Source organism: Methylobacterium sp. J-048 (assembly GCF_022829515.1).
Classification (GTDB): domain Bacteria; phylum Pseudomonadota; class Alphaproteobacteria; order Rhizobiales; family Beijerinckiaceae; genus Methylobacterium.
Genome location: NZ_JAKSYL010000108.1, coordinates 1 through 57,671 on the forward strand (window position 1 = coordinate 1; position 57,671 = coordinate 57,671).

Below are 57,671 nucleotides of genomic sequence, written 5' to 3' on the forward strand. Positions count from 1 at the left end.
GATCGCTTCCAAGACTGGATCCGCTCGAACCCCGAGAAGGTCGAGCACATCATGGATGGCATCTCGAAGGCCCTCGTCTGGGTCGCCGAGAAGATCGGCGCATTGGTCGAGAGCATCACCGGGAGCAACGGGGACGAGTTCATCAAGAAGTGGGACGCCTTCAGCGAGCGCGTGGAGCGGTTCGCCACTGCGGTGGAGCGCATCGCCAAGGCGTCCGTTCAGGTGTCGAACCTGCTGGACAAGTTCAGCGGCAAAGAGGTGTCTGGCGTCGGCTCAGCCTCGACGTGGCTGCTCGAAAAGATGGGATTGCTGCCCCCCGGTAGTTCGAGCGGTCCGGGGACGGTTCGCAACGGCGTGTCGTTCGACGAGCAGCGCGAACGGGCGCCCGCTGATCGGCCGGGCCTGTTCAAGCGGGCGGCGCGGGCTGTGAAGCGCGCCCTCAATGGCGGCTCAGCGGAGGCTCACGGTGGTGACGGCGGTTTGCCGGCCGAGGATGACGGGACCATCACCACACACGGCCACCGCTGGAAGCCCGGCGCCAACTCTGCGGGTGGCAAGGAGCGGGTCGCGTCCTGGCTGAAGTTCGCTCAGGCGCCTGTCGCTGAGGGTGGCATGGGTGCGGATCTGGAAACCGCCAGGTCCCTTGTTGCGACCATGCAGGGCGAGTCGACCGCGAACCTCGACCCGACGATCAAGGGCGACCCGGATGCGAGCGGTCGCCCAACGAGCTTCGGCACCGCGCAGTGGCACGCAGAACGGTTCACGCAGCTCAAGGCGTTCGCCGACAAGATGGGGGTCGACTGGACTGACGTGGGTGCTCAGCAGCAGTTCCTCCGTCATGAGTTCTTGCGTGGAAGTTACCGGAAGGTCTGGGATCGGATGCAGGCGGCCCCGACAGGCGAGGGGAAGTTGCGGGCTATGATTGAGGGCTACGAACGCCCTAAGTATCCAGGCAAGGCATATGACTTCCGCCTACCGAACCTGCACGCCCTGCGGCGTTCCGGGGCGGGCGTTGCACCCGCCGAGGCCGCCAATTCCAAGATCGTCGTGCCGCCGACCGCCGCAGGTGTGCGCGCTGCGCCCAACATGACACCGGGCGGCTTCGATCCGAACAACATCGACCCCGCCAACCTGATGAAGTTCGACCCGGCGACCTCACCCGCGGTGGTGAACAACAGCACGTCGAGCAGCAGGGCGGTGCATCAGACCTTCCACAACACCACGACGGTCAACGGTGCAGACAACCCCCGGCAGGCCGCCCGGATCATGGAGAGCGCATTCGGCAACATGCACAGCCTAGCGCTGCAGAACGCGCAGTCGGCGACGGTGTGAGTCTATGCAGTTTCGACCGAGAGTGGGCAGGAAAAAGAAAGTTAAGGAGGGCACTTTTGCGCATATCATCTATCGCGAGTCAGACGCCCTGCAGTGCTAAAATGGCTTATGAACAGTTAGATGGCTCGTACCGTGTAGTCGACCGTAAAACTCAAATGCATATCTATCCGTCATTCCAGCAATGAAGTCACATATTGCTCTAAGTCGAACCAGCTCTGAGGATCCTTTACAAAGAGCTTTGAAATCATCAGGAAGAAGTCTTGTTCCGTCATGTTCTTTGTCGGCTAACGCGTTGAAGATAGATTTTACAATTTCCTTGCCTCGATATTCGACGACTTGAAGTCCTGAGGACCGTATAATCGTCTCGAATGTAATATTTTTTAATACTTCGACTTGGAGGAACGTGTTAACATCAAGCCGGGCTTGGTGTAGTTGTGGTATGCTTTTATGCTGAACTATCTCAATGCCGCTGATAAACGAGCCAACAAGACTCGACGTAAAGTCAGTCCGAGCATAGCCATCGCTGGCCAGCTTTCTTGAGATTTGTTGTACCTTTGCGGCCGTCAACATTTTCTTCGCTTGACGCTTTAAGCTGCGGTCCCGTAAGAGCGCTTCGTCGTCGTCATCAATAGCAAAAAGAAGCGTATCAAATACAAAAACTAAAACAGACTTTACATATTCCGCATCAATCACGTAATCATAATCTGGATACTGCTTTTCAAGCCTTGAATTGATGGTTTCCGCCACATGCTGGTATATTTCTTCATTAAGCACAAATAGGTCCAATGGTTTTAAGAACCCCGCTTTGAAGTTATCTTCAAGATCGTATGTTGAATACGCAATATCGTCAGCAATATCCATGATTGAGCATTCTATTGTCTTAAATTTTTCACCTTCACCTAGGCCTGGGGCGACTTTTTCTTTTATTGCGCGCACAAGTTCTGTTTCCTCGCCGTAATACCCCTTCATGACTCCCTTTTTGCTTCTATCAGAATATCGCTCTGGAATTTGGGAGTCGTACTTGAGAACGGCGGCAAGGCTTCGATAAGTTAAATTTAGGCCGGCCCGTAAATCCTCCCTTCCGTCGAACGGCCGGACCTCATTATCTGTCAACCGGACAATAGATTTTTTCTCTAATCGAGATACGATGCGTAGAGTCTGCGCATTACCTTCAAATCCACCGTGTTCTCTCATGCATTCGTCGAGAGCTTCTTCGCCGTTGTGGCCAAATGGTGGGTGACCCAAGTCGTGAGCAAGACCTGCAAACTCGACGATATCCGACTCAATCTGATTTGCGCCGGAAAATGCCGGGTGAGTAGCATTTAGCATAATTGCCACAGATTTAGCGATTTGGGCAACTTCCAGCGAATGGGTCAATCTATTGCGATAGAAATCTGACTCGTGACCGGGAAAAACCTGGGTCTTGCCTTGAAGGCGTCGAAAGGCAGGTGAGTGAATGAGCCGGGCATAGTCACGCCGCCATTCGGATCGATATTTTTCGTTGCGTACATCTTCATCAACTGTACGCTCAACGTCGCCCGGCCCATACATGCGCGTCACTTGCGTTCTGTTATTATTTATCTTTGGTTTTGCTGGCCGTGTGGCTGCCAGAACTTGACGGGTAGTGTTTTGCATCGCCAGTTACTGATGCTCGGAGACCGCTAAGCTCACGAAACACCGTTTGCTTCACCGCTCTGGCCTGGCTACCAAACGGCGGCTTATTCGAAAGCGCTTTGGTCATCACAACCCTCCTGGTGGCAATCGTCTAACGTAGGCTTCGGTACCGCCGCTGGACAGACTCTTTATCAGCCAGCGACACCTTTTTCCCGCATCGTAGTTTCGGTGCGGTCGTTGCGAACGCGCGCGCAGGCTCGCCTTCCTTTGCTCCCTGCCTTCCGGCGCACTCATAATGGCCTCGCCTTCAGCGCCTCTTCCACGAGGCGGCGGATGGCCTCCGTCCGCGAAGGAAGATCGGGCTGGTTGCGCCGCCAATCATCGACGGCATCCATCTGAGCGACCGTGAACCTCATAGGGAAAGGGTCGGCAAAGACGGTCCCACGGGGCCGGCCTTTGACTTTCTGTTCTACGGGCGTTGACATCGTCAGCATTCTACTCGTATAACAGAAATGCGGACCGAACGGAAGGGCTCAATCTTCCATCCGGTCCTAACCACGAACTGGCAGGACCACACAGCCATGGCTATCCAGCACCCTACACCGCCATTCGGCGGCGGTGAACGCCCGCGCTTGCCTTCAGCACAGGTAGGACCGGTTACACAGGCCCTCAGGGCTTGCCGTCCCGTCGATCCGGCCGACCTCGCCATCGCCGACATCCAGATCGGCCTGGCGAGCTTCTTCGCCGATGCCGACCGCCAGCGCGTCCGCGAGTTGCGCCGCCGGATCGCTGATCGGATCGAGGCGGACCTCGACTTATTAGATGCGCTCGACGGCGACGCTGACCGCGAGGCGGACTACGCCTCCTGCGAGCATCATCCGTCAGGCGGTCTGTGCACCTTGGGCCGCTCCACCGACGACGAAGAATCGCTGTGTGGGATCGGCACGCACCCCGGTGGCAGCCTGAACCTCTGGCCTTCCCACGATGATCGGGAGGCCGGTGACGACAACGGCATCGCTGATTGGCAGGGCGAGTCCGAGCAGCGGGCCCGGCATCTGACACTCGTCGCGGGAGGCTGCTTATGAGCGCCGCCCGAGTCGACTGGGGCAACATCCTCAAGATGGAGGATGACCTGCGCAACCTGCAGCGTCTCGCCAATGTTCTGACGACGCTCGGCACCCACGACGATATCGTCGACCGCGAGTGCATCTACGTCATCGGGTGCTTCCTGCATCAGATGGGAGTCCGGCTGGAGCAGCGCTTCGACGACATCCGCCCCGTGATGCTGGAGGCGCGCTGATGGCCTCCACCCGCCGCGCCGCGCTCGGCGCCTTATTAGCTCTTCCGGCGGCCTCGCTGCCGGCTCTCGCGGCCACACACGGCGAGCTTCCGGAGCGAGAGGCGCAGTTCCTCGCCCTCGCGCCCCGGATCCTACCGCTGGTCGAGGCTCTCAAGTCCACCTGGCAGGAGGCGCATCGTCTCTACACAGCTGCTGAAGACGAGGCTGGCACGTTCCCCGGCTACGACGACGAAAAAATGCGCCGAGCATGGGTGCACCGAGCGAAAGCGGCTCGCGACGCAAACGGCTACAGCGATGCATGGGGCGTCTTCAATGCCACCGATGTCGCTCTGACGCAGGTGGTGAACGGCTTCGACGAAGTCGAGATGACCACGCTACCGGCCATCCTGCTCAAGGCGATGTTGGTCGACCTTGGGGATTGGTGGAAGGACAGCGTCGTCGCCGACCTCCAGCGGTACGCGGAGGCTCAGCTATGCGCCTGATGTTCTCCCTGGGTGCTCTGGGTGCTCTGGCCGGCCACGTCGTCGGCTTCACCGGGCTCGGCCGCCGCGTGTTCCTAGCCTGGCTCGCACATCGCGATCTGCAGCGGGCCAAGGCGCTGCTGCGGCGTTCTGACCGACGCTACGCAGCCTCGGGGCTGTTCCGAGTGCCGGTCACGGCCAGCGGCGTACCCCGTGTGGATCGCCTCTGAGGGACTCGCCCTTAAGTTCAAACATCTCATGGGCTTAGGGCTCAAATCGTGGCCCAAGAGACTCACCTCATCCGCGCGTCTGTGCGGGCGATAGAGTCCACCACTGCCTAGGTGCGTATATGGGACATTCGTTGGACATGCCCGGCGCCGATACAAGCTAAGTACTTGAAATTACTGGCGCGCCCTACGGGAATCGAACCCGTGTTTTCGCCGTGAAAGGGCGACGTCCTGGACCGCTAGACGAAGGGCGCTTTGGTTAGGCCGGGGTTCTATAGTCGGCGGCGGCGCGTCCGGCAACTGTCGATCCGCACGTCGGCGCGGGTTTGACCCGGGGACGGGTTGAAGCGATGGAGGGGGATGCTACAAACTCCGCCTCGCATGACCCTCGTCCTCGGCGGGGCGCGTTCCGGCAAGAGCGCCTACGCGGAGGGGCTGATCGAAGCCTGTCCCGGCCCGTGGCTCTATCTCGCCACCGCGCAGGCCTTCGACGACGAGATGGTCGCGCGCATCGCCCAGCACCGCGCCCGGCGCACCGGGGCGTGGCTTACCCGCGACGTGCCGCTTGCCCTGCCCGAGGCGGTGGCGGCGGCGGAGGGCCCCGTCCTGGTCGATTGCCTCACCCTTTGGCTCACCAACCTGATCCTGGCGGAGGCCGAGTTGGAGGACGCGGTGGCGCGGCTTCTCGCCGCCTGCGCGCGGGCGGCGGGGCCGCTGGTGCTGGTCGGCAACGAGGTCGGGCTCGGGATCGTGCCCGACAACGCGCTCGCCCGCCGCTTCCGCGACGAGGCCGGGCGCCTGCACCAGCGGCTCGCCGCCGGGGCCGACCGGGTCGTGCTCACCGTCGCCGGCCTGCCGCTCATCGTCAAACCAGGAGTGCCCGCATGAGCGACGACGCGACCCGCCACCGCGAGAAGATGGAGAAGCGCAAGGCCGTGCAGGACGCCGAGGTGGCGGAGAAGACCCTCGAGAAGGGCCTGCTCCTGGTCCATACCGGTCCCGGCAAGGGCAAGAGCACGGCGGCGCTCGGGCTGATGCTGCGCGCGCTCGGCCGCGGCTGGCGGGTGGGCATGGTGCAGTTCATCAAGGGCGGCTGGGATACCGGCGAGCGCCACGCGGTCGGAGTGTTCGGCGACAGGGTCGCCTGGCACACCCTGGGGGAGGGGTTCACCTGGGAAACCCAGGACAAGGCCCGGGACATCGCCGCCTGCCGCCACGCCTGGGCCGTGGCCGAGGGCCTGATGGCCGACCCCACGATCCGCCTGCTCGTCCTCGACGAGCTCAACATCGCGCTCCGCTACGATTATCTCGACCTCGACGCTGTGGTCGCCGCCCTGCAAGGCCGCCGGCCGGACCTGCACGTGGTCGTCACCGGCCGCAACGCCAAGCCGGCCCTGATCGAGGCCGCCGACCTCGTCACCGAGATGGGCAGCGTGAAGCACCACTTTTCCGCCGGCGTGAAGGCCCAGGAGGGGATCGAGTTCTGAAGCCCGCGCGCAAGAAGGCCCTGATGATCCAGGGCACCGGCTCCGATGTCGGCAAGTCGCTGCTCGTGGCGGGGCTGGCGCGCGCCTTCACCGACCGCGGCTTGGCGGTGCGGCCGTTCAAGCCGCAGAACATGTCGAACAACGCCGCCGTCACACCGGATGGCGGCGAGATCGGCCGGGCTCAGGCGCTCCAGGCCCGGGCTGCCCGGGTGCCGCCCTCCGTGCACATGAACCCGGTGCTGCTGAAGCCTCAGAGCGAGGTCGGCTCCCAGGTGGTGGTGCAGGGGCGGATGGTCGCCACCGTGAAGGCCCGCGACTACCAGGCCTGGAAGCCCCGGCTGATGCCCGCCGTTCTGGAGAGCTTTTCGCGCTTGGCCGCGGAGGCCGACCTCGTGCTGGTCGAGGGCGCGGGCTCGGCCTCGGAGGTCAATCTTCGGGCCGGCGACATCGCCAATATGGGCTTTGCCCGGGCCACCGACACGCCGGTGGTGCTGGTCGGCGACATCGACCGGGGCGGGGTGATCGCGAGCCTGGTCGGCACCAAGGCCGTGATCGAGCCGGCCGACGCCGCGATGATCGCCGGCTTCATCGTCAACCGCTTCCGCGGCGACCCGAGCCTGTTCGCCGACGGCATGCGGCTGATCGCCGAGCGGACCGGCTGGGCGGCTTTGGGCCTGGTGCCGCATTTCCCCGAGGCCGCGCGCCTGCCGGCCGAGGACGTGCTCGGGCTCGCGGGCTCCGGGCCGCGCCCGGCCGGGACCGTCACGGTGGCGGTGCCGGTGCTGCCGCGCATCGCCAATTTCGACGATCTCGACCCGCTTCGGGCGGAGCCGGGCGTGTCGGTGGTGCTGGTGCGCCCCGGAACGCCGATCCCCGCGGAGGCCGCCCTGGTGCTGCTGCCGGGCTCCAAGACCACGATCGACGACCTGGATTTTGTCCGCGCCGAGGGCTGGGATGTCGACCTGCACGCCCATGTCCGGCGGGGCGGGCGGGTGCTCGGCCTGTGCGGCGGTTACCAGATGCTGGGGCGCAGCCTCGCCGATCCGCACGGGATCGAGGGGGCGCCCCGCACGGTGCCGGGCCTCGGGCTCCTCGACGTCGAGACCGTGATGACACCCGACAAGCGGCTGGCCGAAGCCACAGGCACGAGCCTGTCCGATGCGGTGCCGTTTTCGGGCTACGAGATGCATATCGGCACGACCCAGGGCCCCGACGCGGCCCGGCCGCTGCTGCGGCTCTCCGACGGGCGCACCGACGGGGCGGTCTCGGCGGACGGGCTGGTGGCCGGGACCTACGTGCACGGCCTGTTCGCGCACGATGCCCAGCGCGCCGCCTGGCTCGCCCGCCTCGGCACGGTCTCGGAGGGATCCGGCTACGAGGCCGGGGTCGAGGCGGCCCTCGACGGCCTGGCGCGACACATCGCGGCCCATGTCGACTGCGACCGGCTCCTGGCGCTTGCCCGGTAGGCGAGGGCCACGCCACGGATTACTCTGTGTAATTGCCGGCCCTCGCCACGAGGGGCCGCACGGGTCCAGAGGAACGCCAGATGCCCCCCACGCAGCCCCCCGGCGAGGAGTTTGCCGAGAGCACCGTCCGCACGGTGACCCTGCGGCTGATGCCGCTGCTCGGCCTGCTCTACCTGATCGCCTATATCGACCGGCAGAACGTGTCCTACGCCAAGCTGGACATGGTCGGCAGCCTGGGTCTGAGCGAGACCGCCTATGGGCTCGGCGCGTCGCTGTTCTTCCTCGGCTACTTTTTGTTCGAGGTCCCGGCCAACGTCTTCCTGGAGCGGGTCGGCGCCCGGGTCTGGTTCGCCCGGATCATGTTCACCTGGGGCATCGTCACGCTGTTGCTCGGCTTCACCCAGAACGCCGCGATGTTCTACGTGCTGCGCTTCCTGCTCGGCGTCTCAGAGGCCGGCTTCTTCCCCGGTGTGCTGTTCGCGCTCACCCTCTGGTTTCCGCAGGCGCACCGGGCCCGGATGATCGGCTGGTTCATGATCGCCAGCGCGGTGGCCAACGCGGTCGGGGCGGCGATCGGCGGGGCGCTGCTCGGTCTCGACGGGGTCCTGGGGCTGGCGGGCTGGCAATGGGTGTTCCTGGCCACGGGGGCACCGGCGATCGTGATGACCGCAATCGTGCTGCTGATCCTGCCGAACGGGCCGGAGACGGCGCCCTGGCTGTCCCAGGACCAGCGCGACTGGCTCGCCCGCACGCTCCGGGCCGAGCGGGAGGGCGGCAGCCTCGTCGATCACGGCAACCCCTTCGCGGCGCTCCTCGACAAGCGCGTGCTGATGCTCGCCGGGGTCTACGTCTCGCTGCCGCTGGCCGCCTACGGCCTGGGCTACTGGCTGCCCACGGTGGTCAAGGGCTTCGGGGTCTCGAACCTGACCAACGGCTTCCTGAACATCATCCCGTGGGTCGCAACCGCCGTCGCCCTGTGGTGGGTGCCCCGCCATGCCGCCCGCACCGGCGCCCAGGGCAACGCCCTGACCTGGCACGTGGTCGGGCCGGCGCTGGTCGGGGCGACCGGGCTGGCGCTGAGCGTCATCCTGCCGGGCAACGCCGTGAAGTTCGCCTGCCTGTGCGTGGCGGCGGCCGGGACGTTCTCGGCCCAGCCGGTGTTCTGGTCGATGCCCGCGACCTTCCTGCGCGGCGCCACGGCGGCGGCCGGGATCGCGGCGATCAACTCGGTGGGCAATCTCGGCGGGTTCGTCGCGCAGAACATGGTCCCGTTCATCCGCGACCAGACCAAGAGCGACCTCGTGCCGATGCTGTTCCTGTCGGCCTGCCTGGCGATCGGCGCCGGCCTGATGTTCGTGGTGCTCTCCGCCCTGAGACGGGATGCGGCCAAACGCGCGGCGCCGCCGACGGCAGCTCGGACGGCCTGAACATCGGTCGAACCCGTGCGTTATCCTTCATAATGCTGGTTCATCCGGCATGATGATGCAATCCCGCGCCCCTGCGGACCATCGTCGAGGAGGATACCGCGATGAGTGAAGGCATTCCGCTTCTGTTTCTTGCCCTGGGGACCCTCGGCGGTGTCTGGTTTCTGGCCGCAGCGGCCCGGAAGCAGGTCGCCGACGCCAAGGGCTCTCCGGAGCGGTCGAGCGTGATCCGCGACCATGGCGGCGCACCGCGGGCGAACATGCCGGGTACGGAGCACTGACCCATCAGCCGGCGGCGATCCGCCGGCAATGGTCGAGGGCGGCGCCGATCAGGTTGTCGCTGGCCTCCGGCGTGCGGAAGGCAGAATGCGCCGAGAGGACGACGTTCGGCAGGGACGCGAGCGGGTGGTCGGCGGGCAGCGGCTCGACCATGAACACGTCGAGCCCGGCCCGGGCGATCCGCCCGGCGCGGAGCGCCTCGACCAGGGCGCCTTCGTCGATCAGCGCCCCCCGGGCGGTGTTGACCAGGATCGCGCCGGGCTTCAGGGCGGCGATGCGCGCAGCCGACAGGAAGCCGCGGGTCTCGTCGGTCAGGAGCAGGTGGAGCGAGACCACGTCGCTCTCGGCCAGCAGCTGTTCCAAGGGCACGAATTCGACGCCCGGATGCGTTTTTGGGGTCCGGTTCCAGGCCAGAACCCGCAGGCCGGCGCCGCGGCAGAGCCGCGCCATCTCGGCCGCGATTCCGCCGAAGCCGACGAGGCCGACGGTCTTGCCGGTGAGCTGGATCGCCTCGGTGCGGAGCCACCGCCCCGCCCGCATCGCCCGGTCCATCTCGGGCAGGCCCCGGGCGGCGGCCCAGAGCAGCGCGAAGGCGCATTCCGCCACCGCGGTATCGCCGTAGCCCTTGATCGTGTGGACCGTGATGCCGAGTTCGGCCTGGAGCGCCTCCGGGTCCATGTAGCTGCGCGCGCCGGTGCCGAGGAACACCGCGTGCCGCAGATTCGGGCAGGCGCGAGCCACGTCCACGGGGAGGGCGGTGTGGTCGATCACCGCAATCTCCGCCCCGGCGAGCAGGCCGGGCAGGTCCTCCGGGGTGATGTCGGGCTGGAGGTTGATCGCGAACGGGGGATCGTCCGGCCGCAACAGGCGACGCGCCACCGCCGCCAGGGTCTCGCTGGCATCGACGAACACCGCACGCATCGGCTTCTCCCTGTCCCGCTTAACTCAGCGTAGCGCAGGCCGTGCCGTCGGGTCAGCCCATCACGACGAGCCAGAGGGCGAGCAGCGCCAGGACGAGCCCTCCCTGGATCACACAAGCGGTGCGGTACAGGACCAGCGCCCGGGCGATATCGTCGGCCGTGGCCTCGGCCCGGCCGTCGCCCATGTGGGCGTCGGGGACAAGAGTGCCGTCATAGACCCGCGGGCCCGCGAGCCGCAGGCCGAGTGCCCCGGCCATGGCGGCCTCGGGCCAGCCGGCATTGGGCGAGCGGTGGCAGCCGGCGTCGCGGGCCATCGCCCGGAGCGCGCCGCGCGCATCGGCACCGCGCAGGGCGGCCGCCCCGACGATCAGCAGGCCGGCGAGCCGCGAGGCCGGCAGGTTCACCACATCGTCGAGCCGGGCCGCCGCCCAGCCGAAGGCGGCGTAGCGCGGGGTGCGGTGGCCGATCATGCTGTCGGCGGTGTTGATCGCCTTGTAGAGGGCGCCGCCGGGCAGGCCGAGGCAGCCGATCCAGAAGGCCGGCGCCACGATCCCATCGGAAAAATTCTCCGCCAAGCTCTCGATCGCGGCGCGGCAGACCGCCGGCGCGTCGAGCTGGTCCGGATCACGCCCGACGATCATCGATACCGCCCGGCGCCCGGCCTCCAGGCCGCCGTCGCGCAGGGCGGTCTCCACGGCCGCGACGTGGTCGTTCAGGCTGCGCTGCGCCGGCAGGCTCGCGCAGAGCAGGCCGAGCAGCAGGAAAGCGGGGAGGGGCCCGGCCCATAAGCTGAGCCCGGTGAGCGCCCAGGCCGGCAGCCCCGCGGCGGCGAGCAGAATCACCAGCGCGACGCAGCCGGCGATCCGGCGGCGGCCCTCGGAGCCGCGGTTCAGGCCGCGCTCCAGCCAGGAAATCAGCCGGCCGATCCAGGTGACAGGGTGGCCGATGGCCCTGTAGAGCGCGTCCGGGTAGCCGGACGCCGCCTCGATCCCGAGGGCAAGGGCGAGGATGGCGAGCGTATCGGGCGGATGGAGCATCGTTTCTGGAATTCCGCTCCGGAGCCGGGGGCGAGCCCGGGGCCAATCCCCCATGGCGGCGATCTCGGAAGCCTCCGACACGCCTTTCCGGACGCGCCGGAGCCCTGGCTCGACCTGTCGACGGGGATCAATCCGGTCCCGTATCGTGTGCCGCCGGTGGAGGCCAGCGCCTGGACGCGGCTGCCCGCCGCCGCCGAGGTCGAGGCCCTGCGGGTGGCGGCTGCGTCGGCCTACGGCGCGCCCGATGCGACCCATGTCGTCCCCGCCCCCGGCACCCAGATCCTGATCGAGACCCTGCCCCGGCTCGTGGCCCCGACCCGGGTCGCGGTCATCGGACCGACCTATGCCGAGCACGAAGCCGCCTGGGCGCGGGCCGGGCACGCGGTGACGGCGGTCGACGGGATCGTGGCGATCGGCGACGCGGCCGTGGCGGTGCTGGTCGATCCGAACAATCCGGACGGGCGGACCCATCCGGTGCCTGAGCGACTCGCCCTGGCGGAAGCTCTGCGCGCCCGCGGCGGCCTGCTGGTCGCCGACGAGGCCTTCGCGGATCTGGAGCCGGTGGCGAGCCTGTGCCCGCATGCGGAGTCCGGGCTCGTGGTGCTGCGCTCCTTCGGCAAGACCTACGGGCTCGCCGGCCTGCGCCTCGGGTTCGCGGTTGCGGATCCCGGGACGGCGGACCGGATCCGTACGGCGCTCGGCCCCTGGGCGGTTTCGGGGCCGGCCCTGGCGATCGGGCGGGCGGCCCTGTCGGACGAAGCGTGGCGCGCGGAGGCCGCCCGGGCGCGGGCGGTGGATGCGGCGCGGCTCGACCGGCTGATCGCCCGCGGCTGCGGCACCGTCATCGGCGGCACCAGCCTGTTCCGCACCGCCGATTTTCCCGACGGGCCGGGCCTGTACCGCCGGCTCGCGGAAGCCGGGATCGCGGTCCGGCGCTTCCCCGAGCGGCCCGCGCGCCTGCGCTTCGGCCTGCCGGCCGGGAAGGCGGCGTGGTGCCGCCTGTCGCGGGTGCTCAAGTAGCCGGTGTCGCCGGCCCGTGCGGATCGCGGGCCGCCACCAGCACGGCCAGCGCCGAGAAGGCCAGCCCCACCGCGCAGACGCCGGGCCAGCCGACCATCAGGAAGGCCTGCGAGCCGGCGAAGGCGCCGAGCGCCCCGAACACGAACAGGGTCGTGAACAGCACGGTGTTGATCCGGCCCCGTGCCCCCGGGACCAGGGCATAGGCCCGGGTCTGGTTGGCGATGAGCGCGCCGTTCATGCCGATATCGATCAGCAGGACGCCGATCCCGACCGCCACCAGAGACCACGTCCCTCCGGCCCAGAGCACCAGGAACGACAGGGCGACCATCAGGCTGCCGCCGAGCACCACCGGCTTCGCGCCGCGTGTGTCGGTGAACCGGCCCGACACCGGCGCCACGAAGGCGCCGCAGACGCCGATCACCCCGAACAGCCCCGCCCCGGCGGCGGAGAGCCCGAAGGGCGGGTTCTCCACCAGCAGCGCCAGGGTCGCCCAGAAGGCGTTGAACGCGGCAAACAGCAGCGCCTGCGACAGGCTCGCGGTGCGCAGCACCGGCTGCGACCGGGCGAGATGCAGGATCGACAGCATCAGGGCGCGGTAGCGCAGGCGATGGGTCTGGGGCGTGTGCGGCAGGGTCGCCCGGGCGATGCCGGCCATGGCGAGCGCGAGCAGCGACGCGGCCAGGAACACCGCCCGCCAGCCGAGCTGCGCGCCCAAAAACCCGCTCGCCGTGCGGGCGAGCAGGATGCCGGTGAGCAGCCCGGTCATCACCTGGCCGACGATCCGCCCGCGGCTCGCATCGGGGGCGAGCTCGGCCGCGAACGGCACCGCCTGCTGGGCCGCGCAGGCGAGCACGCCGACGACGAGGTGGGCGAGCGCCAGGCAGGCGAGGTTCGGGGCGAGGCCCACGGCGAGGAGCGCCACGGCGAGGCCGAGGCATTGCCAGACGATCAGGCCACGGCGCGGCAGGGCGTCGCCCAGGGGCACGAGCCCGACGATGCCGAGGCCGTAGCCGACGAGCGCCGTGGTCGGCACCCACAGGGCGGCGGCGTCGCCGAACTCGGACACGATCAGGCCGAGCAGCGGCTGGTTGTAATAGATGTTGGCGACCGCCCCGCCGGCGATCAGCGTCAGGCCGAGCCGGGCCTTCGCGTCGAGGAGGGTGGTCACGGCAGGGTCGGGGGCGGGCAGGCGTGCCGCGGCGGCAGGGCCGTCATGGGGGCCATGGTGGGGTCCGTGTCGGGAAGGGAGGGCCGAGACCGATACGGGCAGGGTGCGCCTCGCGGCAAGCGCCGGGGCTGCAGCCCTCGGTCACGCCCCGTGCCCCTTCACGGTCCAACGTCCTGCACCATATGCGATCGACGCGGCTCCGGACGCCCGCGTCCCGGCCGTCGAACCCAAATAGGCTGGTTCGTCAGCGGGATACGGTTTCGGGGCCGGGTTCGTTCCGCGCGGGCACGTCCGGAACCACCGCAGCAGGGAGTACGGGATGCCGAACTACCGCGTCGAGTTCGCCAAGGAGATCCTCGGGGTGCCCTTCACCATCGGGTCCGTCGCGATCATGCGGGCCCGCGATCCGGAGCGCGCCCGCCGGGCCGCCGAACTCCGCTTCGCCCGCCAGCACGGCCTCGGCGACTGGCGGGAGCTGGCCGACCTCGCCACCGTGGCCGAGCGGCTCTGACCGGACGGACTCGACCCGTCACATTGCCGTCGTCGCGAGGCTGCAGGCTGCACGTTTGCGGCGCTCCGCGACCGCTCAAGCTCTGGTCGCCGCGTCCGTGCCGCCGTAGAATGGCAGTGGAACCGGCGATCTGAGCCGACCGGCCTGCACAGGCCCGGTTCGTCCCGGTTCGACAGTTTCGCGCGCCTCCGACCGACGAGCCGGCGTCACGGGTCCGGGCGCGCTTCGGGTCCGGTCCGACAGGGGTCAGTGCGAGGGTCATGGCGGCGATCTCCTTCTTCGGCGACCTGCTCCAGACCATCAGCGAGCGCGGTCGCGACCTGATCGGCATCGGCCGCGGCGACATGGCCGGCCGGGCCAGCGCGAGCGAACTGGTCAAGCTGTGCGAGGACCTGATCTCCCGGCGCGGCGAGGCCTCCGGGGTGGCCCTGGCCCGGCTGATCCTGGACCGCTACGCCAGCTTCGGCCAGGCGGAGCGCCACGCCTTCCTGCGGGCGATCGCGCTGGATTTCGACGCGGACCACGCCGCCGTCGACGAGGCGATCGCCGCCTACCGGGCCGACCCGACCCGCGCCCGCCTCGGCACCCTGCACGAGGCCGCCGAGCCCCGCAGCCAGGAGTTGATCCGCCGCCTCAACCTCGCCCGCGGCGGCACGCTCAGCCTGGTGCGGATGCGCGAGGACCTGTTCGATCTGCGCAAGGCGCTGCGCAAAGGCGCCGACGCGGAGCCCGCGGTGCTGGACGCGGTCGACAGCCTCGATTCCGATTTCGAGCACCTGTTCGCCTCCTGGTTCAACCGGGGCTTCCTGGTGCTGCGGCACATCGACTGGACCACGCCCGCCCATATCCTGGAAAAGATCATCCGGTACGAGGCGGTGCACGCGATCACCGGCTGGGACGACCTGCGCGCCCGGATCGAGCCGCCGGACCGGCGCTGCTTCGCGTTCTTCCACCCGGCGCTCTCCGACGAGCCGCTGATCTTCGTGGAGGTGGCGCTCACCGACCAAGTCGCGCCGGCCATCGCCCCGATCCTGTCGCGGGAGCGCAAGCCGCTGCAGCCGCGGGCGGCGACCACGGCGATCTTCTACTCGATCTCCAACTGCCAGAAGGGGTTGGCCGGCGTCACCTTCGGCAATTTTTTGATCAAGCAGGTGGTGGAGGACCTGACCCGCGAAGTGCCATCGCTCAAGACCTTCGTGACCCTCTCGCCGGTGCCGGGCTTCGCCGCCTGGCTCGCCCGGGAGCGCCGGGCCGACAGCCCGCAGGGCCTGCTGCCCGAGGATGTCGAGGTCTTGCGGGCGCTGGACGATCCGGACTGGCACGCCGACAAGACCCGGGCCGAGGCGGTGCGCAAGGCGCTGATCCCGGCCGCGGCCGCCTATTTCCTGCGCGCCAAGAACGAGCGCGGGCGCCCGCTCGACCCAGTGGCCCGGTTCCATCTCGGCAACGGCGCCCGGCTCGACCGGATCAACTTCCTCGGCGATACCTCGCAGAAGGGCCTGACCCAGTCGCACGGGCTGATGGTGAACTACCTCTACGACCTCGCCGCGATCGAGAAGAACCACGAGACCTACGCCAATCTCGGCACCGTGGCGGCCTCTCCGGCCGTGACCCGGGAGCTGCACGCCAAGCTGCCGCCGCCGCGGGCGGTGGTGCTGGCCGAGGCGTGAGGCCGAGCCTTCCCACACCCTGGCGGGGATACTGGTTCGGGCATCGGCGGCCGGAGAACGTCATGGCGGAGCGCCGGCCCGCGATTGCGGGGCGATCGCGAACGGTTCTATGGCTGCGCGAACCCCGCGGTCCGTGATAGCTCCAGCCTCACGATGACGAACCACCTCTTCTCCCTGGTCCGGGACGGCGTCCCTGATCCCGCCAAGACCGTGATCGAGACGCCGGAAGGGCGCCGCTACAGTTACGCGGACCTGATCGCCCGCTCCGGCGCCTACGCGGCGGCCCTGCAGGCGGCGGGCGTGCGGCCCGGCGACCGGGTGGCGGTCCAGGTCGAGAAGAGTCCCGAGGTGATCTTCCTGTATCTCGGGGTGGTGCGGGCCGGCGCCGCGTTCCTGCCGCTCAACACCGCCTACACCCCGGCCGAGATCGGGTATTTTCTCGGCGATGCCGAGCCCGCGATCTTCGTCTGCGATCCGGGCCGGCGCGAGGCCCTGGCGCAGGCCGCTTCCGGCATCCGCGAGGTCTGGACCCTGGATGCGGCGGGGTCCGGCAGCGCCGCCGAGGCCGCGGACCGGCAGGTCGGCGATTTCACGGACGTCCCAAGGGGGCCGGACGACCTCGCCGCGATCCTCTACACCTCGGGCACGACCGGGCGCTCCAAGGGCGCCATGCTCACCCACGACAACCTCGCGTCGAATGCCCGCACGCTGGTGGATGTCTGGCGCTTCACCGAAGACGACGTGCTGATCCACGCCCTGCCGGTGTTCCACACCCATGGCCTGTTCGTGGCGACCAACACGGTGCTGGCGAGCGGCGGCACCATGCTGTTCCTGCCGCGCCTCGACCCGAAGCTGATCCTGAGCCTGATGGGCCGGGCGACCGCCCTGATGGGCGTGCCGACCTTCTACACGCGCCTCCTCAAGGAGCCCGGCCTCACCCAAGAGGCGGCCAGGGGCATGCGGCTGTTCGTGTCAGGCTCGGCCCCGCTGCTCGCCGAGACGCACCGGGAGTGGCAGGCGCGCACCGGCCACGCCATCCTCGAACGCTACGGCATGACCGAGACCAACATGAGCACCTCGAACCCCTACGCGGGGGACCGAGTCGCCGGCACGGTCGGCTTCCCCCTGCCGGGCGTGTCCCTGCGGGTGGTCGATCCGGAGACCGGGGCGGCGCTGGGTCCGGACGCGGTCGGGATGATCGAGGTCAAGGGCCCGAACGTGTTCCAGGGCTACTGGCGCATGCCCGAGAAGACCGAAGCCGAGTTCCGGCCGGACGGCTTCTTCATCACCGGCGACCTCGGCAAGGTCGATGCCCGGGGCTACGTCCACATCGTCGGGCGCGGCAAGGACCTGATCATCTCAGGCGGCTTCAACGTCTACCCGAAGGAGGTCGAGACCGAGATCGACGCCCTGCCGGGCGTGGTCGAATCCGCGGTGATCGGCCTGGCGCACCCGGATTTCGGCGAGGCGGTCACGGCCGTGGTGGTCGGCGGGACGGACGCCCCGGACGAGGCCGGGGTGCTGGCGGCCCTGGAGGGACGGCTGGCCCGGTTCAAATGCCCCAAGCGCGTTCTGTTCGTGGACGAATTGCCCCGCAACACCATGGGCAAGGTTCAGAAGAACCTGCTCCGCGAGGCCCATGCGGGGCTGTATCGGGGGTGAAAGAAATCGCCCGCTGACTTGAGGCCAGCGGGCGGGGAATGTGCCTTCAGAGGTTGTGCGCGGTCCGCTCGTTCGCCGGGGGCGTGGGCCCCTCGGGATCCGTCGCCTTGCGGACCGCCGCGTTGAGGTTGTCCGGATCGAGGGCGGTCTGGACGAACTCGCGGCCCATATTGGTCACCTCGCGGGCGTAGCGCAGGCCCTGGTCGCGCACCTCGTCGGCCCAGGGTCCGATGTTGCGGTCCTCCTGGCGGGTGCGCGGCAGCAAGGCGCCGAGCAGCAGGCCGGCGGCGACGCCGACGACGCCCACCAGAAGCGGGTTGTCGTCCACGAAGCGCTCGACCGTGCTGCGGCCGCGCTGGAGCCCGTCGATCCCCTGGGTGGTGATGTCGTCGAGCGCCCGCAGGTTGCGCTTGTGCAAGGCGCCGGCGCGCTCCCGGGCCTCGTCATAAGCCGAGGCGGCGCGGGAGCGGGCCTGATCGGCCACGCCGCCGAGGCGATCACCGATATCGTCGGCGAGATCCGATACGGTCTGGCGCGCCTGCCCGGCGAGGTCGCTGGCGCGGTCACCGGCCGCCTGGACACCGTCCTTGACGGAGGCGGCCGCATCGATCGGGTGCGTGGCGGCGCCGGGCGGCAGCGGATCGTGCAGGCCGCGCGGGTCGGGGCGGAGCGTGAAGTCGCCGGCCGCCTCGCCGGGACCCGGACGGGGATCGCCGTGGCCGGCCGGATCGGGCCGCAGGCTGGTATCGCTCGAGCCCGTCGGCATGCCTGCCGCGGCAGAAAGCTGATCGGGAAGGCTGGAGGGCGTCGGCTTGTCGGTCATGGCGGTGTCCTCGGATGTCCGTCTCGGCGACGCGGCGGGGCGTCGCGCATCCCGGCTGTCCGGCCGGGCTCGAATCGTCACGTCTCGGGCGTCAGATGTCGGTCTTCTCGAGAGGATCGCGCAGCGGGCGCGCCGTCGGCAGGTCGGGGTCGTAGCCGCGGGCCGTGCCGGTGTTGAGCGTGGCCACGCGCTCAGCCGAAACCTGGGTGCGGCGGCGCTCAGCATCCCGGGCCATCCGGTTGAACAGCAGCCCCACCCCGGCGGCGATCAGCAGGACCGGCACGGGGTTGCGGCGCACCGCCTCCAGGGCACCGTCATAGACGCCGCTCAGCGCAGGCGTGCGCCGGGCATTGCCCAGCATCTCGTCCACGATGTTCGGAACCGAGAGCTTCCCCTGGATCTGGTCGATCGTGTCGTCGAGCCGCGCCCGGCTCGCCTCGATCTCCTTTTCGAGGTCGGTCATCGAACTCATCCGGATACGCGCTCCGACAGGGCCTGGGCATCCTGGCGAACTTGGCGCGTCGTGCGCGTCGGCGCCAGGGTGGAGAGGGAGAGGACGCTGCGCGCCCACAGGGCCATGCCGACCGCGACGACCAGCAGGACGCCGCCGACGATCAGCGCCGAGAGCCACTCGGAGCCGACGATCGTGGCGAGCCACTTCACGAGGGCGCCGATCAGGACCAGCAGGGCGACCACGGCGAAGACCGCCGAGCCGACCATGCAGGCCAAGCCGACGATGAGCTGGCAGACATTGCCCGCCATCTCGGCGCGGAACAGCGCGATCTCCTTGCGGGCGAGCTCGTTGGTCTCCCGCAGGGCATCGCCGATCAGGCTCTGGATGCTCGAAGCGCCGGGTTGGCGCGGATCAGGTCCCTGGGCCATCGTCAGGCCCGGAAGCTGTCGCGGGCGTCGCCGTCGGGCGCTTCCGGCGGCAGGCTCGACGACTTGATGAACCGGGCGGCGATCAGGCCGGCCACGAAGGTGCCGACCGCCACCGCCACCGGGGCGCGCCGGGCGAAGGCCTCGGCCTCGCCGTAGAAGTCACCGAGGCTCCGCCGCTCGATCGAGGAACCGAGCTGCTCCAGCCCGTCGGCGGCGCTGTCGAAGAAGGCGCGCACATGCGGCTTGTCGCCGAGCTCGCGGCCGGAATTGCGGATCGTCTGCGCCAATTCGTGGACCGATTGCGCCGCGTCGCTCTTGCGCTGCTCGACGTAATCCTGCGCCTGGAGCCGCGCCGCGTCGATCAGCCCGCGACCGCGCTCGGCGGCCTCGTCGGCCAGACCCTCGACGTCGCCCTGCAGGGCGCGCCACTGGGGGCGTTCGCCGGGTCCATCGTGCCGCGAATCCTTCAGCGGATCCTTCGGCGCGTCCTGCGGGAACTCGTTGCCGGCCATCTCGAACACACTCCTCGCGGCGCAGGGACGGCGCCGCTCGCGGCGACCGCGGCCCCCGCGATGGCTGAGTAACCGGCTGGGCTGTCACCGGTTCCGGTCGGTTCCGAAGGACCGGTCCGCCCGGGTCCGCGGCCATCGCTCAGCCGGCGTTCAGACGCGGTCTGGCAGAACCGCCGCGCTTGCACAACGGCAACGCTTCGGCAGCGTTTCAACGCGTCCCGCGCTTCGCTGTGCGGCGTCTTTTGAGGCTGCCGGACCGCGCCTCGAGCACCGGACAGGGCGGCGCTCCTGTCCGGTGCGACGGGGTGCTCGACTTGACCCGCGCCCGGCTTCACGCTTGGGTTGCTTCGACAAAGGATCGCGCAGGGACTCCGCGCGTTCTGCTACTTAAGAAGTCCCGATGCAGGCGCGGCGAGATCCTCGACTCGACCCGCGCCCATGATCCGGAGCCGACCCGCGTGGCACGCCTTGTGATCGTATCGAACCGCGTCGCCATCCCGGAGGAGGGCGGCAAGGCGGTCGCGGCGGGTGGCCTCGCCGTCGCCGTGAAGGAGGCGTTCACCGCCTATGAGGGGCTGTGGTTCGGCTGGAGCGGCAACATCACGGAGGAGCCCTCCGAGGAGCCGACCCTGATCGATCGGGGCCGGGTCCAGTACGCGGTGGTCGACCTCTCGCCGCAGGACCACCTGGAATATTACGCCGGCTTTGCGAATCGGGCGCTGTGGCCGATCATGCATTACCGGCTCGGCCTGGGCGCGTTCTCGCGCTCGGACTATGCCGGCTATTGCCGCGTCAACCGGATCTTCGCCCGGGCGCTCGCCAAGCTGGTGGAGCCCGACGACATCATCTGGGTGCACGATTACCATCTGCTGCCGCTGGCCGCGGAACTGCGCGGCCTCGGGCTCGACAACCCGATCGGCTATTTCCACCACATCCCCTGGCCCGCCGCCGACGTGTTCAACTCGCTGCCGGCGAGCACCGAATTGCTGCGCGCCATCGTCGATTACGACCTGATCGGCCTGCAGACCGAGGCCGACGTCCAGAACCTGCAGCGCAACCTGGTCGACACCCAGCGGGCGATCCCGCTCGGCGGCGGCTCGCTGATGGTCGACGGGCGCCGCACCCGGATCCGCGCCTTCCCGATCGGCATCGACGTCGCCGGCTTCAAGGAGGCCGCCGAGAAGGCCAACGCCAACAAGGTGGTGCGCGAGACCATCGCGGGCCTGCGCACCCGCAAGCTGCTGATCGGCGTCGACCGGCTGGATTATTCCAAGGGCGTGTCCGAGCGGATGGAGGCGGTGGAGAGCTTCTTCGCCTCGAATCCCGACCAGCGCGGCAACGTCACCTACATCCAGATCACCCCGAAATCCCGCAGCGAGGTGCCGGAATACGAGCAGCTCTCCCGGGACGTGAACGAGAAGGTCGGCGAGATCAACGGCGCGCTCGGCGACCCGGCCTGGACGCCGATCCAGTACATCACCAAGGCCTATCCGCGCCCGGTTCTGGCCGGCCTCTACCGGGCGGCCCGGGTCGGCCTGGTCACGCCGATGCGCGACGGCATGAACCTCGTCGCCAAGGAATACGTGGTCGCGCAGAGCGAGGACGATCCCGGCGTGCTGGTCCTGTCGAAATTCGCCGGGGCGGCCCGGCAGATGCCCGAGGCGCTGCTGATCAACCCCTACGACCGGTTCGAGGTCGCGGAGGCGATCCGCTCCGCGTTGTACATGCCCAAGGCCGAGCGCCTGGCCCGCTGGAAGCCGATGGTCGAGCGCATGACCCGCGAGGACGTCGATTGGTGGGCGCGCAACTTCCTGTCGGAGCTGGAGAATTTTCGAACCATGGAGCGCGAGGCGCCAACGGCGGCCGCGGCCGCCGAGTAGACGGTTCTTTTTCGCTGGCGCCGACGATGTCGATACCGCTTTGAAGCGCCATCGCCTTGGCTGGTCACGCCGCGCCCCCCCTCCCGCACGGGAGAGGGGACCCGAGCCTCATCCGGTCGACGACGTGATCGCATGCCCCGTGCCGATCCGTATCGCCCGCGGGCCAGGCGGGGACAGGGAAGGGCGCGGTGTTCCAAGCGCCTTGCCGTCAGCCCCCAGGGTTGACCTCGCCCTCCGGCACCGGCAAGCGCATCCGCCCACCTCCCGAAAAACCGGACCCTGCCCATGATCGCCGTCGATGACGGGGTGCCGGCGCCGCTCGGCGCGCATTTCGAGGGGCGCGGGGTGAACTTCGCCCTGTTCTCCGAGCACGCCACCGCGGTGGACATCTGCCTGTTCGAGCCGGGGGAGCGGCACGAGACCCGCACGGTCCGGCTGCCCTGCCGCACCGACGATGTCTGGCACGGCTACCTGCGCGGGGTGCTGCCGGGCCAGCTCTACGGCTACCGGGTGCACGGCCCCTGGGACCCGGCGAACGGCCACCGGTTCAACGCCTCGAAGCTGGTGCTCGACCCCTATGCCCGCGAGATCCGCGGCCGGATCCGCTGGCACGACGCGCTCTACGGCCATCGCCGGGGCCGGGAGGACCGGATCGACCGGCGCGACAGCGCGGTCTACATGCCCAAGGGCGTGGTCACCGCCCCCGAGGTGCCCGACCTCGCGCTGGCCCCCCTGCGCCGGCCGCTCACCGAGACCGTGGTCTACGAGGCCCACGTCAAGGCGCTGACCCGCACCCATCCCGACATCCCGGAAGCCGAGCGCGGCACCTACGCGGCTTTGGCCCACCCGGCGATCATCGCGCACCTGGTCAAGCTCGGGGTCACCGCCCTGGAGCTGCTGCCGATCCAGGCTTTTGCGGACGACCGCTTTCTGGTGGAGAAGGGGCTCGTCAATTTCTGGGGGTACCAGCCCCTGGGCTACTTCGCCCCGGATCCGCGCTATCTCGGAGAGGGCGGGTTGGGCGGGCTCAAGGCGGCGATCCGCGAGCTGAACGCTGCCGGGATCGAGACCTGGCTCGACGTGGTCTACAACCACACCGCCGAGGGCGATCACAGCGGCCCGACCCTGTCGTTCCGCGGCATCGACAACGCCAGCTACTACAAGCTCGACCCCGCGGACCGGCGCCGCACCGTCGATTGCACCGGCTGCGGCAATACCTTCGACGTCAGCCACCCGCGGGTGATGCAGCTGGTGCTCGATTCCCTGCGCCACTGGGTCACCGCCTACGGCATCGCCGGCTTCCGGTTCGACCTCGCCTCGAGCCTCGGGCGCGCGCCCCTGGCGTTCACCCCACAGGCGGCGTTCTTCCAGGCGGTGGTGCAGGATCCGGTGCTCGCCCGGGTGAAGATGGTGGCCGAGCCCTGGGATATCGGGGAAGGCGGCTACCAGCTCGGCGGCTATCCGCGCGGCTGGAGCGAGTGGAACGACAAGTTCCGCGACGCCGCCCGCGGCTTCTGGAAGGGCGATTCCGGCACCCTGGCGAAGCTGACCCAGGGGCTGACCGGCTCGCGCGAGGTGTTCGCCCCGTCCCGGCGCTCGCCGCTGGCCAGCGTCAACTTCATCGCCAGCCACGACGGCTACACCCTGGCCGACACGGTGGCGTACGAGCAGAAGCACAACGAGGCCAACGGCGAGGACAACCGCGACGGCCACGGCCACAACGTCAGCTGCAATTACGGCGTCGAGGGCGACACCGACGACGTGGGCATCCTGGCCCTGCGCGCCCGCCAAAAGCGCAACATGCTGGCGACCGTGATGCTGGCCCAGGGCGTGCCGATGCTGCTGATGGGCGACGAGCGCTCGCGCAGCCAGGGCGGCAACAACAACGCCTACGCCCAGGACAACCCGATCAGCTGGATGGACTGGACCAGCGACCCGGACCCGAAACTCGCCGGGTTCGTGGCCAATCTCCTGGCCCTGCGCCGGGCGCAGCCGGCCCTGCGGCGGCGGACCTTCTTCACCGGCGCTCCGGTCGGCCCGGACTCGCCCTTGCGGGACGTGCACTGGCTCGCCCCCGAGGGCACCGAGATGGAGAACCGCCATTGGGCCGATGACGGCCTGCAGGTGTTCGGCATGCAGATCGGCAATGACGGGGCCGGCCACCGCCTGCTGCTGCTGTTCAATGCCGGAACGAGGGCCATCGACTTCCGCCTCGCCCCGGTGATCGGCGGCCCCTGGCTGCCGGTCTTCGACACGGGCGCGGCCACCGGCACGGTCCCGCCGGACGCTCCGTCCTACGGGCCGGACGACGCGGTGCCGCTGCCGGGCCGCTCGGTCCTGGTGCTCACCGCGGCGGGCGTGGAGGCGCGGGGCGGGTGGGTGCCCGCGGGTTGAGAACGGGGCCCAGTTCGAGCCGGTCGTAGCGAGTTGATTGCACCCGGAGGTCCTGCGGGTTACGTTGCCTGATCATACGATTTGTTGAACATCGTCGGAGCATCGCCATGGCTGGAGATCGTTCGCAGCCGAGGCTGGCCTCAGGGACTGAGACATCCCTTGCCCCTTCCGTCACCGCCGTCATGGCCCGCGCGCAGGAAAGCGGCTTGACCCGGGGCAAGGCCAGCCGGATCTCCGGACGCGTCGCGCCCGAATTGATCGAACGCGCCAAAGCCCGGACGGGGCTTCACTCCGATACCGCGCTGATCGAGTTCGCGCTCGCCAACATCGCCATCGAGGATGGCTTCGCGGACGTGTTCCGCACGCTGCGGGCATCGGTCGACCCGGAACTCGACCTGAACTTCTAGCCAGTGGCCTTCACCTTCAAGGCCGCGGAACGGCTGCGTCGGCAGGCACCGAAGACGGCGTTGCAGCGCCGGGACGATACCGCCTTGCCCTTCCTGGAGGGGCAAGCGCAGGCGGGCCGTCCGCTCCTGCTCGATACCTGTGTCTACATCGACCAGATGCAGGGGCGGGCACCGCCGCTGGTCGAAGACCTCCTCGGCATCCGGATCGTGAACCACAGCACCGTCGCCATCCAGGAGTTGATGCACACGGTGGGGGTCCTCGATCCCAAGGACCCTCGCAGCGCCCAGGCCGTCGCGGCAATCGGAACCGCGATCGACGCGATGCCGGCACACCGGATCTTCACGCCCGACGCCGAGATCCTGGGAAGCGCCGCAATCTATGCGGGCATGCTCTGTCGGATCCAGGGCTATGCAAAGGACGACCGCATGGGCGCACTCCATGACTGCGTCCTGTTCCTGCAGGCGCTCAAGCTCGGCTTCTGCGTGCTGACCCGCAATCTGCGGGACTTCGACGCTCTGCTGCAGCTTCGCCCAGACGGCCAAGTCCTGTTCTATCGGACGTGATCCGGCCGCCGATCGCCCCGCCCCCCGCGCCATTTTTCGCACGGTTGTCGTCTCATCACGCCGCCATAGCTGCGCTGCGGGAACCGGATCGGGCCCGGGGCCTTCTCCCACCACAATGAGCCCCGCCGCGCTTGTCCCCCGGGGCGCACGGCCAACGACGAGGACCGTGGCCCGATGCGGCGCGCCCACAGCATGGATTTCGGAGCCGAGATGGTGGAGGGCGGCGTGCGCTTCGCCCTCTGGGCGCCGACCGCCAAGAGCGTCGAGCTCGTCGTCGACGGCATCGACCATCCCCTGCCGGAATCCGGCGGCGGCTGGCGGCGCACCGCCCTGCCCGGGGTGAAGCCTGGCGCCCGCTATGGCTTCCGCATCGACGGCGACCTCGTGGTGCCGGACCCCGCCTCGCGCTTCCAGCCGGACGACGTTGCGGGCCTGAGCGAGGTGGTCGATGCCCGCGCTTTCGCGTGGTCCGACGAGGCCTGGACCGGACGGCCGTTCGAGGAGGCGGTGATCTACGAGTGCCATGTCGGCACCGCGACGCCCGAGGGCACCTATGCCGGCCTGCAGGCGCGCCTACCCGACCTCAAGGCGCTCGGCATCACGGCGATCGAATTGTTGCCGCTCGCCGACTTCAAGGGCTCGCGCAACTGGGGTTACGACGGGGTCCTGCCCTACGCGCCTGACGGCGCCTATGGCCGCCCGGACGACCTCAAGCGCCTGATCGACGCCGCCCACGGGCTCGGCCTGATGGTCTATCTCGACGCGGTCTACAACCATTTCGGCCCGGCTGGGAATTACCTCCACGCCTATGCCAAGACCTTTTTCACCGAGCGCCACCAGACGCCCTGGGGCGCCGGCATCAACTTCGACGGCAAGGAGAGCGGCGCGACCGTGCGGCAGTTCTTCATCCAGAACACCCTGTACTGGCTGGAAGAATACCATTTCGACGGCCTGCGCTTCGACGCCGTCCACGCCATCCTCGACGATTCGCCGCGCCACTTCCTGGCCGAGCTCGGCGAGACGGTCCGCAAGACCTTTCCGGACCGCCAGATCCACCTGATGCTGGAGAACGAGGCCAACCAGGCCCGCTGGCTGGAGCGCGACGCCGCCGGGCGGCCGAAGATGCACGACGCGCAATGGGCCGACGACCTGCACCATTGCTGGCACGTGCTGCTCACCGGCGAGGATGCCGGCTATTATCAAAGCTTTGCCGACAAACCCGTCGAACGCTTGGCCCGCTGCCTGGCGGAAGGTTTTGCCTATCAGGGCGAGCCGTTCTCGACCCTGGGCAACCATCCGCGCGGCGAGCCCTCGGCGCACCTGCCGCCCTCTTCCTTCGTGACCTTCCTGCAGAACCACGACCAGGTCGGCAACCGGGCGCTGGGCGAGCGGCTGAACCATCTGGCCGACCCGAAAAAGCTCGATCTCGCCCGGGCCGGCTTTCTGCTGGCGCCGCAGATCCCGATGCTCTGGATGGGCGAGGAATGGTCGGCCTCGACGCCGTTCCTGTTCTTCGTCGACTTCGCCCCGGATACGGACCTCAACACCGCGGTGCGCGAGGGCCGCCGCCGGGAGTTCAAGAGCTTCGCCGCGTTCGCCGACGACACCTCGAAGATCCCGGATCCGACCGAGCACGAGACGTTCGCGGCCTCGAAGCTCGACTGGGCGGAGCGGGATCGCGCGCCGCACCGGGAGGTGCTGGCCGAGACCACGCGCCTGCTGGGTCTAAGACGGGATGTCGTGGTGCCGCTGGCGAAGTCCGGCTACCAGGGCGCCGCCGCCACCCTGCCGCGGGCCGACGTGGTCGATTGCACCTGGCGGTTCGGCGCCGGCACCCTGCGGTTCGTCGCCAATCTCGGGGACGCGGCCTTCGCGGTGGATCCGGGCGATGCCCGGGTGGTCTGGACCAACGCCCCCGATCAGACCGGACGGGACCTGCCTCCCTGGACCGGCCTGTTCCTGACGGAGCCCCGCTCGTGAGCCCCCTCGAAAAACTCGCCGACCTCGTCGGCGTCGCCGCCGGCTATACCGACGCCTTCGGCCAGCCAGTCGAGACCTCCCTGGAGGTGCGGCGCGGCCTGCTGGCGGCGCTCGGCTTCGCGGTCGAGGACGAGGCTGGCGTGGCCCAGAGCCTCGCCCAGGTCGAAGCCCTGCGCTGCGGCCTCGTCCCGCCACTGCTGCCCGTGGAGGCCCGGCGCACCGCCCGGGTGCCGGTGCGCGTCCAGGACGGCGCCCCGCACACCCTGGTCTGGCGCCTCGTGGACGAGCGCGGCGCCGCCCGCGAGGGTCGGGCCAACCCGCAGGGGGCCGAGCCCGGCTTCGAGCTGCCGCCGCTGACCCCCGGCTATCACCGCCTCACCGTCCAGGCCGGCCGGATCCGGGCCGAATCCTGGGTGATCGCCGCGCCCCAGCGCTGCTGGCGCCCCCGGCCCTACACGGAGGAGGGCGCCTCCGACTGGGGCATGGCCGCGCAGCTCTACGGCCTGCGCTCGGCCACCAATATCGGCATCGGCACCTATGCGGATGCCGGCGAGGCCGCCCGCGAGGCGGCCCTGCGCGGGGCGGCGTTCCTCGGCTTGAGCCCGGTCCACGCCCTGTTCGGCTCCGACCGGACCAAGATCTCGCCCTACTCGCCGTCCTCGCGGCTGTTCCTCGAGACCCTGTTCATCGCGCCGCGCAGCCTGCCGGGGCTCGCCGGCTCCCGGGCCGAGGCGCTCTTGGCCGACCGCGCCGACGCGATCACGGCCCTGCGCGAGGCGGCGCTCGTCGACCACCAGGGCGTGGCCGACGTGCTCGACCCGGTGCTGCGCGCCCTCTGGCTGGACTCCCCGGCCCGGGCCGGCACCGACGCCGCGTTCGAGCGCTTCCGCCAGGAGGGCGGCGTCGACCTCGCCGCACACGCGGTGTTCGAGGCCCTGTCCGAGCATTTCCGGCAGCAGGGCGCCCATTGGCTCGGCGACTGGCCGGAGGAATACCGCCGCGCCGGCACCGACGCGGTCGTGGCCTTCGCGGCCGAGAAGGCCGAGGCGGTCGGCTACCACGCCTGGCTGCAATACCTCGCCGACCGCCAGCTCGCCGCGGCCTCGGCGGCGGCTCTGGGCTCCGGCATGCGGGTCGGGCTCTATCGCGACCTGGCGGTGGGCGCCGACCGGGGCGGCTCCGAGATCTGGTCGCATCCCGAGCGCTTCGCCGACCGGGTCTCGATCGGTGCGCCCCCGGACCTCTTGGCCCCCAAGGGCCAGAACTGGGGCCTGCCCGCCTTCGACCCGCTGGAGATGGAGCGGGACGGCCTCGCGGCGTTCCGGGCCCTGGTCCAGGCCAACATGCGCCATGCCGGCGCGATCCGGATCGACCACGCCTTCCAGCTCGCCCGGCTGTTCCTGATCCCGCTGGGGGCCGGCGCCCATGCCGGCGCCTACGTCGCCATGCCGTTCGAGCCGATGCTGGCGGTGCTGCGGCTGGAGAGCCACCGCAACAAGTGCCTGATCATCGCCGAGGATCTCGGCACCGCCCCCGAGGGTTTTTCCGACGCCCTGATGCGGGCCGGCGTGCTGAGCTACCGGATCCTGGCCTTCGAGCGGGAAGGCGACGGCCGGTTCAAGGCCCCCTCCGCCTATCCACGCGACGCGCTCACGGCCATCACCACCCACGACCTGCCGACCTTCGTCGGCTGGTGGCGCGGGGTCGACACCGACACCCGCCAGTCGCTGGGCCTGTACGATCAGGATCGCGCCGAGGCCGAGCGCAACGAGCGGGTGGTCGAGCGCCGCCGCCTCACCGAGGCGCTGGCCGGGGAGCAGCTGCTGCCGTCGGCCGAGCCGCCGGAGGCCGCGCCGTTCGAGGCCGCCGCCCGCTACCTCGCCCGCGCCCCCTCGATGCTGACCGCCGTGCAGTACGAGGACGTGGTCTCGGAACTGGCCCAGGCCAACGTCCCGGGCTCGACCGAGGGCTACCCGAACTGGCGGCGCAAGCTCGACCGGGACCTCGTCGCCATCGCCGCCCCGGGCGGCCCGCTCGCCAAGCTGGCGGCCTCGCTCTCGGCCGAGGCGCGGGGCCCGCGCTCGGGTTCCGCCCGGCTGGCGGCACCGCCGCCGCAATCGACCTACCGGCTGCAATTCCACAAGGACTTCACCTTCGCGGATGCAGAACGGATCGTCCCGTATCTCAAAAAACTCGGGATCAGCCACGTCTACGCCTCGCCGCTCCAGAAGGCGCGGCCCGGCTCGACCCACGGCTACGACATCGTCGACCACGGCGCGATCAACCCGGAGCTCGGTGGCGAGGCGGGCTTCGTCAAACTCTCCGAGACCCTGCACGGGCACGGGCTGAAGCTGCTGCTGGACATCGTCCCGAACCACATGGGCGTCGGCGGCTCCGACAACCCGTGGTGGCTCTCGGTGCTCGAATGGGGCTCCCTGTCGCCCTTCGCGGACGCGTTCGACATCGACTGGCAGCGCCTCGGCGCCGGCCGCAACCTGGTGATCCCGTTCCTGGGCGACCGCTACGGCGAGGCCCTGGAGAAGGGCACCCTGGAGCTGAAGTTCGACCCCGAGACCGGCGCCTTCAGCGTCTGGCACTACGAGCACCAGCTGCCGATCCGCCCCTTGAGCTACCCGACCATCCTCAACCGGGTGATCGCTGCCATCGGAGCCGTGGACGACGATACCACCGCGGAGCTGCTCGCCATCTCCGAACGCCTGCGCGCCATGGCGATCGACACCGACGAGACCCGCCGGAAGGGATTCCCGGAGGAGGCCGAGGGGCTCAAGCGCCGGCTCGCCGAGATCTACGGCGTCTCGACCCTGATCCAGGAGGCCACCGCCAGCACCCTGGCGCTGCTCAACGGCTTCAAGGGCCGCCCCGACAGCTTCGGGCCGCTGCACCGGCTGCTCGAGGCACAGGCCTACCGGCTGGCCCATTGGCGGGTTGCCTCGAGCGACATCAACTACCGCCGGTTCTTCGACGTGAACTCGCTGGCCGGCCTGCGGGTGGAGCTGTCCGACATCTTCCATCGCTCGCACGAGACCGTGTTCCGGCACATCCGCGAGGGCCGGATCGACGGGTTGCGCATCGACCATATCGACGGGCTCGCCGACCCGCAGGGCTACGCACGCGCGCTCCAGGCCGCCGTCGGCCCCGGCTTCTACGTGGTGGTGGAAAAGATCCTGGAGCCGGGCGAGCGGCTGCGGCCCTGGCCGGTGGCCGGGACCACGGGCTACGACGTGCTCAACCAGCTCGACGGCATCCTGGTGGATAAGGAACGCCGGGGGAAGATCCGACGGCTCTACGAATGGGCCTCGGGCTTCGACGAGCCCTACGGCTTCCAGCTGCGCGCCGCCAAGGCCGAGATCCTGGAGATCAGCTTCGCCAGCGAGCTGGAGGTGCTGACCACCGACCTGAAGGAGGTGGCCGACGCCGACCGGCGCACCCGCGACTTCACGGTCAACGCCCTGCGCCGGGCGCTGATCGAGATCATCGCCCGCTTCCCGACCTATCGCAGCTACCTGCCGCCGGAGCTGGAGGAGGGCGAGGTCGAGCCCGAGGACGTGCGCCTGATCGAGGGCGCGGTCGCCAAGGCGAAGCGCTGGTCGAACCTGCCCGACCGCTCGGTGCACGACTTCGCCGCCGAGGTCCTGCTCGGCCGCATCGAGACCGCCGGTCCCGGCCGCCCGGACCCGCGGGTGGTCTTACGGTTCCGCCGCCGGTTCCAGCAGCTCACCGGCCCGGTCATGGCCAAGAGCCTCGAGGACACGCTGTTCTACCGGTACAGCTGCCTGCTCGGCCTCAACGAGGTCGGCGGCGACCCGGGCGAGTACGGCATCGACGCGGAGCATTTCCACGATCTCCAGATCGCCCGCGCCCGCGACTGGCCGAACGCCATGATCACGACGGCGACCCACGACACCAAGCGCGGTGAGGATGCCCGGACCCGGCTGCTTGCCCTGTCCGAGATCCCGGAGGGCTGGGCCGGCGCCTGGGACCTGTGGCAGCGCACCGCCGGGCCGCACCTCGCCCGGATCGACGGCGAGCCGGCCCCGGACGCCAACGACCAGTGGATGTTCTTCCAGGCGATCCTCGGCGCCTGGCCGCTGGAGCTGCTGGAGCAGGACGAGACGGCCGCGATCGCGGACTTTCGCGATCGGCTGATCGCCTACGGCGAGAAGGCCATGCGCGAGGGCAAGCGCCGGTCGAGCTGGGTCAATGTCGACGAGGTCTACGAGGGCGCGGTCAAGAAGCTGTTTTCCGCGCTGATCGCCCCGGGCTCGGACTTCCTGCGCGAGCTGCGTCCCTTCGCCCGGCGGCTCGCCCATCTCGGCATGCTCGCCGGCCTCGGCCGCACGGTCCTGAAATGCACCCTGCCGGGCCTGCCCGACACCTACCAAGGCACGGAGGTCTGGGACTTTTCGTTCGTCGATCCCGACAACCGCCGCCCGGTGGATTACCCGGCGCTGGAGCGGATGCTCGAGCAGGGCGGCGAACCGGCCGCACTGCTGCCGCACTGGCCGGACGGGCGGGTCAAGCAGGCGACCCTGGCGCGGCTGCTCACCGAGCGGGCCGAGCGCCCGGCCTTCTACGCCAGCGCGGCCTACGAGCCGGTGGAGGCCACGGGCGCCCGGGCGGCCCACGTCATCGCCTACCGGCGGACCGACCCGGGCGAGGAGGGCGGCGACCTGTTCGTGGCGGTGCCGCGCCTGTTCGCGACCCTGGTCGGCGAGGCGGTCTGGTCGAGCGAGGCCTTCGCCGGCACCCGGGTCGATCTCGGCGCGGGCACGCGCTGGCGCGACCTCGTCTCGGGGCGGATCGTGGAGACCGGAGGGGAGGGGGCCGATCTCGGCCAGCTCCTGCGCGACCTGCCTTACGCAGTCCTGCGGCGGGAGCCGTGACGGCAGCGCCGACAGGCCCCTCCGCGGACCTGTCACGCGAATCTGCTGAGAGACGCACGGCGCGGGCCTGAAAATCCCCGCCGCCCGGCGCAAGGCACACCCGTGCAGTTCGGGCGTTACGAGACATGGACCAGGAGCCAGAGACCAGCATGAACGCACCGACCACCGCCGCCGCCGCGACGACCGGAGCTGAAGCCGTCCTGCCGGCCTCCCTGGCGCCCCGCGCCGCGGGGCCGCGGATCTACAACCTGTTCCCGCTCCTGGTCGGGCGCGTCTCGGACTGGACCGCCGAGCTGCCCCGGATCGCCTCGCTCGGCTTCGACTGGATCTACCTGAACCCGTTCCACCAGACCGGCGGCTCGCGGAGCCTCTACGCGGTGGCCGATCCCGAGCGGCTCGACGAGCGGTTCCGCGACCAGGACGGCACGCCGGACGACGAGCAGATCCGCCGGTTCTGCGCCGCCGCCAAGGCCGCCGGCCTGTCGGTGATGACCGACCTCGTGATCAACCACACCGCCGACAATGCCCGCCTCGCGACGGAGCGGCCCGACCTGTTCATGAAGGAGCCCGACGGCTCGATCATGCATCCGGCCGCCGTGGACCCGGACGATCCCTCGATCCGCACCGTCTGGGGCGATCTGGCCGAGCTCGACTATCACACGCCCGCAGCCCGGGACGAGCTGACCCGGATCTGGGGCGCCTACGTGGCCCGGCTCCAGGCGCTCGGCGTCGCCGGCTTCCGGTGCGACGCCGCCTACAAGGTCCCGCCCGAGACCTGGCGCATCCTGATCGGCGAGGCCAAGGGCCGCGATCCCGCCTGCCTGTTCGCCGCCGAGACCCTGGGCTGTACCTTCGAGGAGGCGAAGGCCACGGCCGGCGCCGGCTTCGACTACCTGTTCAACTCCTTCGCCTGGTGGGACCTGAAGAAGCCCTGGGCGCTGGAGCAGTACGAGCGCCTGCGGGTGCTGGCGCCCTCGATCGCCTTCCCGGAAAACCACGACATGAAGCGGCTGGCCGCCGAGATCGGCGGCGGTCCGGAGGCGGTGGCGCGGCACCTGCGCACCCGCTACGCGCTCGCCGCCTTCTTCTCGGCCGGCGTGCTAATGCCGATCGGCTACGAATGGGGCTACCGCCGGGCGCTGCACGTGGTCGAGACCACCCCGCGCGACCGGGAGAACGACACCGGCCTCGACATCTCCGCCTCGATCCGGGCGATCAACGCCCTGCGGGCCGAGCTGCCGGCCGCCAATGTCGAGGGCGCGCAAGCCCGCATCTCGGCACCCGACAGCGACCTCGTGGCGCTGGCCCGCTTCGACACCGGCCATCCGGCCTCGGCGCAGAACGCGCTGATCGTGCTGTACAATCCCACGGACAAGCCGGTGCCGGTGGAGGCCGGCGCGCTGATCGCCCGGACCGGCGGCATGCTCGGCGCCTTCGTCGACCGGACCCCCGAGGCCGAGCCGATCGCGTTCCATCCCGGCAGCGCCATCGACCTGCTGCCGGGCGAGCTGCGCATCCTCAGCGCCGGGCCCGCCCAGGTCGCCCAGCTGCCCGAGCGGGGCACGCCGGACGGCGAGGGGAGGGTGGTGATCGAGGCCGTGAGCCCGGAGATCGACGGCGGCCGCTCGGCGGTGAAGCGCATCGTCGGCGAATCCCTGCGGGTCGAGGCCGACATCTTCTCCGACGGCCACGAGGTGCTCGACGCCGCGATCCTGTCGCGGGTCGCCGGCACCGAGGCGTCTGGTGGCGGGATCTGGCGCGAGGACCCGATGGTCTTCGTCGACAACGACCGCTGGGCCGGGCAATTCCCCCTGGAGCGCAACGCCCGCTACGAATTCACCCTGATCGCCTGGCGCGACCCGTTCTCCTCCTGGGTGCGCGACACCCTGAAGAAGCGCGCCGCCGGCGTCGACATCCGGCTTGAGACGATCGAGGGCGTCACCCTGGTGGAGAGCGCCGCCTCGCTCGCCCGCGGCCGCGCCGCCGGTCGCGACGCGGAGCGGCTCGCCGCCCTGGTGGCGGCTCTGGCCGCGGAGGAGACCGGCTCGGTTGCCCAGCTCGAGCGGATCCTCCAGCCCGAGGCCGCGAGCCTCGTGCGCCGGAACGCCGAGCGGGTGAACCTCAGCCGCTATCCGGTGGTGCTGCCGGTGATCGCCGATCGCCTCGCCGCCCGGTTCTCCGCCTGGTACGAAATCTTTCCGCGCTCGCAATCGATGGACGTGAACCGCCACGGTACCTTCGACGACGTGATCAAGCGGCTCCCGGAGATCCGCGAGCTCGGCTTCGACGTGCTCTACTTCACGCCGATCCACCCGGTGGGCCGGACCAACCGCAAGGGCAAGAACAACACCCTCAAGGCTCTGCCCGGGGATGTCGGCTCGGTCTACGCGGTCGGCGCGGAGGAGGGCGGTCACGAGGCCGTGCACCCCGACCTCGGGACGCTGGAGGATTTCGAGCGGCTGGTGGCGGAAAGCCACGCCTACGGCATGGAGATCGCCCTCGACTTCGCGATCCAGTGCTCGCCGGACCATCCCTGGATCAAGAACCATCCGGAATGGTTCGAGTGGCGCCCCGACGGCACGCTGAAATTCGCCGAGAACCCGCCCAAGAAGTACGAGGACATCTCGAACGTCCATTTCTACGGGGGCGCCCTGCCCTCGCTCTGGATCGAATTGCGCGACATCCTGCTCGGCTGGTGCGCACGAGGCGTGCGGATCTTCCGGGTCGACAACCCGCACACCAAGCCGATCCCGTTCTGGGAATGGGTGATCTCCGAGGTCAACGGCCGCTATCCCGACGCGCTGTTCCTGGCCGAGGCCTTCACCCGGCCGAAGATGATGAAAAAACTCGCCAAGGCCGGCTACCAGCAGAGCTACACCTACTTCACCTGGCGCAACACCAAGCAGGAGCTGACCGAATACGCCCTGGAGCTCGCCGGCGAGATGGGCGAGTACTACCGCCCGAACTTCTTTGCCAATACGCCCGACATCAACCCGTACTTCCTCCAGACCAGCGGCCGGGCGGGCTTCGTGATCCGGGGGACGCTGGCCGCGACCCTGTCGTCGGTCTACGGCATCTACAACGGCTTCGAGCTGTGCGAGGCCGCCCCCTACCCGGGCAAGGAGGAGTATCTCAACTCCGAAAAATACGAGCTGAAGGCCTGGGACTACGACCGGCCCGGCAACATCCGCGAGCACATCGTCACGCTCAACAAGATCCGCCGCGAGAACCCCGCCCTCTGGGATTTCCGCAACGTGGTCTTCACCGGCGCGTCCAACGACCAGATCATCGCCTACGCCAAGGCGACGCCGGAGCGCGACAATTGCGTGTTCACCATGGTCAACCTCGATCCCAAGAGCCGCCAGGAATGCACCTACGAGGTGCCGCTCTGGCTGTTCGGCCTGCCCGATGACGGCGCCGTGGAGGTTGAGGACCTGCTCCAGGGCTACACGTTCGAGCTGCGGGGCAAGACCCACCGGATCGCGCTGGATCCGGCCGAGCGATCCTGCATCATCTGGCGTCTTCGGGCGCCGCGGCGGGTTGCGGGCTGAGGCCACCCGTGGCACCTCACCATGACTTCTAATTCCGGCGCCGGGCCCGCCCGTCGCCGCATCATGCGCCGCGCGGCCGATCGCCCGCGCCCCGGCCGGTTCCGCCCGCCGGTCCCAGTCCCTTCGACCGACGAGGCAGCGACGCGATGATCGATCGCAGCGACCCGCAATGGTACCGTGACGCCATCATCTACCAGATCCACGTCAAGTCGTTCTTCGACTCGAACGACGACGGGATCGGCGATTTCGAGGGGCTGACCCGGCGGCTCGACTATGTCCGCGACCTCGGGGTCACGGCGATCTGGCTGATGCCGTTCTACCCCTCGCCGCTGCGCGACGACGGCTACGACATCGCCGATTACGAGGGCATCAACCCGTCCTACGGGACCATGGAGGATTTTCGGGCCTTCGTGGCGGCGGCGCACGCGCGCGGCCTGCGGGTGATCACCGAGCTCGTGATCAACCACACCAGCGACCAGCATCCCTGGTTCCAGGCCGCCCGCGAGGCGCCGCCCGGCTCGCCCGAGCGCGATTTCTATGTCTGGTCGGACACCGACGAGCCGTACAGGGACACGCGGATCATCTTCCTCGACACCGAGGCCTCGAACTGGACCTGGGATCCGGTCGCCAAGCAGTATTTCTGGCACCGGTTCTACAGCCACCAGCCGGACCTGAACTTCGACAACCCGAAGGTGCTGGAAGCGGTCATCGCGACGATGCGCTACTGGCTCGACATGGGCGTCGACGGGTTGCGGCTCGACGCGATTCCCTACCTGATCGAGCGCGACGGCACGAACTGCGAGAACCTGTCCGAAACGCATGATGTGATCAAAAAAATCCGGGCGGCGCTGGATGCCAGCTATCCCGACCGGATGCTGCTGGCCGAGGCCAACCAGTGGCCGGAGGAGACCGCCCAGTATTTCGGCGACGGCGACGAATGCCACATGGCGTTCCACTTCCCGCTGATGCCGCGGATGTACATGGCGATCGCCCGGGAGGACCGGCACCCGATCACCGACATCATGCGCCAGACCCCGGAGATTCCCGAGGGCTGCCAATGGGCGATCTTCCTGCGGAATCACGACGAGCTGACCTTGGAAATGGTCACGGCCGAGGAGCGTGACTACCTCTGGTCGTTCTACGCCGCCGAGCGGCGCGCCCGGATCAATCTCGGCATCCGCCGTCGCCTCGCGCCGCTGCTCGAGAACGACCGGCGCAAGATCGAGCTGATGAAGTCCCTCGTCCTGTCGATGCCCGGCACGCCGGTGCTGTATTACGGCGACGAGATCGGCATGGGCGACAACATCTATCTCGGCGACCGCGACGGCGTGCGCACGCCGATGCAATGGACCCCGGACCGCAACGGCGGTTTCTCCCGGGCGAACCCGCAGCGGCTGTTCCTGCCGGCGATCCAGGACCCGATCTACGGCTTCGACGCGATCAACGTCGAGGCGCAGACCCAGTCGCAGACCAGCCTGCTGAACTGGACCCGGCGGATGATCGCGATCCGCAACAACAGCGTCGCGCTGGGCCGCGGCACGATCCAGTTCCTGTATCCGGGCAACCGCAAGGTTCTGGCCTGGATCCGCGAGCACGAGGACGAGCGGATCCTGTGCGTCGCCAACCTGTCGCGGGCGCCCCAAGCGGTGCAGCTCGACCTGTCGGAACTGCGCACCGCGGTGCCGATCGAGCTCACCGGCGGCACCGAGTTCCCGCCGATCGGCGACCTGCCCTACCTGCTGACCCTGCCGTCCTACGGCTTCTACTGGTTCAGCTTGAGCGCCGCCCGCTCGGGCGCGATCGGCCCGCAGCAGGAACCCCCGGAGCTGTTCACCCTGGTGCTCACCGGCGGCATCGAGAGCCTGATGTCGGGCCGCGAGCGCGTCGCCTTCGAGCGCACCGTGGTGCCGCCGTTCCTGACCAGCCGGCGCTGGTTCGGCGCCAAGGGCTCGCGGATCCGGTCCGTGAAGGTGATCGACTGTGCCGCCCTAAAGGACGTGGACGGCAGCGCCCGCTTCCTGCTGCCGCGCCTGCAGGTCCAGCTCGCCAACGGCGAATCCCAGGAGTACTTCGTGCCCGTGGGCGTCGAGGAGGGCCGCGAGGACGAGACGCTGCTGCCCTTCGCGGTGGCGCGGGTGCGCCGCGGGCCGCGGACCGGCCTGCTCTACGGCGCGGCCGGCTCCAACGCCTTCGCCGCCGGCCTGATCGACGCCATGCGCCAGGGCACCGCGATTCCCACGGAGAGCGGGCGGCTGGTCTTTTCCACCACCTCGGCCTTCGATCCGGATGTCACGGTGGACGTGGCCGACATCCGCCGACTGTCGGCGGAGCAGAGCAACACCTCGATCGCCATCGGCTCGAAGATGATGCTCAAGCTGCTGCGCCGCCTGCAGCCGGGGACGCATCCCGAGATCGAAGTCGGGCGCTTCCTCACCGAGCAGGCGGGTTTCTCCAACACGCCCGCGCTGCTCGGCACCCTCGAACACGTGGCCGAGGATGGCACGCGCACGGCCCTCGCGGTCCTGCAGAAATTCGTCATGAACCAGGGCGACGCCTGGACGCTGATGCTGGAGGGCCTGCGCCGGGACTTCGAGACCGTGGTGCTCACCCCCGAGAGCGAGGCGGTCAGCCCCGAGGAGGCGTTCCAGGCCCATGGGCCCTGGGCCGACCTGCTCGGCCGGCGCACCGCCGAGATGCACGCCGCCTTCGCCATGGAGACGGACGATCCGGCCTTCGCGGCCGAGGCCTTCGCCGAGGACGATCTGGCGGTGCTCGCCCGCGACGCACGCCACCAGGCCGAGCGGGCCTTCCGGGCGCTCAAAGGTCTCACGGAACGCGGCCTCGATGCCGGCAAGCCCGCCTGTGCGGCGCTGCTCCAGCGGCGGGCCGAGGTCGAGGCGCTGATCGAATCGCTCAGCGCCGAGCCGCCGCGCGGAGCCCACAAGATCAGGATCCACGGCGACTATCACCTGGGTCAGGTGCTGGTCTCCGAGAGCGACCTGATCATCGTCGACTTCGAGGGCGAGCCCTCGCGCCCGGCCGACGAGCGGCGGGCGAAGTCGATGCCGCTGCGCGACGTCGCCGGCCTGATGCGCTCCTTCGCGTACGGGGCCGAGACCGTGATCCGCGAGATCACCGTCCGGTTCGGCGATTCCGAGGCGCGGGCGCGGGACGCCGCCACGGCGTGGCGCGGCATGATCGAGGCGGCGTTCCTCACCGGCTACGAGACCGCCGTCGCGGGGACGCGGGCCGCCGTGACCGACCCGGCCACCCGGGCGCGGTTGCTGCGCCTCTGCCTGCTGACCAAGGCGCTCTACGAAGTCGATTACGAGGCCAACAACCGGCCGGACTGGATCGAAATCCCCGCCCGCGGGGTTCTCACCATTCTGGACACGGACGGACACGAGCCCGGAGTAACGGAATGACGCCGATCGACGAGACCTTCGCACCGCGGCTCGACCCGGAAGCGGCGAGCGCGCGGAACGCGGACGTCCCGCATTCCGGAGCCGCCTCGGCGCCGCCGAGTGTCCACCCGGACGCGATCGCCGCGCTGATGAGCGCCAGCCACGGCGACCCGTTCTCCGTGCTCGGCCCCCACCGGGTCGGCCCGAACGCCTGGGAGGTCCGCGCCGTCCTGCCCGAGGCGCGCTCCGCCGCCCTGGTGACGAGCGCGCGCACCGTGCCGTTCGAGAAGCGGCACCCGGACGGGTTCTACGTCGCCAAGGTCGAGGGCGAGGGCCGGCCGCTCTACGAGATCGAGGTCGAGTTCTGGGACGGGACCAAGAAGCGGCGCTTCGATCCCTACGGCTTCGGCTCCTCGATCGAGCCCTACGACGTCGCGACCCTGCGCGAGGTCGGCACCAACCTGGTCTACCGCATGCTCGGCGCCCAGTCGGGTCAGCTCGACGGTATCGACGGCTTCCGCTTCGCCGTGTGGGCGCCCAACGCCCGCAAGGTCAGCGTCGTGGGCGATTTCAACGACTGGGACGGGCGGCGTCATCCGATGCGCCTGTGGCAGGAAGGCGGGATCTGGGAGGTGTTCGTGCCCGGCCTCAAGGCCGGCGAGCGCTACAAGTTCGAGATCCGCGGTCCCGACGGCGCCCTGATCCCGCTCAAGGCCGATCCGGTCGCCTTCGCGGCCCAGCACCCGCCTGAGACCGCCTCGGTCACCCACGGGACCGGCGCGTTCGACTGGCGCGATTCCGGCTGGATGAGCACCCGCGGCGCCAAGGATCCGCGCCACGCCGCAATCTCGATCTACGAGGTCCATCTGGGCTCCTGGGCGCGGGTGCCCGAGGAGGGCAACCGCTACCTCACCTACAAGGAGCTGGGCGACCGGCTGATCCCCTACGTCAAGGATATGGGCTTCACCCATATCGAGATGCTGCCGATCACGGAGTTCCCGTTCGACGGGTCCTGGGGCTACCAGCCGGTCTCGCTGTTCGCCCCGACCAGCCGCTTCGGCACGCCCGAGGATTTCGCCGCCTTCGTGGACGCCGCCCACGAGGCCGGCATCGGCGTGATGCTCGACTGGGTGCCCGGCCACTTTCCGCTGGATGCGCACGGGCTCGGCCTGTTCGACGGCACGCACCTCTACGAGCACGCCGACCCGCGCCAGGGCTTCCACCAGGATTGGGGCACCTACATCTACAATTTCGGCCGGACCGAGGTCGCGACCTTCCTGGCCGCCAACGCCCGGTTCTGGCTGGAGCACTACCACCTCGACGGCCTGCGCGTGGATGCCGTGGCGTCGATGCTCTACCTCGACTATTCGCGCCGGCAGGGCGAGTGGATCCCGAACCGCTACGGCGGCAACGAGAACCTCGACGCGATCGACTTCCTGCGCAAGACCAACGAGGCGACCTACAGCCACGCCCCGGGCACGATCACGGTGGCGGAGGAATCGACCTCCTGGCCGGGTGTCTCGCACCCGACCTACACGGGCGGCCTCGGCTTCGGCTTCAAGTGGAACATGGGCTGGATGCACGACACGTTGAAATACGTGTCGGAGGATCCGATCCACCGCCGCTACCACCACCACAACCTGACCTTCGGGCTGCTTTACGCCTTTTCGGAGAATTTCATCCTGCCGCTGTCCCACGACGAGGTCGTGCACGGGAAGGGCTCGCTGCTCGGCAAGATGCCCGGTGACCGCTGGCAGAAATTCGCGAACTTGCGCGCCTATTTCGGCTTCATGTGGGGGCATCCCGGCAAGAAGCTGCTGTTCATGGGCGGCGAGTTCGGCCAGGAGCGGGAGTGGAACCACGATAACAGCCTGGACTGGCACCTGCTCGACGATCCCCTGCACAAGGGCGTCAAGGATGCGGTCCGGGACCTCAACCGGCTCTACGTCTCGACCCCGGCCCTCCATGCCCGGGACGTCGAGCACACCGGGTTCCAGTGGCTGGTGGCCGACGATCAGGACAACAGCGTCATCGCCTGGGCCCGCAAGGGCGCCAATCCCGGCGAGGTCGCGATCGTGGTGTCGAACTTCACCCCGATCCCCCGGGAGGGCTACCGCGTCGGCGTGCCGGAGGCGGGCTTCTACCGCGAGGCGTTCAACTCGGACGCGGCCGTCTACGGCGGCTCGAACCTCGGCAACAACGGCGGCGGCCACACCGACGGCCAGGCGAGCCACGGCCAGGCCCAGTCCCTGTCGCTGACCCTGCCGCCGCTGGCGACGATGATCTTCGTGCTGGAGCGATAGGAACTCGTCCCCGTAGGTCACGGATCCGAAAGGTCCGTGACCTTTCGCGGGTCCAGGGCGGAGCCCTGGTGTCGGGCTTCGCCCAATCCATCGAGGCTCCGCCCCGACACCCCGCCAAAGGGCTGAGCCCTCTGGAAACCCGGCCTTACGCCGCCCGCCAGCGCAGCGCCGGGCTGTTGCCGATGGCGCGGGCGTAGAGCCCGGCATAGTTGTCGGCGGCCTGATCCCAGCCGAACCGGGCCACCATGGCGCGCCGGCGCATGGCGTTGAGCCGCTTCTTCTGGCCGAACGCCTCGAACGCCCGGCGGACCGCGGACCCGAACGCGGAGGCCGTGGCCTCCGGGAAGGTGAAGCCCGTCACCCCGTCCTCGACCGTGTCGGCGAGGCCCCCGGTGCGGTGCACGATCGGCAGGGAGCCGAAGCGCTGGGCGTACATCTGGGCGAGCCCGCAGGGCTCGAACCGCGAGGGCATCAGCAGGAAGTCGCTGCCCGCGAACATCCGCCTTGCCTGGGCCTCCTCGAAGCCGACATGCACCCCGACGGCGTCGGGGTGGCGCTTGGACAGGCCGCGCAGGGCTTGCTCGAACCGGCCCTCGCCCTGGCCGATCACCACCAGCTGGCCGCCCTCGGCCACGATCGCCTCGGCCGCCTGCAGGCTCAGGTCGATGCCCTTCTGGTGCACCAGCCGGGATACGATCGCGAAGAGCGGCCCGCGGGAGACCGCCAGCCCGAATTGCTGGCGCACCGCCTCGGCATTGGCCCGCTTGCCCTTCCAGTCGTCGACCTCGAACCGGGTGGCGAGGTGCCGGTCGGTGCTGGGATCCCAGGTCTCGTCGATGCCGTTGAGGATGCCGGCTAACCGGCCCTGGCCGGCGCGGGTGCGCAGCAGCCCGTCGAGGCCGCAGCCCATCTCGGGGGTCTGGATCTCCCGTGCGTAGGTCTCGCTCACCGTGGTGACCTGCGAGGCGTAGAAGATCCCGGCCTTGAGGAACGACAGCTGGCCGTAGAACTCGGCGCCGTCGACCTGGAAGGCCGAGTCCGGCACGCCGAGGCGGCCCAGGCTGTCGCGGGGGAACAGGCCCTGATAGGCGAGGTTGTGGATCGTCAGCACGCTCGGGATGCGCCGGCCGCGCCAGGCCAGGTAGGCCGGGGCCAGGGCCGCCTGCCAGTCGTTGAGGTGCAGCAGGTCCGCCGCCCAGTCGGAATCGGCACCGGCGGCGATCTCCGCGGCCGCGAGGCTGAGGCGGGCGAAGCGCAGGTCGTTGTCGCCGAAATCGCCGTGGGCGTCGCCGTAGGGCGTGCCGTCGCGCTCGTACAGGTCGGGCGCCAGCAGGACGTAGATGCGCAGGCCGTCGGCCGCCTCGACTAGGCCGAGGTCGCAGGGCGGGACGCCCGCGAGGCCCTCGAGCCGGGCGACCACCGGGATGTCGGGGAACGCGGCGCGGACCTGGCGGTAGCCGGGGATCAGCACGCGGATATCGTAATGCGGCACCAGGGCCCGGGGCAGGGTGGCCGAGACCTCGCCGAGACCGCCGGTCTTCACAAAGTCAGCCATCTCCGGGGTGGCGTAGAGGATGCGGCGGCGCAACGAGGCCGGCCGGGCCGGATTGGTGAAGTGCTGCGCGGCGGCGGTGCCGCTCTCACCGAAGGCGTCATCGGCCAGGGAGCAACCGCGAAGCGCGTCGTGCATCGGCATCGATCCTGGCCGGGCGGGATGCCCCGGTCGGGCAGAGGTTCGGGCAGACACCGCTGTCACGACCTCAACCATGTCCAATGCTCCTCAGCCGCAGCAGTTCCGCTGCGACGCACAATTTAGGCCAGGAATTGCCTTAAGCATCGGTTACAGATTCGGCCACAGCCTGATGACTGCGCTGCACTGCGACAAGAGATGGCAGGGGCGGGCTCCAGGCCACCTCGTCAGCCCCGGCGAAGGATCACCCCCTCGGCGGGTCCGAGGGCCAAAGTCGCCCGGGCGGGTTCCCCCGCACGCCCGGCCAACGTCGAGAGCAGCACGATCCAGTCGCCCTCGGGCAGCGGCAGCGTTTCTGCGGCGGCGCCGAAGTTCAGGAGCACGCGCAGTGTCTCGCCGTCGGTGAAGCGCTCGTAGGCAAACACGTCCGCGGTCTCCACGGGCACGCCTCGGTAGTCGCCGACCGCGAGCGCTGCGTGGTCGCGCCGCAGCGCCAGGAGCCGCCGGTGCAGGGTCAGCATCGAGGCGGGGTCCGAGCGCTGGGCCTCGACGTTGCGGGTCGGCCAATCCTCCGAAAGGGGTAGCCATGGCTCGGCGGTGGAGAAGCCGGCTTTCGGCGCCTCGTCCCACTGCATCGGCGTGCGCTCCGGGTCGCGGCCATGCCCGGGCTCGTTGCGCTCCCAGGGATCCCGGGCGCGCCCCGGGGGAATCGGGACGCGGCCGAGGCCGAGCTCGTCGCCGTAATAGAGGGTCGGAGTGCCGCGTAAGGTCAGCAGCAGCATCGCGGCGATCCGCGCCTGGGCCTCGCCCACCCGGGCGGCGATCCGCGGCTGGTCGTGGTTGCCCAGCACCCAGTTCGGCCAGCCGCCCTCGGGCAGCGCCGCCTCGTAATTGGCCACCAGGTCGGCGACCGCGTCGGCCCGCCACGGGGTCTGGATCAGCTGGAAGTTGAAGGGCAGGTCGGCGCCGGTGAGATCCGGACCGTAATAGGCCACCAGCCGCTCGATCGGCAGGTAGATCTCCCCGATCAGGACCCGCTCGCCGTACTGGCGCAGCACCGCCCGCATCCCGGCGATCACGTCGAACACCTCCGGGCGGTCGGCGGAATAGACCTGGGTGAAGCGGTTGATCTCGGGCGTACCCGGCGCGTAGTCGGGATTGGCCGGGTTGTCGCGAAATCCCGCATCCTTCATCAGGTGCCAGATCACGTCGACCCGGAACCCGTCGACCCCGCGCTCCAGCCAGAAGCGGAGCGCATCGTGCATGGCCTCGCGCACGGCGGGGTTGCGCCAGTTCAGGTCCGGCTGCTCGGTCAGGAAGGCGTGGTAGTAGTACTGGCCGGTGGCGTCATCGAGGGTCCAGGCCGGGCCGCCGAAATTCGAGACCCAGTTGTTCGGCGGACCGCCCCCCGGGGCCGGGTCGCGCCAGATGTACCAGTCCCGCTTCGGGCTCGACCGCGACGACCGGCTCTCCGCGAACCACGGATGCGCGATCGAGGAATGGTTGGGCACGAAGTCGAGGATCACCTTCAGCTTGCGCCGGTGCGCCTCCGCGATCAGCGCGTCGAAATCGGCCAGCGTGCCGAACAGCGGGTCGATGCCGCAGTAATCGGCCACGTCGTAGCCGAAATCCGCCATGGGCGAGGGGTAGACCGGCGAGATCCACACCGCGTCGACCCCGAGCCAGGCGAGGTAATCCAGCCGCGCCGTGATGCCGGGCAGGTCGCCGACCCCGTCGCCGTTCGTGTCCTGGAACGAGCGGGGATAGACCTGGTAGACGGTCCCGCGCTTCCACCAGACGGTCTCGGTCATGCTGCGCCTCGCGAATCCCCGACGCACGGTTAACTGCTGAGCCGCGCGCTGGCGACGGCTCAGATGCGCGCGTCGGGGGGCTGGCCACGCCGGACGTTGTGTCTAGAATGTCACGTAGTCGCGCCATATCTCTGGCCGCGCAGTCGTACGCCCCGGTCGGTGCGGCGCTGCCACGACTTCGCCCGGAAACCGGTCGCACATTTGCGGCTTCGGGGCACGGATCGCCGAGACGTTCATTCGCTGGCAATCCGTCAAAAGAGATAATCCGCCCACGATAGCCCTGGCGCTAGAAATCCGGGGCGCTGACTTTTGGGGGACCCGCACGTGCTGAACGACGTTCTCACTCCGCCCGCCCAGCGGGAAACCTTGCGCGACGACAGCGCTTCCGAGATCCCGACGACCGCCGCCTGGATCGCACCACTCCTGTCCGAGACCGGCGATTCCGTGGTCGACCTGCGAGAGTCGATCCGCGCCAAGCTCACCTTCGCGCTGGGCCGGACGCCCGAGACCGCCCGCCCGCGCGACTGGTTCGTCGCGACCGCGATGGCCCTGCGCGAGCGGATCGTGACGGCCTGCATGGCCTCCGAGAAGGCCGTGCCGAACAAGCGGGTCTACTACCTTTCGCTCGAATTCCTCATCGGCCGGCTGATGTCGGACGCGATGAACAACCTCGGCCTCACCGACACGACCCGGGCGGCGCTCCGGGAACTCGGGGTCGATCTCGACGCCGTGCAGGATGCCGAGCCCGACGCGGCGCTCGGCAATGGCGGCCTCGGCCGGCTGGCCGCCTGCTTCATGGACAGCATGGCCAGCATCGGCATCCCGGCGGTCGGCTACGGCATCCGGTACGACCATGGCCTGTTCCGCCAATCCTTCGAGGACGGCTGGCAGCGCGAGGCGCCGGAGACTTGGCTGGCCGAGGGCAACCCCTGGGAGTTCGCCCGGCCCGACGCGACCTACACGATCGGCTTCGGCGGCACCGTCACCCTGTCCTCCCCCGGCGAGGGCGTGATCCGCCGCCACTGGCAGCCCGCCGAGACCGTGCGGGCGGTCGCCCACGACATCCCGGTGGTCGGCTGGCGCGGGCGCCACGTCAACCGGCTGCGCCTGTGGAAGGCGGAGGCCGGCGAGCCGGTCGATCTTGGCCGCTTCAACGACGGCGACCATGTCGGCGCGGTCGCGGCGCGCATGCGCGCCGAGGCGATCTCCCGGGTGCTCTATCCGAGCGATTCGTCGGCGGACGGGCAGGAGCTGCGCCTGCGCCAGGAATACTTCTTCACCTCGGCCTCGCTCCAGGATCTCATCGCCCGGCACGTGACCGAGCGCGGCGACGTGCGCTCCCTGCCCGACCACGCCGCGATCCAGCTCAACGACACCCACCCGGCCATCGCGGTGCCGGAGCTGATGCGCATCCTCATGGAGAACCACGACCTCTCCTGGGAGGATGCGTGGCACGTCACCACCAACACGCTGAACTACACCAACCACACCCTGCTGCCCGAGGCGCTGGAGACCTGGCCGGTGGAGCTGATGGAGCGGCTGCTGCCGCGCCACATGCAGATCATCTACCTGATCAACTGGATGCACCTGGAAGAGCAGGCCAAGCACGGCCGCCAGGACGCCGCCCATCAGGACGCCGCCTACCTGGCCTCGATCTCGCTGATCGACGAGGCCCACGGCCGGCGGGTGCGGATGGGGCACCTGGCCTTCCACGGCGCCCGCCGGGTCAACGGCGTCTCGGCGCTGCACACCGACCTGATGCGGTCGACGGTGTTCGCGCCGCTGCACGCGCTCGACTCGGACAAGATCGTCAACAAGACCAACGGCATCACCTTCCGGCGCTGGCTCCACAACGCCAATCCGGGCCTGACCCGGCTCGCCGTGGAGACGGTGGGCGCCGGCGTGCTCGACAACCCCGAGTTGCTCCGGGGCCTCGAGGCCCATGCCGAGGATCCGGCCTTCGTGGCGCGCTACGCCGCCGTGCGCCGGCAGCGCAAGGAGGCGCTCGCCAAGGTCGTGGCCGAGCGCACCGGCATCGACATCGACCCGGACGCGCTGTTCGACGTCCAGGTCAAGCGCATCCACGAATACAAGCGCCAGCTGCTCAACGTCGTCGAGACGGTGGCGCTCTACCAGGCGATCAAGGCCGAGCCGCACCGGGACTGGACGCCCCGGGTCAAGATCTTCGCCGGCAAGGCGGCGCCGAGCTATGTCCGGGCCAAGCTGATCATCAAGCTCGCCTGCGACGTGGCCAAGGCGGTGAACGACGACCCGGAGGTCGCGGGCCGGCTGAAGGTGGCGTTCCTGCCGAACTACTCGGTGAGCTTGGCCGAGACGATCATCCCGGGCGCCGACCTGTCGGAGCAGATCTCTACCGCCGGCATGGAGGCGTCGGGGACCGGCAACATGAAGTTCGCCCTCAACGGCGCGCTCACGGTCGGCACGCTGGACGGCGCCAATATCGAGATCCGCGACCATGTCGGGGCGGACAACATCTTCATCTTCGGCCTCGACGCTGCCGGGGTGCAGGCGCGGGAGGCCGAGCCGGGCTACGCCGCGAAGGCGATCCAGGCCTCGCCGCGGCTGGCGGCGGCGCTGGACATGATCGCCTCCGGGCGGTTCTCGCCGGAGGAGCCGGGCCGGTTCCGGCCGCTCACCGACGACCTGCGCCAGCGCGACCAGTACCTGCTCACCGCCGATTTCGACGATTACTGGCGGGTGCAGCGCGCGATCGACGCCGCCTGGCGCGACCCGCGCGGCTGGTGGGCCAAGGCGATCCGCAACACCGCCCGGATGGCGTGGTTCTCGTCCGACCGGTCGATGCGCGAATACGCCGAGGAGATCTGGCGCGTCCGCCTGGGCTGAATGAAGTCCCGGTTTCGAAAGGAAGTCCTGGTTTCGAAAGGTCTCGGACCTTTCGCGGGTCCAGGGCAGAGCCCTGGTGTCGGGCTCCGCCCCGACACCCCGCCCAAGGGCCTCAGGCCCTTGGGAAACCCGTGAGCCGACGCAGGTTGCGTAGAAGCCGGTGGCGGATCAACGCCGCGTGCTCGGCGAGCCCGAGCCTGCGCCGGAAGAACACGTGCGACACGCGCCCGAGCCGTGGGCCCCGGTCCGGCTCGCCCTTGCGCAGGGCGATGTCCGGTAGCGCCGCCGACTGCGCGATCCTCAGGGTCCAGGCGGACGGAAACACGGCGCTGCGGTAGACCGAGCGCGTATAGTACGAAAATTCGTCGTAGGCGGTGATCGCGCGGGCCCGCCCGGTCGCCGGATCCTGGACCATCAGGGTGCCGGCCTGGGGGCCGTAGGTGACCAGGGCGCCGATCACGTAACGCGGCCGCCCGAGCGGGATCTCGACACGCGCGCCTTCGGGAATCTCCAGGAAATGCAGCGGGATGCCGTTGCGGCGCAGCTCGAATCGGCAGGCGAAGCCGGGGAGGGTGCGCAGGACCAGGGAGTCGAACCGGACCGGCAAGCCCCGGAACCGGTCGATATAGGCGCGGCCCGGGGGCGGCGCCCGCATCAGGGCGTAGACCAGGGTGCCGTAGAGCTCGGCCCCGGCCGGGGCGACATGGGTCCCGTCCTTCAGCAGGTAGGTGATGTCGCCCGCCCCCGCTTCGGCCACCGGGGCGGCGATGTCGAGATACGGGATGCCGTAGAGGGCGCGGTATTCGGCGAGCAGGCCGGCGACAGGCTCGGCCGCGTAATCGACCCCGCCCTGGTGGAGGTTGAGGAAGGCGACCGGCAGGTTCCGGCGGGCGGTGGCTGCCAGGATGTCGTCCAGGTAGGCCCGCATCGTCGCGCCGTCGAAGTAGCGGACGTTGCCGGTGAACAGCTCCAGCAGGACGTGGTCGCAGGGACAAGCGTCGAGGATTTCGTCGATCAGGCAGGCGATCGAGGGCAGGGAGTGGCCGCCCCAGCCGCTGCACAGGAAGGTGACCGGCCGCCCCTCCGCCGCGGCCAGGGCGTTGGCCCGCTCGACATAGCCCGGCAGCTCCGTGACGCTGTAGCCGAGGCAGAGCACGCGGCGCATCGGGGGATCCGCTCGACCGGGCGCCGGGACCGCGGGGTTCAGTCGAGCACGATCGGGTAGCAGCGCGCGCCCACCGCGGCGGCGAGCACCTGCACGGCGCCGACGGTGGCGATGTCGCCGGCGACGTGCACGACGTCGGTGGCGCGCAGGCTCGGCAGGTGGGCGGTGAGCGGGCCGGAGCGCACGTCCGGCGGTCGCTGGCGCCCGCGGTCGGCGCAGAGCACGATCCGGCCGACGCCGGTGCAGCGCAGCCAGTCCAGGCTCTCGCGCATGTAGAGGTCGAGGGCGTCGCGGGCGCCCACCGCGAGCGCCATCTCGCGGGCGGGCTCGCTATAGCGGGCCGCCCGGGCGATCGACCAGATCGGGCCGAAGCCGGCCCCGGCCGCCACCAGCACGAGGCGCCCGCCGCCGGGCCGGTACTGGCCGCGGCCGACGGGGCCCTTCAGGCGCACGGGCTGATCGAGGCGGATCGCGTCGACCGGGCCGCCCTCGGGATCCCGGGGGATGTGGAACACCGCCTCGTTGATCTCGGCGGAACCATCGACCCGCAGGGTCGGGGCCAGGGTCAGGGCGGGCAGGCCCGCGAAGGTGACGAGGGCCTGGTGGCCGGGTTCGAGGTTCGGGCGCCGGGTCAGGGTCGCCACCACCTCGACGATGCCGGGGCAGAGCCGGCGGATCTCCGAGACGGTACCCTTGCGGATCGCCACCGGCGGGGGCGGGGCCTCCTCCTGGCCCAGGATCGGGGCGTCGGGCAAGCTCGGGCGCAGGGCCTCGGCCCGGGCCCGGCGGGCCGGGGGCCGGCGGCTCGAGGGCGCGGCATTGCCCTGGCCGGCACTCTGGTTGGCGAGCTGCGCCTGCACGGGCGCGATCATGCCTTCGGCGAGGGCCGCTTCGAGCGGCGTGTCGCCGGTCGAGACGCGCACCGACCGGCCGTTGACGACGAGCGAGCAGCGCGCGCCCATGGCCGTACCCCGCTTGGTCTGGAGAGGGATCACCGGGCGCGGATCAGCAGGGTGTCGACCAGGGACGCCCAGCGCTCGCGGGTCGCCCGGACGTCGTCGCTCGCCGCGGACTCGGTCAGGAGCTGGCGCTGCGCCCGAAGGGCCTCGACCTCCTGCCGCTGAGCCCGGAGCACCGCCTTCATCACCTGCAGCTCGGTCTCGAGCCGGGCGATCTCGTCGGCGTCGTCAAGATCCTCGGACAGGTCGTCCTGGGAGGCGCCGGAGACCCGCGCCTCCTGGCCGGGCAGGGGAAGCCGGGTGCGGGCCTGCTGCTCCAGCCGGACCGGCCGGGCGATCAGACGCCGCACGAGATCCGAGCTGCCCGCCTGCTGGTAACGCCTCGCCGCCTCGGCCATCCGCCCATCCCCATCCCGGGCGCCGGAGCGCCAATCCATCAACAGGAGCTTGCGCGGACATGGTTAAGGGGGGCTTAAACTCATCGGGCGACTTGCCGGCTCTCAGGCCGCCTCCGGCGCCGCCCCGACGATCTGGCGGGCCTGGAGCAGGGTCATCGGCTCGCCGAAGGCGGGGCCCAGCGCGTATTCGCAGCCGAGACCGGCCAGCGCCTGGGCGTCGCTCTCCGATTCGCAGCCCTCGGCCACGATGGCGAGGTTCAGTTCGCTCGCCATCCGGACGATCGAGCGCAGGATCGCGGTCTGGCCGGTGCCGATCTGGCGCACGAAGGTGGCGTCGACCTTGATCGTGTCGAACGGGAAGCGCTGGAGATAGGACAGGGCCGAGTAGCCGGTGCCGAAATCCGACAGGCACAGGCCGGCCCCGAGGTCGTGGATCCGGGCCAGCATCTGGGCGGCGTATTCCGGGTTCTCCATCACCAGGCTCTCGCTGAATTCCAGCTTGAGCGAGCCGGGGAGCGCCCCGGAGCGGGCCAGCACGGTCTTCACGTCGTGCAGCAGGTCGTGGCGCAGGAGCTGGCGTGAGGACAGGTTGCAGGCCGCGAAGATCGGCGGCTCGACCTCGAGGGAGCGCTGCCAGGCGGCGAGCTCCAGGGCGGTGCGCTCCAGGGCGAAGATGCCGAGATTGACGATGAAGCCGCTCTCTTCGGCGAGCGGCATGAAGGTCGAGGCCGGGATGCGCCCGAGCTTCGGGTGGTCCCAGCGCAAAACGGTCTCGAACCCCGCCACGGTGCGGTCCTCGAGCCGGACCACCGGCAGGAACAGCACCCGCAGCTCGTTGCGCTCGATCGCCTTGCGCAGGTCGCTCTCCAGCATCAGCCGGTCGGAGCGGTCGGTGCGCATGTGGGCGCGGAACACCTCGATCCGGTCGCCGCCGTTGCGCTTGGCCTGGATCATGGCGATCTCGGCGCTCTTGAACACCTCGTCGCGCTTGAGGTTGGCCCCCGCCTCGTAGAGGGCCAGCCCGATCGAGACGGTGAGGAAGATCTCCCGGTCGGCGTAGGTGATCGGCGTGGCGATCGCCCGGCGGATCATCTCGGCGAAGGCCAGGATCCGGTCGGGGTCGCGCTCGGACAGCAGGATCACCGCGAACTCGTCGCTGGAAATCCGGGCCAGGCTGTCCTGCGGCCGCAGCAGGCGGCCGAGCCGGCGGGACAGGGTCAGCAGGATCGAATCGCCCGCCGACAACCCGATGGCGTCGTTGATGCCCTTGAACCGGTCGACATCCAGCACGATCACGGTGGGCTTGAGCCGCTGGTCCTGGCCGGCGAAAGCCAAAGCCGCGTCGAGGCGGTCGCCGAACAGCTCGCGGTTGGGCAGGCCGGTGAGGCTGTCGTGCACGGCGTCGTGGAGCAGGCGCTCCTCGGCGGTCTTGATCTCGGTCACGTCCGCGATGGTGCCGACCACGCGGATCACCTCGCCGTCGGCGCCGATCACCGGCCGGGCCTTCAGCCGGTACCAGAAATAGGTGCCGGCGGCCGAGCGCAGGCGGAAATCGTGGACGATGCGCCCGCGCCTTTCCTCGATCACCGTGTCGAGGGCCGCCGAGTAGCGCTCCACATCGAACGGGTGGAGCGTGCCGAGCCAGTTCGTCGCCGGGCCCTCCAGGGTGCCCCGGGGCAGGCCCAACTGCGCCTCGATCTCGGGGCCCGCAAAGACCCGGTCGGCGGGCACGTCCCAGTCGAACACCACGTCGCCCGCGCCGGTGAGCGCCAGCGCCCGCCGCTCGGTGTCCGAGACCAGGGCGTGGCTGAGGCCGCCGCCCGCGAAGGCGTGCTGGAGTACCGTGAAGCCGATCAGCATCACGATCAGCACGAGGCCGCCGATGAGCGCCGGCTGCACCAGGTCGCTGCCGATCTGGCCGGTGACCGCGAAGCCGGCGGCCGTCACCCAGACCACCAGCAGCAGCCAGGTCGGCACCAGCAGGATGGCGCGGTCGTAGCCGTTATGGGCGGCCAGGTAGACGATCAGCAGCAGGCCGATCCCCGCCACCGCGGCGATGGAGATGCGCGCCACGCCCGCGGCCACCGGCGGATCGAACACCGCCAGCCCGACGAGGCCGGCCAGGAAGGCGAGCCAGAAGAACGCCACGTGGCTGTAGCGCACGTGCCAGCGGGCGAGGTTCAGGTAGGCGAACAGGAACACCAGCAGCGTCGCCCCGAGCACCGCCTCGGCGGAGGCCCGGTAGACCCGCTCGGCGAGCTCGGTGACGGGAAACACCCGCTGGAGGAAGCCGAAATCGATGCAGGCATAGGCCAGCACCGACCAGGCCAAAGCCGCGGCCGCCGGGAAGATGATCGCGCCCTTGACCACGAACACGATGGTCAGGAACAGGGCGAGCAGGCCGCTGATGCCGATGATGATGCCCTTGTACAGGGTCAGCCCGGCGGTCTTGCGGCGATAGGCGTCCTGATCCCACAGGTGCAGCTGCGGGACGTTGGGGCCGCGCAGCTCGGCGACGTAGGTGACGGTCGTGCCGGGATCCAGCGTGATGGTGAACTGGTCGGCTTCCGGGTTCTCGTCGCGCTCCGGGCGGATGCCCTGGCTCGCCGTGATGGCGGCGATCCGCGAGCCACCGAGATCGGGCCAGATCACCCCGGAATCCACCAGCCGGAAATGCGGCGCCACCAGGATGCGGTCGATCTGCTCGTCGGTGTCGTTGGTGAGCGCGAACACGATCCAGTCGGGCCGGGCGCCGGCGTCGCGCGCCTTCACGACGATGCGGCGGACGATGCCGTCCTTGCCGGGCGCCGTCGAGATCTGGATCAGATCGCCGTCCGAGCGATAGCGCTCGATCGCGGTGGTCAGGTCTATTACCGGCGCGTCGAGGGTGACGCGCACCGCCTCGACGGCCAGGGCCGGGGCGCTCGCCGAGACGGCCAGCGACAGGGCACCGACCAGGGTCAGGAGGAGGGCGAGGATGCGCAAGGGTGTCTTGAGTTCCGGCCGTGCGAGCTTCGGCATCGGCCACCCGGGCGGCCGCGATCGATAGGAGGGCCCCGACCCCGGGGCAGCCGCCCCGGTCCGGATCCGGACTCCGCGGATCGCGCCCCTTTGCGGCCAAATCAAGTTGGGTGCGGCGGGGAGGCGGCCGCCCGGGGTCGCTTGTCCATAGAGGCAGTGGATTTCAGGCCGCGCCGAGGGCGGCGGCGATCCGGTCGAGGGCGGGCAGCTTGCGGATCGGGCCGATCGCCGCGAGCGTCGGCGCGCCCTTCAGCATGGCAGCCGCGGCCGCCCGCACGTCGGCGACCGTGACGGCGTCGATCTTGTCGATCACCTCACCCGCCGGGATCACCCGGCCCCAGGCCAGGATCTGGCGGGCGTTGCGCTCGATGCGCCCGCCGGGCGTCTCCAGCGCCGAGAGCAGCGACACCTTCAGCTGCGCCTTGGCCCGGGCGATCTCGGGCTCGGCGAGGTCCCGGGCGGCCCGGGCCGTGGCCGCGAGCGTCACCTCGACGAGTTCGGGCAGGTCCGCCCCGGCGGTGCCGGCGCCGATGCCGAAGAGGCCGCAATCGGAGAACGGCCAGTGGAAGGCCTGGATCTCGTAGGCGAGGCCGCGGGTCTCGCGCACCTCCTGCCAGAGCCGGGAGGTCAGGCCGCCGCCGAGCACCTGCGCGAACATGTGCAGCGCGTAGTAGCGGTCGTCCCGGAACGACAGGCCGGGCAGGCCGATCACGACGTTGGCCTGTTCGAGCTTGCGCGGCATCCGCCGCTCGCCGCCGCCGTAGAGCCCCGGCACCGCGGCCGGCGCTACTGTCGCCGGCAGGGCGCCGAAATGGCGCTCGGCGGCCGCGACGATCGCCTCGTGGGTCACCGCGCCGGCGCCGGCCACGACGATGCGGTCCGGCGTGTATTCCCGGGCGAGGTAGGCGCGGATCCCGGCCTCGTCGAAGCTCCGGATCGTCTCGGGCCGACCCAGGATCGGCCGGCCGACTGGCTGGTCCGGGAAGGCGGCTTCCGTGAAGGCGTCGTAGACCACGTCGTCGGGGGTGTCCTCGACGGCGGCGTATTCCTGCAGGATCACGCCCTTCTCCCGGGCGAGCTCGCCGGCATCGAACACCGAATCGGTGAGGATGTCGCCGATCACGTCGAGGGCGAGGCCGGCATCCTCGCCGAGCACCCGGGCGGTGTAGCTCGTCCCCTCCGTGGAGGTGGCGGCGTTGATCTCGCCGCCGACATTCTCGATCTCCTCGGCGATTCTCTGGGCCGAGCGCGTGCGGGTGCCCTTGAACGCCATGTGCTCGATGAGGTGGGACAGCCCGGCCTCGTCGGCGCGCTCGTTGCGCGAGCCGGCCCCGACCCAGACGCCGAGGCTCGCGGTCGCGACCCCCGGCATCGGCTCGGTCACCACCGTCACGCCGTTCGCAAGCCGGGTCGTGCGCAGGGACGGGGAGGCGGCGTGCGTGGTGAAATGCTGGTTCATCGCGGGGTCAGGCACCCTTCGTGATGCGGGCGCGCTCACGGATCAGCCGCTCCACGGCGGCCTGGTCGTTGGCCACCGGGGTCATGCGCTCGGGCCGGTCCATGAGGTCGGCGAGGTGCGGCGGCAGGGGCGGGCGCAGGCCGCCGGTGGCCTTGGCGACCGCGTCGGGGAATTTTGCGGGATGCGCCGTGGCCAGGGCGACGACAGGGGTCGCGGGATCCTGCTCCAGGAGCCGGCGGCCGGCGCGGACCCCGATGGCGCTGTGGGGATCGAGCACGATCCCGGTGGCGGCCTGGGTCAGGGCGATCTCTTCCATCACGTCGCCCTCGGGGACCGCTGTGGCATCGAACTCGGAGCGGACCGTGGCCAGGACCTCGGGGCTCAGCGAGAAGCCGCCGGATTGCTTCAGCCCGGCCATCAGCCGCGACAGCGCCGAGGCGTCGCGGCCGAGCGCCTCGAACAGCAGCCGCTCGAAATTCGAAGAAATCTGGATGTCCATGGAGGGCGAGGTCGTGGGCACGACGCCGCGCAGCTCGTAGGCGCCCTGCTCCAGGGTGCGCACCAGGATGTCGTTGGCGTTGGTGCCGATCATCAGCCGCTCGATCGGCAGGCCCATCCGCTTGGCGACCCAGCCGGCGAGCACGTCGCCGAAATTGCCGGTCGGCACCGCGAAGGAGACCGGCCGGTGGGGCGCGCCGAGCGCCACCGCGCTGGTGAAGTAGTACACGGCCTGCGCCGCGACCCGGGCCCAGTTGATCGAGTTGACCCCGGACAGCCGCACCGCATCGGCGAAATCGGCGTGCTGGAACAGGGCTTTGACCAAGTTCTGGCAATCGTCGAAGGTGCCGTCCACGGCGAGCGCGTGGACGTTCTGCGCCGGCACCGAGGTCATCTGCCGCCGCTGGACCTCCGACACCCGCCCGTGCGGGTAGAGGATGAAGATGTCGACCCGGTCGAGGCCGCCGAACGCCTCCACGGCGGCCGAGCCGGTATCGCCCGAGGTCGCGCCCACGATGGTGGCGCGGGTGTCGCGCTTGGCGAGGACATGGTCCATCAGCCGCCCGAGCAGCTGCATCGCCACGTCCTTGAACGCCAGCGTCGGCCCGTGGAAGAGCTCCAGCAGGAACAGGTTGTCGTCGAGCTGGGTCAGCGGGCAGACCGCCGGGTGCCGGAAGGTGGCGTAGGATTCGTCGATCATCCGGTCGAGGTCCGGGCCGGCGATCTCGCCATCCATCAGCGGGCGCAGCACGCGCTTGGCGGCCTCCGCGTAGGGCTTGCCGGCCAGCGCGGCGATCTCCGACCGGCCGATCTGCGGCCAGGTCTGCGGCACGTAGAGTCCGCCATCGCGGGCGAGGCCTGCGAGGAGCGCATCCGAGAACGAGAGCGGCGCGGCCTCGCCGCGGGTCGAGACGTGGAGCACAGGGGCCTCCGGGAGGAAGGCGCCCCCTCTACACGATGCGGGCGGACCTGTCGAAAGCCCGGGCCGCCGGGGCGGGCCCGGCGGTTTAACCGGGCCTGAACGGGCCGGTTCAGGACCGGTTGCGCCGGCTTCCCTAGAACCGGATCACCCCCGAGGAACCCCGGCCCGACCGGCCGGCGCCGCGGGGGCGGCCCGACCCCGCCCGCGGGGTGCTTCCTGAGAGAGAGCCGACATGATTCGAACCTTCGCTGTTCGATCCCTCGCCATTCGACCCCTCGCCCTGGCCGGCGCCGCCGCGCTGCTGCTCGGCACCGCGGCGATCGCGCAGACACCGCCCCCCGGCGGCCCGAGGCCCGGCCCCGAGGCCGGCGCCCCGCCGCCGCCCCCGCCCCCGGGCGGTCCCCGGCGCGGTCCCGGCCCGGACGGACCACCCCCGCCGCCGCCCGGTGGCCCCCAGCGCGGTCCCGGCCCCGACGGGCCGCCGCCGCCCCCTCCGCCGCCGCCGAAGGGCGCGCATTTCCTGTTCGAGCGCGGCGATGCCCGGATCGACGTGAAATGCGCCGACGAGGAATCGATGAAGGCCTGCGCCGACATCACCCTGCAGATGCTCGACAAGCTCGCGACGATGCGCCCCGGCGAAGCCCGCTAGCCCCTCACCCGGGCGGCAGCGCCCGGAAACAGAACAATCAACAGGATCAACGACATGACTGATACGAAAACCGATTTGCACGACGCCAGCGGCACCGTCTGGGCGGTGTTCGGACACCGATTCGCCCTCGACGGGGCCGGAGGGCGGATCCTGGCGGATCTCGGCTCGAAGGGCGCCGCGGGGATCACCCTGGCGGTCGGCGACCGGGTCTCGGTCCAGGGGACGCAGAAGCCGTCCGAGATCAAGGTCACCCGCCTCACCCTGGCGGACGGCTCAACCCGCACGATCGACTGGCCGGAGAAGGACGGACCCAAGAAGGAGGGGCACGACCATCCGCCGGCCGATCCCGCCCTGGCGGTCCGGGCCGCCGAGGCTGCGGGCTACACGGTCTCCGGCACGCCCGCGCGCAAGCCCAAGCATTTCGAACTGCGGGGCGCGAAGGACGGGGCGGACCACGAACTCCACATCGCGCTCGATGGAGAAATCCGGAAGACCAAGCTCCTCGCCGCCGCGTAGGACTCGGCCGGAACGCGGGCGCCGGTCAGGCGCTCGTGCCCGGCGCCTTGATCAGGCGGCAGCCGGTGATGCGCCAGGTCCCGTCCGCGTCCCGGGCGAGGCTGTACTCGGCCGTCCAGTCGACGCCGTACTCGTCCTGAATCGCCACCGACTGCATCACGCCCGCCTCCCCGGTATCCCGGCCTTCGCCGAACACGAAGCTGCGGTGGCGGTAGACCGGGCGGTACTGGTTGCGGACCATGCCGATGAACAGGTCGGCGTTCGGGAACAGGTCTTGGATCGCCGGGGCCGCCTGGGCGTAGGCGGTCGGCGCATCGTCGCGCCCGAGCGCCTCGACCTGCTTGGTGATCACCGCCCGGGCCGCCGCCCGGGCGCCGTCATCGGCCGCCGCCGACCCTGCCAGGCCGAGGAGCATCAGGAGGGCGAGCCACGCGCGCATCGACGGTCACTCCGATCGGGCGCCTCCCACGAGACACCTGAGCCGACTGATCAACTAGACGGACGAAGGCGGTCGGCAAGCACCGCGCGCGCAGGAT

43 protein-coding genes and 1 tRNA gene are annotated in these 57,671 nt (G+C 69.9%); 26 read left to right on the forward strand and 18 right to left on the reverse strand.

The features are described from left to right. Positions 1-1,332, forward strand: a 1,332-nt coding sequence (locus tag MKL09_RS08520; protein WP_244019503.1) for a phage tail tip lysozyme, incomplete at its 5' end; no start/stop codon positions are given. Positions 1,333-1,428: 96 nt separating this feature from the next. On the opposite strand, the gene dgt is transcribed toward MKL09_RS08520, so the two are convergent. Then, positions 1,429-2,967: a dGTP triphosphohydrolase gene (gene dgt / locus MKL09_RS08525; protein WP_244019504.1), complete on the reverse strand. Its 1,539-nt coding sequence runs from the start codon at positions 2,965-2,967 to the stop codon at positions 1,429-1,431. Between the two features lie 560 nt (positions 2,968-3,527). On the opposite strand from dgt, the gene MKL09_RS08530 reads away from it, so the two are divergent. Genes MKL09_RS08530 through MKL09_RS08545 form a run of 4 tightly spaced genes read left to right on the forward strand, consistent with a single transcriptional unit; the run spans position 3,528 to position 4,937 of the window. Next, the gene (locus tag MKL09_RS08530; RefSeq protein WP_244019505.1) at positions 3,528-4,031 is read left to right on the forward strand and encodes a hypothetical protein; all 504 of its coding nucleotides are present in this window, start codon (positions 3,528-3,530) and stop codon (positions 4,029-4,031) included. Next, on the forward strand, positions 4,028-4,246 hold the full coding sequence (locus tag MKL09_RS08535; RefSeq protein ID WP_244019506.1) for a hypothetical protein: 219 nt from the start codon (positions 4,028-4,030) through the stop codon (positions 4,244-4,246). Before MKL09_RS08530 ends, MKL09_RS08535 begins: the two co-directional genes overlap by 4 nt. Further along, positions 4,246-4,728 carry a hypothetical protein gene (locus tag MKL09_RS08540; protein WP_244019508.1) on the forward strand — a complete coding sequence of 161 codons (483 nt, stop codon included), beginning with the start codon at positions 4,246-4,248 and terminating at the stop codon, positions 4,726-4,728. Before MKL09_RS08535 ends, MKL09_RS08540 begins: the two co-directional genes overlap by 1 nt. Continuing rightward, the gene (locus MKL09_RS08545; protein ID WP_244019510.1) at positions 4,719-4,937 is read left to right on the forward strand and encodes a hypothetical protein; all 219 of its coding nucleotides are present in this window, start codon (positions 4,719-4,721) and stop codon (positions 4,935-4,937) included. The genes MKL09_RS08540 and MKL09_RS08545 overlap by 10 nt, the downstream gene beginning before the upstream one ends. Before the next feature lie 175 nt (positions 4,938-5,112). Here MKL09_RS08545 and MKL09_RS08550 read toward each other — a convergent pair. After that, a tRNA-Glu gene (locus MKL09_RS08550) sits at positions 5,113-5,188 on the reverse strand. Between the two features lie 127 nt (positions 5,189-5,315). Between MKL09_RS08550 and cobU the strand changes: the two genes are divergently transcribed. From cobU to MKL09_RS08575, 5 genes are all read left to right on the forward strand, one after another. Further along, positions 5,316-5,822 carry a bifunctional adenosylcobinamide kinase/adenosylcobinamide-phosphate guanylyltransferase gene (cobU, locus tag MKL09_RS08555; protein ID WP_244019512.1) on the forward strand — a complete coding sequence of 169 codons (507 nt, stop codon included), beginning with the start codon at positions 5,316-5,318 and terminating at the stop codon, positions 5,820-5,822. Next, positions 5,819-6,421 carry a cob(I)yrinic acid a,c-diamide adenosyltransferase gene (gene cobO / locus MKL09_RS08560; protein WP_244019513.1) on the forward strand — a complete coding sequence of 201 codons (603 nt, stop codon included), beginning with the start codon at positions 5,819-5,821 and terminating at the stop codon, positions 6,419-6,421. Before cobU ends, cobO begins: the two co-directional genes overlap by 4 nt. 23 nt (positions 6,422-6,444) lie before the next feature. Beyond that, positions 6,445-7,887, forward strand: coding sequence for a cobyric acid synthase (locus MKL09_RS08565; protein ID WP_244019515.1), 1,443 nt, complete (start codon positions 6,445-6,447; stop codon positions 7,885-7,887). Between the two features lie 80 nt (positions 7,888-7,967). Then, positions 7,968-9,314 carry an MFS transporter gene (locus MKL09_RS08570; RefSeq protein ID WP_244019516.1) on the forward strand — a complete coding sequence of 449 codons (1,347 nt, stop codon included), beginning with the start codon at positions 7,968-7,970 and terminating at the stop codon, positions 9,312-9,314. A gap of 101 nt (positions 9,315-9,415) precedes the next feature. Continuing rightward, positions 9,416-9,592, forward strand: coding sequence for a hypothetical protein (locus tag MKL09_RS08575; RefSeq protein ID WP_201025797.1), 177 nt, complete (start codon positions 9,416-9,418; stop codon positions 9,590-9,592). A gap of 4 nt (positions 9,593-9,596) precedes the next feature. Here the strand turns inward: MKL09_RS08575 and MKL09_RS08580 are convergent, their stop codons facing one another. Then, complete coding sequence (locus MKL09_RS08580; RefSeq protein WP_244019517.1) at positions 9,597-10,511, reverse strand: NAD(P)-dependent oxidoreductase; 915 nt, start codon at positions 10,509-10,511, stop codon at positions 9,597-9,599. Between the two features lie 52 nt (positions 10,512-10,563). After that, positions 10,564-11,547: an adenosylcobinamide-phosphate synthase CbiB gene (cbiB, locus tag MKL09_RS08585; protein ID WP_244019518.1), complete on the reverse strand. Its 984-nt coding sequence runs from the start codon at positions 11,545-11,547 to the stop codon at positions 10,564-10,566. Here cbiB and cobD point away from each other — a divergent pair. Beyond that, positions 11,539-12,567, forward strand: coding sequence for a threonine-phosphate decarboxylase CobD (cobD, locus tag MKL09_RS08590; RefSeq protein WP_244019519.1), 1,029 nt, complete (start codon positions 11,539-11,541; stop codon positions 12,565-12,567). The two genes, cbiB and cobD, sit on opposite strands and share 9 nt — an antisense overlap. On the opposite strand, the gene MKL09_RS08595 is transcribed toward cobD, so the two are convergent. Beyond that, on the reverse strand, positions 12,560-13,735 hold the full coding sequence (locus MKL09_RS08595; RefSeq protein WP_244019520.1) for an MFS transporter: 1,176 nt from the start codon (positions 13,733-13,735) through the stop codon (positions 12,560-12,562). The two genes, cobD and MKL09_RS08595, sit on opposite strands and share 8 nt — an antisense overlap. A gap of 319 nt (positions 13,736-14,054) precedes the next feature. On the opposite strand from MKL09_RS08595, the gene MKL09_RS08600 reads away from it, so the two are divergent. From MKL09_RS08600 to MKL09_RS08610, 3 genes are all read left to right on the forward strand, one after another. Continuing rightward, positions 14,055-14,246 carry a hypothetical protein gene (locus tag MKL09_RS08600; protein ID WP_244019521.1) on the forward strand — a complete coding sequence of 64 codons (192 nt, stop codon included), beginning with the start codon at positions 14,055-14,057 and terminating at the stop codon, positions 14,244-14,246. A 260-nt stretch (positions 14,247-14,506) separates the two neighbouring features. Beyond that, entirely contained in the window at positions 14,507-15,916 is a 1,410-nt protein-coding gene (locus tag MKL09_RS08605; RefSeq protein ID WP_244019522.1) for a malonyl-CoA decarboxylase, read from the forward strand. 153 nt (positions 15,917-16,069) lie between these two features. After that, the gene (locus MKL09_RS08610) at positions 16,070-17,578 is read left to right on the forward strand and encodes a malonate--CoA ligase (protein WP_244019523.1); all 1,509 of its coding nucleotides are present in this window, start codon (positions 16,070-16,072) and stop codon (positions 17,576-17,578) included. A gap of 46 nt (positions 17,579-17,624) precedes the next feature. On the opposite strand, the gene MKL09_RS08615 is transcribed toward MKL09_RS08610, so the two are convergent. The 4 genes from MKL09_RS08615 to MKL09_RS08630 form a co-directional block, all read right to left on the reverse strand. Further along, entirely contained in the window at positions 17,625-18,401 is a 777-nt protein-coding gene (locus tag MKL09_RS08615; protein WP_244019524.1) for a hypothetical protein, read from the reverse strand. A 91-nt stretch (positions 18,402-18,492) separates the two neighbouring features. Further along, a complete protein-coding gene (locus MKL09_RS08620) occupies positions 18,493-18,873 on the reverse strand; it encodes a DUF3618 domain-containing protein (protein WP_058193606.1) in 381 nt (126 codons plus the stop codon). Continuing rightward, the gene (locus MKL09_RS08625; RefSeq protein ID WP_244019525.1) at positions 18,870-19,283 is read right to left on the reverse strand and encodes a phage holin family protein; all 414 of its coding nucleotides are present in this window, start codon (positions 19,281-19,283) and stop codon (positions 18,870-18,872) included. The genes MKL09_RS08620 and MKL09_RS08625 overlap by 4 nt, the downstream gene beginning before the upstream one ends. Positions 19,284-19,285: 2 nt before the next feature. Further along, positions 19,286-19,795 (reverse strand): hypothetical protein, encoded by a 510-nt coding sequence (locus MKL09_RS08630; RefSeq protein ID WP_244019527.1) that lies wholly within the window; start codon positions 19,793-19,795, stop codon positions 19,286-19,288. Positions 19,796-20,253: 458 nt separating this feature from the next. Here MKL09_RS08630 and MKL09_RS08635 point away from each other — a divergent pair, with 458 nt between their 5' ends. The 9 genes from MKL09_RS08635 (at position 20,254) to glgB (ending at position 41,182) form a co-directional block, all read left to right on the forward strand. Continuing rightward, positions 20,254-21,675, forward strand: a complete 1,422-nt coding sequence (locus MKL09_RS08635) for a trehalose-6-phosphate synthase (protein WP_244019528.1) — start codon at positions 20,254-20,256, stop codon at positions 21,673-21,675. A gap of 285 nt (positions 21,676-21,960) precedes the next feature. After that, a complete protein-coding gene (gene glgX / locus MKL09_RS08640) occupies positions 21,961-24,069 on the forward strand; it encodes a glycogen debranching protein GlgX (RefSeq protein WP_244019529.1) in 2,109 nt (702 codons plus the stop codon). A gap of 182 nt (positions 24,070-24,251) precedes the next feature. Further along, positions 24,252-24,476, forward strand: coding sequence for a hypothetical protein (locus MKL09_RS08645; protein WP_244019530.1), 225 nt, complete (start codon positions 24,252-24,254; stop codon positions 24,474-24,476). Between the two features lie 3 nt (positions 24,477-24,479). Beyond that, the gene (locus MKL09_RS08650) at positions 24,480-25,040 is read left to right on the forward strand and encodes a type II toxin-antitoxin system VapC family toxin (RefSeq protein ID WP_244019531.1); all 561 of its coding nucleotides are present in this window, start codon (positions 24,480-24,482) and stop codon (positions 25,038-25,040) included. Between the two features lie 174 nt (positions 25,041-25,214). After that, positions 25,215-27,020 carry a malto-oligosyltrehalose trehalohydrolase gene (gene treZ / locus MKL09_RS08655; RefSeq protein ID WP_244019532.1) on the forward strand — a complete coding sequence of 602 codons (1,806 nt, stop codon included), beginning with the start codon at positions 25,215-25,217 and terminating at the stop codon, positions 27,018-27,020. Next, a complete protein-coding gene (locus tag MKL09_RS08660; protein ID WP_244019533.1) occupies positions 27,017-31,924 on the forward strand; it encodes a malto-oligosyltrehalose synthase in 4,908 nt (1,635 codons plus the stop codon). Before treZ ends, MKL09_RS08660 begins: the two co-directional genes overlap by 4 nt. 149 nt (positions 31,925-32,073) lie before the next feature. Continuing rightward, the gene (locus MKL09_RS08665) at positions 32,074-35,475 is read left to right on the forward strand and encodes a maltotransferase domain-containing protein (protein ID WP_244019534.1); all 3,402 of its coding nucleotides are present in this window, start codon (positions 32,074-32,076) and stop codon (positions 35,473-35,475) included. A gap of 146 nt (positions 35,476-35,621) precedes the next feature. Beyond that, complete coding sequence (gene treS / locus MKL09_RS08670) at positions 35,622-38,900, forward strand: maltose alpha-D-glucosyltransferase (protein ID WP_244019536.1); 3,279 nt, start codon at positions 35,622-35,624, stop codon at positions 38,898-38,900. Continuing rightward, positions 38,897-41,182, forward strand: coding sequence for a 1,4-alpha-glucan branching protein GlgB (gene glgB / locus MKL09_RS08675; RefSeq protein WP_244019538.1), 2,286 nt, complete (start codon positions 38,897-38,899; stop codon positions 41,180-41,182). The genes treS and glgB overlap by 4 nt, the downstream gene beginning before the upstream one ends. Before the next feature lie 145 nt (positions 41,183-41,327). On the opposite strand, the gene glgA is transcribed toward glgB, so the two are convergent. After that, complete coding sequence (glgA, locus tag MKL09_RS08680; protein WP_244019540.1) at positions 41,328-42,872, reverse strand: glycogen synthase GlgA; 1,545 nt, start codon at positions 42,870-42,872, stop codon at positions 41,328-41,330. A gap of 227 nt (positions 42,873-43,099) precedes the next feature. After that, positions 43,100-44,683 (reverse strand): alpha-amylase family glycosyl hydrolase, encoded by a 1,584-nt coding sequence (locus MKL09_RS08685; RefSeq protein ID WP_244019542.1) that lies wholly within the window; start codon positions 44,681-44,683, stop codon positions 43,100-43,102. A gap of 324 nt (positions 44,684-45,007) precedes the next feature. Between MKL09_RS08685 and MKL09_RS08690 the strand changes: the two genes are divergently transcribed. Continuing rightward, entirely contained in the window at positions 45,008-47,548 is a 2,541-nt protein-coding gene (locus tag MKL09_RS08690) for a glycogen/starch/alpha-glucan phosphorylase (protein ID WP_409566910.1), read from the forward strand. A gap of 112 nt (positions 47,549-47,660) precedes the next feature. On the opposite strand, the gene MKL09_RS08695 is transcribed toward MKL09_RS08690, so the two are convergent. The 6 genes from MKL09_RS08695 to thrC form a co-directional block, all read right to left on the reverse strand. Beyond that, on the reverse strand, positions 47,661-48,713 hold the full coding sequence (locus MKL09_RS08695) for an SGNH/GDSL hydrolase family protein (protein WP_244019543.1): 1,053 nt from the start codon (positions 48,711-48,713) through the stop codon (positions 47,661-47,663). A gap of 38 nt (positions 48,714-48,751) precedes the next feature. Beyond that, a complete protein-coding gene (locus tag MKL09_RS08700; RefSeq protein WP_244019562.1) occupies positions 48,752-49,675 on the reverse strand; it encodes a ferredoxin--NAD(+) reductase in 924 nt (307 codons plus the stop codon). A 29-nt stretch (positions 49,676-49,704) separates the two neighbouring features. Continuing rightward, entirely contained in the window at positions 49,705-50,109 is a 405-nt protein-coding gene (locus tag MKL09_RS08705; RefSeq protein WP_244019544.1) for a hypothetical protein, read from the reverse strand. Between the two features lie 63 nt (positions 50,110-50,172). Next, positions 50,173-53,091 (reverse strand): sensor domain-containing phosphodiesterase, encoded by a 2,919-nt coding sequence (locus tag MKL09_RS08710; protein WP_244019545.1) that lies wholly within the window; start codon positions 53,089-53,091, stop codon positions 50,173-50,175. A gap of 163 nt (positions 53,092-53,254) precedes the next feature. After that, the gene (locus tag MKL09_RS08715; RefSeq protein ID WP_244019546.1) at positions 53,255-54,550 is read right to left on the reverse strand and encodes a M16 family metallopeptidase; all 1,296 of its coding nucleotides are present in this window, start codon (positions 54,548-54,550) and stop codon (positions 53,255-53,257) included. A gap of 7 nt (positions 54,551-54,557) precedes the next feature. Then, positions 54,558-55,970 (reverse strand): threonine synthase, encoded by a 1,413-nt coding sequence (gene thrC, locus MKL09_RS08720; protein ID WP_244019547.1) that lies wholly within the window; start codon positions 55,968-55,970, stop codon positions 54,558-54,560. Between the two features lie 232 nt (positions 55,971-56,202). On the opposite strand from thrC, the gene MKL09_RS08725 reads away from it, so the two are divergent. Next, a complete protein-coding gene (locus MKL09_RS08725) occupies positions 56,203-56,619 on the forward strand; it encodes a hypothetical protein (RefSeq protein ID WP_244019549.1) in 417 nt (138 codons plus the stop codon). Positions 56,620-56,673: 54 nt separating this feature from the next. Continuing rightward, positions 56,674-57,135, forward strand: coding sequence for a hypothetical protein (locus MKL09_RS08730; RefSeq protein WP_244019550.1), 462 nt, complete (start codon positions 56,674-56,676; stop codon positions 57,133-57,135). A 25-nt stretch (positions 57,136-57,160) separates the two neighbouring features. Here the strand turns inward: MKL09_RS08730 and MKL09_RS08735 are convergent, their stop codons facing one another. Further along, positions 57,161-57,574: a DUF4864 domain-containing protein gene (locus tag MKL09_RS08735; RefSeq protein ID WP_244019551.1), complete on the reverse strand. Its 414-nt coding sequence runs from the start codon at positions 57,572-57,574 to the stop codon at positions 57,161-57,163. Positions 57,575-57,671 lie beyond the last annotated feature (97 nt).

Excerpts from the sequence above, each read along its gene's own strand:
- MKL09_RS08545 (WP_244019510.1), top strand. The coding sequence starts at position 4,719 with ATGCGCCTGATGTTCTCCCTGGGTGCTCTGGGTGCTCTGGCCGGCCAC.
- MKL09_RS08565 (WP_244019515.1), top strand. The coding sequence starts at position 6,445 with ATGATCCAGGGCACCGGCTCCGATGTCGGCAAGTCGCTGCTCGTGGCG.
- MKL09_RS08535 (WP_244019506.1), top strand. The coding sequence starts at position 4,028 with ATGAGCGCCGCCCGAGTCGACTGGGGCAACATCCTCAAGATGGAGGAT.
- glgB (WP_244019538.1), top strand. The coding sequence starts at position 38,897 with ATGACGCCGATCGACGAGACCTTCGCACCGCGGCTCGACCCGGAAGCG.
- MKL09_RS08705 (WP_244019544.1), bottom strand. The coding sequence starts at position 50,109 with ATGGATTGGCGCTCCGGCGCCCGGGATGGGGATGGGCGGATGGCCGAG.
- MKL09_RS08620 (WP_058193606.1), bottom strand. The coding sequence starts at position 18,873 with ATGAGTTCGATGACCGACCTCGAAAAGGAGATCGAGGCGAGCCGGGCG.
- MKL09_RS08710 (WP_244019545.1), bottom strand. The coding sequence starts at position 53,091 with ATGCCGAAGCTCGCACGGCCGGAACTCAAGACACCCTTGCGCATCCTC.
- cobO (WP_244019513.1), top strand. The coding sequence starts at position 5,819 with ATGAGCGACGACGCGACCCGCCACCGCGAGAAGATGGAGAAGCGCAAG.
- MKL09_RS08625 (WP_244019525.1), bottom strand. The coding sequence starts at position 19,283 with ATGGCCCAGGGACCTGATCCGCGCCAACCCGGCGCTTCGAGCATCCAG.
- MKL09_RS08575 (WP_201025797.1), top strand. The coding sequence starts at position 9,416 with ATGAGTGAAGGCATTCCGCTTCTGTTTCTTGCCCTGGGGACCCTCGGC.
- treZ (WP_244019532.1), top strand. The coding sequence starts at position 25,215 with ATGCGGCGCGCCCACAGCATGGATTTCGGAGCCGAGATGGTGGAGGGC.
- MKL09_RS08730 (WP_244019550.1), top strand. The coding sequence starts at position 56,674 with ATGACTGATACGAAAACCGATTTGCACGACGCCAGCGGCACCGTCTGG.
- MKL09_RS08615 (WP_244019524.1), bottom strand. The coding sequence starts at position 18,401 with ATGACCGACAAGCCGACGCCCTCCAGCCTTCCCGATCAGCTTTCTGCC.
- MKL09_RS08685 (WP_244019542.1), bottom strand. The coding sequence starts at position 44,683 with ATGACCGAGACCGTCTGGTGGAAGCGCGGGACCGTCTACCAGGTCTAT.
- dgt (WP_244019504.1), bottom strand. The coding sequence starts at position 2,967 with ATGCAAAACACTACCCGTCAAGTTCTGGCAGCCACACGGCCAGCAAAA.
- MKL09_RS08600 (WP_244019521.1), top strand. The coding sequence starts at position 14,055 with ATGCCGAACTACCGCGTCGAGTTCGCCAAGGAGATCCTCGGGGTGCCC.
- MKL09_RS08610 (WP_244019523.1), top strand. The coding sequence starts at position 16,070 with ATGACGAACCACCTCTTCTCCCTGGTCCGGGACGGCGTCCCTGATCCC.
- cbiB (WP_244019518.1), bottom strand. The coding sequence starts at position 11,547 with ATGCTCCATCCGCCCGATACGCTCGCCATCCTCGCCCTTGCCCTCGGG.
- MKL09_RS08570 (WP_244019516.1), top strand. The coding sequence starts at position 7,968 with ATGCCCCCCACGCAGCCCCCCGGCGAGGAGTTTGCCGAGAGCACCGTC.
- MKL09_RS08700 (WP_244019562.1), bottom strand. The coding sequence starts at position 49,675 with ATGGGCGCGCGCTGCTCGCTCGTCGTCAACGGCCGGTCGGTGCGCGTC.
- cobU (WP_244019512.1), top strand. The coding sequence starts at position 5,316 with ATGACCCTCGTCCTCGGCGGGGCGCGTTCCGGCAAGAGCGCCTACGCG.
- MKL09_RS08715 (WP_244019546.1), bottom strand. The coding sequence starts at position 54,550 with ATGAACCAGCATTTCACCACGCACGCCGCCTCCCCGTCCCTGCGCACG.
- MKL09_RS08645 (WP_244019530.1), top strand. The coding sequence starts at position 24,252 with ATGGCCCGCGCGCAGGAAAGCGGCTTGACCCGGGGCAAGGCCAGCCGG.
- MKL09_RS08580 (WP_244019517.1), bottom strand. The coding sequence starts at position 10,511 with ATGCGTGCGGTGTTCGTCGATGCCAGCGAGACCCTGGCGGCGGTGGCG.
- glgA (WP_244019540.1), bottom strand. The coding sequence starts at position 42,872 with ATGCACGACGCGCTTCGCGGTTGCTCCCTGGCCGATGACGCCTTCGGT.
- MKL09_RS08725 (WP_244019549.1), top strand. The coding sequence starts at position 56,203 with ATGATTCGAACCTTCGCTGTTCGATCCCTCGCCATTCGACCCCTCGCC.
- MKL09_RS08695 (WP_244019543.1), bottom strand. The coding sequence starts at position 48,713 with ATGCGCCGCGTGCTCTGCCTCGGCTACAGCGTCACGGAGCTGCCGGGC.
- MKL09_RS08665 (WP_244019534.1), top strand. The coding sequence starts at position 32,074 with ATGAACGCACCGACCACCGCCGCCGCCGCGACGACCGGAGCTGAAGCC.
- cobD (WP_244019519.1), top strand. The coding sequence starts at position 11,539 with ATGGAGCATCGTTTCTGGAATTCCGCTCCGGAGCCGGGGGCGAGCCCG.
- glgX (WP_244019529.1), top strand. The coding sequence starts at position 21,961 with ATGATCGCCGTCGATGACGGGGTGCCGGCGCCGCTCGGCGCGCATTTC.
- MKL09_RS08540 (WP_244019508.1), top strand. The coding sequence starts at position 4,246 with ATGGCCTCCACCCGCCGCGCCGCGCTCGGCGCCTTATTAGCTCTTCCG.
- treS (WP_244019536.1), top strand. The coding sequence starts at position 35,622 with ATGATCGATCGCAGCGACCCGCAATGGTACCGTGACGCCATCATCTAC.
- MKL09_RS08735 (WP_244019551.1), bottom strand. The coding sequence starts at position 57,574 with ATGCGCGCGTGGCTCGCCCTCCTGATGCTCCTCGGCCTGGCAGGGTCG.
- MKL09_RS08605 (WP_244019522.1), top strand. The coding sequence starts at position 14,507 with ATGGCGGCGATCTCCTTCTTCGGCGACCTGCTCCAGACCATCAGCGAG.
- MKL09_RS08630 (WP_244019527.1), bottom strand. The coding sequence starts at position 19,795 with ATGGCCGGCAACGAGTTCCCGCAGGACGCGCCGAAGGATCCGCTGAAG.
- MKL09_RS08530 (WP_244019505.1), top strand. The coding sequence starts at position 3,528 with ATGGCTATCCAGCACCCTACACCGCCATTCGGCGGCGGTGAACGCCCG.